The 57,671-nt window shown below is 44.1% G+C and carries 41 protein-coding genes (1 of these 41 cut by a window edge); 29 read left to right on the top strand and 12 right to left on the bottom strand.

The genetic code is table 11. The features are described from left to right. A protein-coding gene (locus D1614_RS12595) for a glycoside hydrolase family 16 protein (protein WP_119438301.1) crosses the window boundary here: on the bottom strand, positions 1-460 show its 5' portion. The gene continues 356 nt to the left of window position 1, outside the view; the window shows 460 of its 816 coding nt (coding positions 1-460); it begins with the start codon at positions 458-460; its stop codon lies beyond the left edge, outside the window. Positions 461-664: 204 nt separating this feature from the next. On the opposite strand from D1614_RS12595, the gene D1614_RS12600 reads away from it, so the two are divergent. The 3 genes from D1614_RS12600 (at position 665) to D1614_RS12610 (ending at position 4,163) form a co-directional block, all read left to right on the top strand. Continuing rightward, a complete protein-coding gene (locus D1614_RS12600; RefSeq protein WP_119438302.1) occupies positions 665-1,414 on the top strand; it encodes an SGNH/GDSL hydrolase family protein in 750 nt (249 codons plus the stop codon). Between the two features lie 116 nt (positions 1,415-1,530). Continuing rightward, positions 1,531-3,399, top strand: a complete 1,869-nt coding sequence (locus D1614_RS12605; RefSeq protein ID WP_119438303.1) for a sensor histidine kinase — start codon at positions 1,531-1,533, stop codon at positions 3,397-3,399. Continuing rightward, a complete protein-coding gene (locus tag D1614_RS12610) occupies positions 3,396-4,163 on the top strand; it encodes a LytR/AlgR family response regulator transcription factor (RefSeq protein WP_119438304.1) in 768 nt (255 codons plus the stop codon). Before D1614_RS12605 ends, D1614_RS12610 begins: the two co-directional genes overlap by 4 nt. Here D1614_RS12610 and D1614_RS12615 read toward each other — a convergent pair. Next, complete coding sequence (locus tag D1614_RS12615) at positions 4,160-5,476, bottom strand: MATE family efflux transporter (RefSeq protein ID WP_119438305.1); 1,317 nt, start codon at positions 5,474-5,476, stop codon at positions 4,160-4,162. The genes D1614_RS12610 and D1614_RS12615 overlap by 4 nt on opposite strands. 271 nt (positions 5,477-5,747) lie before the next feature. On the opposite strand from D1614_RS12615, the gene D1614_RS12620 reads away from it, so the two are divergent. Then, on the top strand, positions 5,748-6,347 hold the full coding sequence (locus tag D1614_RS12620) for a superoxide dismutase (RefSeq protein WP_119438306.1): 600 nt from the start codon (positions 5,748-5,750) through the stop codon (positions 6,345-6,347). 50 nt (positions 6,348-6,397) lie between these two features. On the opposite strand, the gene D1614_RS12625 is transcribed toward D1614_RS12620, so the two are convergent. After that, the gene (locus tag D1614_RS12625; protein WP_119438307.1) at positions 6,398-7,126 is read right to left on the bottom strand and encodes a hypothetical protein; all 729 of its coding nucleotides are present in this window, start codon (positions 7,124-7,126) and stop codon (positions 6,398-6,400) included. Positions 7,127-7,492: 366 nt separating this feature from the next. Here D1614_RS12625 and D1614_RS12630 point away from each other — a divergent pair, with 366 nt between their 5' ends. Both D1614_RS12630 and omp85 read left to right on the top strand, forming a co-directional pair. Further along, positions 7,493-9,169 carry a M20/M25/M40 family metallo-hydrolase gene (locus tag D1614_RS12630; protein WP_119438308.1) on the top strand — a complete coding sequence of 559 codons (1,677 nt, stop codon included), beginning with the start codon at positions 7,493-7,495 and terminating at the stop codon, positions 9,167-9,169. Positions 9,170-9,314: 145 nt separating this feature from the next. Further along, positions 9,315-10,652 (top strand): Omp85 family outer membrane protein, encoded by a 1,338-nt coding sequence (gene omp85, locus D1614_RS12635; RefSeq protein ID WP_119438309.1) that lies wholly within the window; start codon positions 9,315-9,317, stop codon positions 10,650-10,652. A 377-nt stretch (positions 10,653-11,029) separates the two neighbouring features. Here the strand turns inward: omp85 and D1614_RS12640 are convergent, their stop codons facing one another. The 3 genes from D1614_RS12640 to D1614_RS12650 all read right to left on the bottom strand — a co-directional run bounded on the left by D1614_RS12640 (position 11,030) and on the right by D1614_RS12650 (position 18,549). Then, a complete protein-coding gene (locus D1614_RS12640) occupies positions 11,030-14,668 on the bottom strand; it encodes a GEVED domain-containing protein (protein WP_147384195.1) in 3,639 nt (1,212 codons plus the stop codon). Positions 14,669-14,803: 135 nt separating this feature from the next. After that, positions 14,804-16,543 carry a M14 family metallopeptidase gene (locus D1614_RS12645; RefSeq protein WP_119438311.1) on the bottom strand — a complete coding sequence of 580 codons (1,740 nt, stop codon included), beginning with the start codon at positions 16,541-16,543 and terminating at the stop codon, positions 14,804-14,806. 2 nt (positions 16,544-16,545) lie between these two features. After that, complete coding sequence (locus D1614_RS12650; RefSeq protein ID WP_147384197.1) at positions 16,546-18,549, bottom strand: M14 family metallopeptidase; 2,004 nt, start codon at positions 18,547-18,549, stop codon at positions 16,546-16,548. 395 nt (positions 18,550-18,944) lie between these two features. Between D1614_RS12650 and D1614_RS12655 the strand changes: the two genes are divergently transcribed. The 9 genes from D1614_RS12655 (at position 18,945) to D1614_RS12695 (ending at position 30,167) form a co-directional block, all read left to right on the top strand. Continuing rightward, positions 18,945-21,584, top strand: coding sequence for a glycoside hydrolase family 78 protein (locus D1614_RS12655; RefSeq protein WP_206610008.1), 2,640 nt, complete (start codon positions 18,945-18,947; stop codon positions 21,582-21,584). A 75-nt stretch (positions 21,585-21,659) separates the two neighbouring features. Further along, on the top strand, positions 21,660-23,003 hold the full coding sequence (locus tag D1614_RS12660; protein ID WP_119438401.1) for a Gfo/Idh/MocA family protein: 1,344 nt from the start codon (positions 21,660-21,662) through the stop codon (positions 23,001-23,003). Positions 23,004-23,138: 135 nt separating this feature from the next. Continuing rightward, entirely contained in the window at positions 23,139-24,077 is a 939-nt protein-coding gene (locus D1614_RS12665; protein WP_119438314.1) for an FAD:protein FMN transferase, read from the top strand. Next, positions 24,070-25,002: a DUF6807 domain-containing protein gene (locus D1614_RS12670; protein ID WP_119438315.1), complete on the top strand. Its 933-nt coding sequence runs from the start codon at positions 24,070-24,072 to the stop codon at positions 25,000-25,002. The genes D1614_RS12665 and D1614_RS12670 overlap by 8 nt, the downstream gene beginning before the upstream one ends. Positions 25,003-25,181: 179 nt before the next feature. Beyond that, positions 25,182-26,495 (top strand): Gfo/Idh/MocA family protein, encoded by a 1,314-nt coding sequence (locus D1614_RS12675; protein WP_119438402.1) that lies wholly within the window; start codon positions 25,182-25,184, stop codon positions 26,493-26,495. Positions 26,496-27,486: 991 nt separating this feature from the next. Continuing rightward, on the top strand, positions 27,487-27,885 hold the full coding sequence (locus D1614_RS12680) for an RDD family protein (protein WP_119438316.1): 399 nt from the start codon (positions 27,487-27,489) through the stop codon (positions 27,883-27,885). Between the two features lie 10 nt (positions 27,886-27,895). Then, entirely contained in the window at positions 27,896-28,348 is a 453-nt protein-coding gene (locus D1614_RS12685; protein ID WP_206610010.1) for a hypothetical protein, read from the top strand. A gap of 215 nt (positions 28,349-28,563) precedes the next feature. Further along, positions 28,564-29,613 (top strand): tetratricopeptide repeat protein, encoded by a 1,050-nt coding sequence (locus tag D1614_RS12690; RefSeq protein ID WP_147384199.1) that lies wholly within the window; start codon positions 28,564-28,566, stop codon positions 29,611-29,613. A gap of 89 nt (positions 29,614-29,702) precedes the next feature. Further along, entirely contained in the window at positions 29,703-30,167 is a 465-nt protein-coding gene (locus D1614_RS12695; protein WP_119438318.1) for a hypothetical protein, read from the top strand. Positions 30,168-30,243: 76 nt separating this feature from the next. On the opposite strand, the gene D1614_RS12700 is transcribed toward D1614_RS12695, so the two are convergent. Then, entirely contained in the window at positions 30,244-31,290 is a 1,047-nt protein-coding gene (locus D1614_RS12700) for a M20 family metallo-hydrolase (protein WP_119438404.1), read from the bottom strand. Between the two features lie 305 nt (positions 31,291-31,595). Between D1614_RS12700 and D1614_RS12705 the strand changes: the two genes are divergently transcribed. The 6 genes from D1614_RS12705 (at position 31,596) to D1614_RS12730 (ending at position 40,828) form a co-directional block, all read left to right on the top strand. Next, a complete protein-coding gene (locus tag D1614_RS12705; protein WP_119438319.1) occupies positions 31,596-32,834 on the top strand; it encodes a M48 family metallopeptidase in 1,239 nt (412 codons plus the stop codon). Positions 32,835-33,335: 501 nt separating this feature from the next. Then, positions 33,336-33,791, top strand: a complete 456-nt coding sequence (locus tag D1614_RS12710; RefSeq protein WP_119438320.1) for a DUF1801 domain-containing protein — start codon at positions 33,336-33,338, stop codon at positions 33,789-33,791. 28 nt (positions 33,792-33,819) lie between these two features. Further along, a complete protein-coding gene (locus tag D1614_RS12715) occupies positions 33,820-35,574 on the top strand; it encodes an arylsulfatase (RefSeq protein WP_119438321.1) in 1,755 nt (584 codons plus the stop codon). A gap of 145 nt (positions 35,575-35,719) precedes the next feature. Continuing rightward, positions 35,720-36,973, top strand: coding sequence for a competence/damage-inducible protein A (locus D1614_RS12720; RefSeq protein ID WP_119438322.1), 1,254 nt, complete (start codon positions 35,720-35,722; stop codon positions 36,971-36,973). Positions 36,974-37,409: 436 nt separating this feature from the next. Then, positions 37,410-39,911 carry an AsmA family protein gene (locus D1614_RS12725; RefSeq protein WP_119438323.1) on the top strand — a complete coding sequence of 834 codons (2,502 nt, stop codon included), beginning with the start codon at positions 37,410-37,412 and terminating at the stop codon, positions 39,909-39,911. 113 nt (positions 39,912-40,024) lie between these two features. After that, positions 40,025-40,828: an SDR family oxidoreductase gene (locus D1614_RS12730; RefSeq protein WP_119438324.1), complete on the top strand. Its 804-nt coding sequence runs from the start codon at positions 40,025-40,027 to the stop codon at positions 40,826-40,828. A 20-nt stretch (positions 40,829-40,848) separates the two neighbouring features. Here D1614_RS12730 and D1614_RS12735 read toward each other — a convergent pair whose 3' ends face one another. After that, the gene (locus D1614_RS12735) at positions 40,849-41,475 is read right to left on the bottom strand and encodes a LysE family translocator (RefSeq protein WP_162304490.1); all 627 of its coding nucleotides are present in this window, start codon (positions 41,473-41,475) and stop codon (positions 40,849-40,851) included. A gap of 185 nt (positions 41,476-41,660) precedes the next feature. On the opposite strand from D1614_RS12735, the gene D1614_RS12740 reads away from it, so the two are divergent. Further along, positions 41,661-43,883 (top strand): tetratricopeptide repeat protein, encoded by a 2,223-nt coding sequence (locus D1614_RS12740; protein WP_119438326.1) that lies wholly within the window; start codon positions 41,661-41,663, stop codon positions 43,881-43,883. Between the two features lie 283 nt (positions 43,884-44,166). Here D1614_RS12740 and D1614_RS12745 read toward each other — a convergent pair whose 3' ends face one another. The 3 genes from D1614_RS12745 to arcC all read right to left on the bottom strand — a co-directional run bounded on the left by D1614_RS12745 (position 44,167) and on the right by arcC (position 47,069). Continuing rightward, on the bottom strand, positions 44,167-44,763 hold the full coding sequence (locus D1614_RS12745; RefSeq protein WP_206610011.1) for a c-type cytochrome: 597 nt from the start codon (positions 44,761-44,763) through the stop codon (positions 44,167-44,169). A 305-nt stretch (positions 44,764-45,068) separates the two neighbouring features. Next, positions 45,069-46,064 (bottom strand): ornithine carbamoyltransferase, encoded by a 996-nt coding sequence (gene argF / locus D1614_RS12750; RefSeq protein ID WP_119438328.1) that lies wholly within the window; start codon positions 46,062-46,064, stop codon positions 45,069-45,071. Positions 46,065-46,115: 51 nt separating this feature from the next. Next, on the bottom strand, positions 46,116-47,069 hold the full coding sequence (arcC, locus tag D1614_RS12755; protein WP_119438405.1) for a carbamate kinase: 954 nt from the start codon (positions 47,067-47,069) through the stop codon (positions 46,116-46,118). Positions 47,070-47,406: 337 nt separating this feature from the next. Between arcC and D1614_RS12760 the strand changes: the two genes are divergently transcribed. Both D1614_RS12760 and lolA1 read left to right on the top strand, forming a co-directional pair. Then, positions 47,407-49,830, top strand: coding sequence for an FtsK/SpoIIIE family DNA translocase (locus tag D1614_RS12760; protein WP_119438329.1), 2,424 nt, complete (start codon positions 47,407-47,409; stop codon positions 49,828-49,830). Positions 49,831-49,849: 19 nt separating this feature from the next. Next, positions 49,850-50,506 (top strand): outer membrane lipoprotein periplasmic chaperone LolA1, encoded by a 657-nt coding sequence (lolA1, locus tag D1614_RS12765; RefSeq protein ID WP_119438330.1) that lies wholly within the window; start codon positions 49,850-49,852, stop codon positions 50,504-50,506. Positions 50,507-50,538: 32 nt separating this feature from the next. Here the strand turns inward: lolA1 and D1614_RS12770 are convergent, their stop codons facing one another. Continuing rightward, positions 50,539-50,721: a hypothetical protein gene (locus D1614_RS12770; RefSeq protein WP_119438331.1), complete on the bottom strand. Its 183-nt coding sequence runs from the start codon at positions 50,719-50,721 to the stop codon at positions 50,539-50,541. Between the two features lie 211 nt (positions 50,722-50,932). On the opposite strand from D1614_RS12770, the gene secA reads away from it, so the two are divergent. The 5 genes from secA to D1614_RS12795 all read left to right on the top strand — a co-directional run bounded on the left by secA (position 50,933) and on the right by D1614_RS12795 (position 57,342). Then, on the top strand, positions 50,933-54,253 hold the full coding sequence (gene secA / locus D1614_RS12775) for a preprotein translocase subunit SecA (RefSeq protein WP_119438332.1): 3,321 nt from the start codon (positions 50,933-50,935) through the stop codon (positions 54,251-54,253). A 20-nt stretch (positions 54,254-54,273) separates the two neighbouring features. Next, positions 54,274-55,089 (top strand): prolipoprotein diacylglyceryl transferase, encoded by an 816-nt coding sequence (gene lgt / locus D1614_RS12780; RefSeq protein WP_206610012.1) that lies wholly within the window; start codon positions 54,274-54,276, stop codon positions 55,087-55,089. A 96-nt stretch (positions 55,090-55,185) separates the two neighbouring features. Then, a complete protein-coding gene (locus D1614_RS12785) occupies positions 55,186-55,770 on the top strand; it encodes an FKBP-type peptidyl-prolyl cis-trans isomerase (RefSeq protein WP_119438333.1) in 585 nt (194 codons plus the stop codon). A gap of 85 nt (positions 55,771-55,855) precedes the next feature. Next, positions 55,856-56,926: a chorismate synthase gene (gene aroC, locus D1614_RS12790; RefSeq protein WP_119438334.1), complete on the top strand. Its 1,071-nt coding sequence runs from the start codon at positions 55,856-55,858 to the stop codon at positions 56,924-56,926. A gap of 2 nt (positions 56,927-56,928) precedes the next feature. Beyond that, positions 56,929-57,342 carry a DUF134 domain-containing protein gene (locus D1614_RS12795; RefSeq protein ID WP_119438335.1) on the top strand — a complete coding sequence of 138 codons (414 nt, stop codon included), beginning with the start codon at positions 56,929-56,931 and terminating at the stop codon, positions 57,340-57,342. Positions 57,343-57,671 lie beyond the last annotated feature (329 nt).

A 57,671-nucleotide genomic window follows, 5' to 3' on the forward strand; every position in this document is an offset into this window, starting at 1 on the left:
GGTCTTCTCCCTGCGATATCTGCGGCGACTGCATCCAGAAAGCTGCCCAGGGGCCACTGCCTTTTTGCAAACGGGCGCGGCACTCGAAATAGCCGTAAGTGGTATTAAAAGTTTCGTAGGTACCTACGGCGCTGCCCATAATGCTGTCTTTTCTGATGTCGTACATCAGGTGCAGGTGCCCGTTATTTACTTTTACCATCGACGGATCGTTGTAGCCGATACGACGCGGGCCGGTTCCCCTTATTTTCCATTTTGTTTGATCCAGCTCCGAACCGTCAAACTGATCTTCCCAGAATAAGGTATATCCTTCTTTTTCAGGGCTGAAAACCTCCTGGGATAGTGCGGTGTTGGCAGGGGCTGCTTTTTCTTCTGCTTTTTTTACGGAAACCTGGCAGGCGGATAGTGCAACTGATGACAGGGCAAGAACTGTCAGTAAGCGGGTTACTTCTTTCGTTATCATAATCTTATTTATTAGGTTGATTGCTCGTGGATACCTACCACAAACTTTCTGTCTAAATTAATAGATTATAAGGGGTTTCAAAACGAAATTCAGGATATAAACACTAATCAGTGTTGTGTTTGGAAGATCATCTTATGTTCAGTCTGATTTTGGCCGGATTTTTTCTACTTTTATCAGATTCAAAAAATATAAACTTTAACCAATATGAATCTTTCAAGAAGAAATTTCCTGCTAAAATCGAGTGCAGGAGCAGCCGCTTTAGCGAGTATTCCGGGTATTGTATCGGCTGCCATACCGGGAGAGAAAAAGGCAGGTTTGTTTAAAAAGGATGATGTTGTTTTGTTTCAGGGTGATTCAATAACCGATGCCGGCCGTGAGAAAACAAAGGAGTTGCCCAATAATGGCAGTTCGTTTGGAGGCGGGTATGCTTTTTTAACCGCTTCGTACTTATTAAATGCTATGCCCGAAAACAACCTTACAATATACAACCGGGGAATTAGCGGGAACAAAGTTTTTCAATTGGCCGATCGTTGGGACAAAGACTGCGTGGATTTAAAACCCAATGTGTTGAGTATTTTAATCGGTGTAAACGATTACTGGCACAAGCGAAACGGTCATTACGACGGCACTGTGGAGGTCTACGAAAATGACTACATGAAATTGCTGGAGCGGACAAAAGCGGCTTTGCCCGGTGTGAAACTTGTTTTGTGCGAACCTTTTTATGTGCTGGAAACTACTGCCGTGGATGAAACCTGGGTAGAACCGATGAAGCAATACCAGGCAGCAGCAAAGCATGTGTCTGATGCATTTGATACACTTTGGGTGCCTTTTCAGAAAGTATATGACGAAGCCATTAAACATGCCCCCGGAGCATACTGGACCGGTGACGGTGTGCATCCTTCGATGGCGGGAGCGCAGCTGATGGCGGAAGCCTGGTTGAAAGTAGTAAAGTAAAAGCTATTGATTTTCTGCAGTTGGTCAGTTCAATTTGCAGTCTGTCGGAAAGCGCTTTATTGAATTGATTTTAGAATGTTCATTTGTGGCAATATGAACATTCTAATTCATCATCTATGAAACAAAAATTACTTTTTATCGCCATTCTTGGAATATTTATTTCGGGGAATCTTTTCGCCAAAACTGGTGCCGTAACGCCTTATAATCCTGAAGAAAAAGTTTACTGGGATTTTCTTCGGGAACGACTCTTTGATGAGGAGAATGCCTTTGTTTCTTCATTTCAGGGAGATATTTTAATTTATCTCAAAGGTGCGGGAAAGCAGGATAGCAGTATTGTTGAAAACCTGATGCAAGAACTGAAAAAACTTATTCCTGATCGAAATGTCAGGTTTTCGAATAAATATTATGAGGTTAATGCAAATAACCAAATAATTCACTCAATACATATTGGATTTAATGATGAAGGAATAATTTCTTCAAATGGGTATGTACATCATTCCAAAAATATTAGCGGGAACCAAATATATTACGATGGCTTTAAAGGCATTTATCAACCCGATATTTTTGGGCAAAATGTAAACGTCAAGTTCAATGATTCAATTTCTTTTACTGAGCGAAAGCGTTACATCGAATATGCCATTGTTATGTCGATGTGCGTGCTGAAAGGAAATCCCTTAGAAGCACGTACTTTTTTCGAGAATGCCATATTGAATGATTTTGATTATAACCCGCTAAACACCGAATTTTCTGATGTTGATAAATTCGTTATCAGTAAATTGTATGCCTATGACTTTAAGGAGCAGTTTAGGAATTATATGCTGGTCAATTACTCGTGGCGTTACTATTTGGTTTTTACCTATAAATCCCTGATGAGTCCTATTGCGTATCTAACATGTTTTTTGTTTGCCATTGTTATTTTTTTGGTTTCATATAATCCGGTTTTAAAAAGAAATTACAGAAATAAGTATTGGAGCTATTTAATTTCAGGATTGTTGGTTACAAACACGTTGATAGTTGCGATAGTTTTGTACGGTTTTCTCGCAACAAGATATGTGATATTAGACAGCGGGTATTTGATTCAGTGGATGATTCTTAATTTTGTTTCAATTCTGCTGTCATCCCTTCTATTTCTTATTGAAAAGGTGTTGGTGAAGGATAAGTTGAGCCATAAAAACCAATTATTTCTAAAGGTATTATCGGTATTTGTAATAATAGTTTTGCCACTTTCAATTGCCTTACCGTTTATAGATGGATATGATAATATGCTTCAAGTGTATTTATGGATTATTGGAATTACTATTGCTACTGTGCGGGGAATGGTTATTTACCTTAAAAATATTGGTGCTTTGGAGGTTCGGGAAAAGGAAGTTGAATTAGTCGCATTAAAGGAAGCGAATACACGGGCTGAAATTCAAAGTTTGCACGCCCGAATCAACCCGCACTTTCTATACAACTCGCTGAATTCGATTGCTGGTCTTGCTCACCGCGATGCTGACAAAACAGAGAAGATGGCTTTATCGCTTTCTGATATGTTTCGTTATTCGTTAAACCGCGAGAGCAAGGTGATGACTGAAATACATAATGAGATTGAAATGGTACGCTCTTATCTTGAGATCGAACAAATAAGGTTTGGAGAAAGGATGAGTTTTACAATTAGAATAGATGAAGAGACCTGCAGGTATTTAGCTCCTAAATTTATATTACAGCCTCTGGTTGAAAATGCGATTAAACATGGCATTTCAAAAATCGAGAGTCAGGGATTTATCGCAGTTTCAATTGTATTGGTAAATGATAAAATAGAAATTAAAATATCGGATAATGGTCCCGGATTTTCTGAAGGTTTGGTTGCAGGTTATGGATTACAAAGTTTGTACGATTTGCTAGAAATTTGTTATAAAGGAGAAGCAGAAGTAAACTGGCAAAATTCTCCAGATAAATACATTTTAGTTAGAATTCCATCTAAATCAAATTCCATCGAAGTATGAACCAAGTTTTGTATAAAACAATTATTGTCGATGACGAACCTCCGGCGCTGGAACGTTTGAATCAACTGCTCGCACATTTTCCTCAGGTTTTTGAAGTAATAGGGAAGGCTGCTAATGGAAATGAAGGCTTGCAATTAGTGGATGAACTTAACCCGGATCTGATTTTTCTGGATATTGAGATGCCTGGAATGTCAGGATTCGAAATGCTGGCAAGGCTTAAGAAAATTCCAATTGTGGTGTTTTGTACTGCCTATGATCAATACGCGTTGAAAGCTTTTGAAACAAATAGTATTGATTACCTATTAAAACCGGTAAAAATAGAACGCTTGGAACAAACGGTCTCCAAACTCGAACTTTTTGGAGTAAAAAGCCAACCGGAGAAGATATTGGATTTCTTGAAACAGATTTCAACTCGGGAAGAGGAAAAGGAAATGACATCGATTGCCATAAAAAATAAAGACCGCATTTCTTTTATAAAATTAATTGATGTTGCTTATTTTAAGGCAGAAGATAAATATGTGAGCTTATATCTTCAGAACGGGGAAGAGAAAATTACAGATCAAACACTTTTACAGTTAAATGCCAAGTTACCTGATTATTTTTTGCAGGTTCACCGTTCAATCATTGTTAATTTAAATAGAGTTGTGGAAGTACAAACCTATTTTAACAGTAGGTTCTCTATTCAGTTAAACGACAAATACAAAAGTAAAATAGTTTCGGGAAGAAGTTTTCATAGCGCTATAAAAAAATGGATGGGAATTTAATCTAATCTTGTATTGTGTAGTGGATTCAAAATCGCCTTTTTGTACAAAATGGTTTGAACCAAGCCTCGAAAAAGCATAAACAACAGCATTCCGAGCCAAAGTGCGTGGTTTCCCCACAAAGGAGCCAGAAAATAATACACCGGTGCAAACACCGCAAAGGTTGAAATAAGCAGGGTATTACGCATCGCACGGGATGCTGTTGCTCCGATATAAATTCCATCCCAGATAAATGATGCAAAACTGGCGATCGGTACTAAAACGATCCACGGGAGAAAAGGTCTGGCGCTTTCAATTACTTCTGTTTGCGAAGTCAGTATCCGTAAAATCAAACGTACTCCCGGGAGGTACAAAAGCGTAAATCCCAGCGCAAGCGCGGCTCCCCAGTAAAATAACAGCTTTACTACTTTTTTTAGTTCTGTCAACTTCCTGGCACCTACGTATTTGCCTGTAAGTGCTTCACCTGCAAACGCAAAACCATCAATAAAAAACGAAAAGAACAACAATAGCTGGATCAGAAGCGAGTTGACCGCCAAAATGGTGTTGTTCATACTGGCCGATTTAGAAGTGAAAAAAGTGAAAACGGCAATAATGCAGAAAGTCCGGATAAAAATATCAGTGTTTACTTTAAAAAATCGGGTGAGTACCTGTAGATCCATTATCCCTTTCCGCGACACAAAAACAGTCATATGCCGGTAATATTTAAAAAAGAAAATACCTGCGATTAACAGTCCGGCATATTGCGATATGGCTGTTCCCAATGCAACACCGCTAGAATTCATGTGCAGTACAAACACGAAAAATGCGCTGAGTAATATATTAATGACATTCACCGAAATAGCGACGATCATCGGAATTCGCGCATTTTGCATACCTAAAAACCAGCCGTTAAAAACAAACAAGCTCAAAGCGGCGGGCGCTCCCCACACCCGAATGCTGAAATACGATTTTGCCAGGCTTTCGACCTCCGGACTTCCGCCTATTATTTTAAAACTGGCCCAGGCAATCGGAGCCTGAAACAAGAGGATCAGAACACTGACAATGGCAACCAGCAGAAGCGCGCGGGCCAGAATGGTAATTGTTTCCACTGTGTTTTTTTCGCCGTAAGCCTGGGCTGTAAAACCAGTAGTGCTCATTCGCAGAAAACTAAAGCCCCAGTAAATGAAGTTAAAAATCACACCGCCAAGGGCAATGGCGCCAATGTATATCTCCGAATCGAGATGTCCCATCAATGCCAAATCAACCAAGCCCAGCAAGGGAACGGTAATGTTGCTGACAATATTGGGAACGGCAAGCCTGAGAATTTTCTGGTTCATCCGGTGTTCTTAAATAAGCCGCAAAGGTAGATATTTATCGATTATTGGCCTTTTCGACGGAAGTGTTAAGTCAAAAAATAATGGGTTAGCGGCTTTTTTTAACTAACATAACGTTATTAATCAGCGTGTTTTGAAAATTTATTTACGGAGTCTATGAACAATAAAAGATTTCGATGTGTTTTATTAGTCGTTGTGTTTGGAATAATTCTAAATAGCCTTTATTTTTGTAAACGAGAATTAAATATGTTTTAATCTTTTAAGAATATACGACATGGCATTTGAATTAGGAAAATTAGGATACAGTTTTGACGCGTTGGAACCATATATCGACGCAAAAACAATGGAAATTCACCACGATAAACATCATGGTGGTTACACAACAAATCTGAATGCAGCAGTAGCAGGAACAGAATTGGAAAGCAAAAGCGTTGAAGAATTGCTTGCCGGAGTTTCGGGCCTGTCAGCAGCAGTAAGAAATAACGGGGGAGGTTTTTACAACCACAACTTATACTGGGATATTATTGCTCCCGGTGGTTCACCTGCTCCGGAAGGCGTTTTACTGGATGCAGTAAAAGAATCCTTCGAATCATTTGAGAAATTTCAGGAAGCCTTCACCAAGGCAGCTTTGACTCGCTTTGGGTCAGGTTGGGCATGGTTGGTTCTTCAAAATAATAAACTGGTGGTTTCGTCTACGCCCAATCAAGATAATCCGCTGATGGATGTGGCCGAAGTTCAGGGAACCCCGATTCTTGGGATTGATGTGTGGGAACACGCATATTACCTGAACTACCAAAACAGACGTCCGGATTATGTGAAAGCATTCTGGAATCTCATCAACTGGGATGAAGTCGCCAGGCGGTTTAAAGGTTAGTTGATTTTTGGTTTTTTCCCCGGAGCAGAGGGCTCCGGGGTTTTTATTTTTTAGAAAGCCGCAGACATCTTTTTATTTTTGTGTACCTCCGCAAGTTTAGTAAACTGCTCCTGAATACATTTCATCAAATCCAGGTTTATCCCCTCCGCAAAAACACGAACAAATTCTTTCACCACTCCGTCCAAAATAAATTTACCCTGAACAGCATCAAACAACTTACACGAACTGTTGTTTCGAATGGTTGTCAATACCGTCTCAAATTCTTGTACAGGTATTCTGTGATGGTGCAGAAAGTAGCCTTTGTTGGTTTCCTGTTGGTCAAAATAAAAGCCGGGTTCCACCTCCTCCAAAACAAATAATTTATGAATACGTGCGTGCACATTTCCGGAGATATCGGTACCGGTTAAAAATTCCATTCCTTCTTTTTGAAGACAGCTTTGCAAGCTTTGCAGCTGGTCATAATCCGGAAAAAATTTTATTCGTACGGCGGGAATTTGTTTTCCGTTAAAATCGAGAATCGCAGATGCAAAGTTAATCTTGTCCAGCAGGCATTTCTCAACACTTAGTGACAGGGCCAATATTTCTTCCAGAAAGTAAAACTTCTTTACCAGTAAGAAAATGGAGTTGGGTTGCGCATTTTTCAGCGGCAGCTGGCCATAATAGTGAGCATAGGGCAGTGAGGCTTCTGCAACACAGGTATTTGCCAGGATATGGCTTTTGAGTGGACTCAGCATCTCAACTTTGGAGATGGAGCCACAGGCTTTTAAAAGTGCTTTCATGACAGTAGGATTAGTGTTGATTCTTTTGCAATGAAAACGATAAAATGTACAGGAAAGTTACGAATGGCTTTAAAATTTATTGTTAACGAATGTTCGTTTTTAAGTCGGATCCCTGGAGACGGCAATTCCATTAAAAATGATTTTTGTTAACGGATGATATCATTTGATTTTGCAATGTTAAGCTTCAGAATGAATTTTGAAAACCTTGAATTGCAATAAATTAATTGAAACGGGATTTTGAAATAAATGCCCGGCCCATTTAAACCTAACGGATAATTATTCGTCAACAAGGGAGACACGAAACAATTTTATCGGGCTAAGACTGTTTTATACATTACCATTGAAAATAAACTAATCTGATTTTTCATGAAAAAAATTACTGCTTTGTTATTCCTCTTTTTTGCTTGTACTGCTTTATTTGCGCAAGTCGAGGAACAAAAAGGGTTGGAGGCTATTACCATCGAATCGATTAAAGGACAGCTGGGATTTTTGGCATCGGACTGGACCGAAGGGCGTGCTGTTGGAACCAAAGGAGCTTATATGGCGGCAGATTACATTGCAGCCATGTTCCAAACCTACGGCGTAAAGCCATTTGGCGACCAGGTTTATTCAAGACCCACACGTGCCGAGCTCATGGCAGGAATCAGACCAACGGCTTCGAAAAGTTATTTTCAAAATTTTAGCCTGATTGAGTACGAACCCGGGGATGAACAACAGCTTTCAGTAATAAGTGGTAAGACGGGGAGTGAAAGTTCGATCGAGTTTAACTTCAAAACTGACTTTTATGTAAATACCGGTTCTGTCGGACAATCCGGTAAAGGAGGATTGGTTTTTCTTGGCTATGGCTTTCAGGATGAAGAAAAGGGCTACGACGATCTGAAAAAAGTTGACCTTAAAGGAAAAATAGCGGTTGTGCTGAGCGGATTTCCGGGACATCGGGATTCTGCTTCGGTAGCATTCAAAAAATTTGTGCCGAAGGATCGGTATGCTGTTTCCCGAATAAGAGGCAGAAAATATGAGAATCTTGAAAAAGCCGGTGCAATTGCGGTAATACGGGTTAGGCTTGATATAGATCCGACGCAGACTTGGGCTAGCAACCAGATTTATCCGGTGAAAGGAAATTATTACGAAGCCGACCAAGCCTTAAACAACTACTACAGTACCCGGATGATGATGCCCGGAAAAGAAGTGGGAGTTAGTCTTCCGGTCTTTTCTATAACACAGCGTGTTGCCAATGCAATAATTGCAGGTACCAATGTCGATTTTGAAAAATTTGAAAAGGAGGTGGCGGCTAATCCCGTTCCTAAATCGGTGGAGTTGAGTGAAAAATCAATTGCTTTTAAGACTACGGTAAAGTCAGAAATTGTTAAAGCCAGAAATGTAGTGGGCTTTATTGAAGGCGAGAAAAAGGATGAATTTATTGTGGTGGGAGGTCATTACGATCATCTTGGAAAACACGATGGCTGGATCTGGAACGGAGCTGATGACAACGCTTCGGGAACGGTTGGGGTAATGACCCTTGCCAAAGCGTTTATGGCCACTGGCAAGAAACCGGAACGTTCGGTTATTTTCGCTGCCTGGACAGCCGAGGAGAGAGGTTTGTACGGATCAAGGTATTTTGTTGAGAAGGCAAAAGAAAACGATATGAATGTGGTTCTCAACCTCAACTACGATATGATTGGCCGCGATGCTGAGTCGGACTCAGCAAAAAACAAGGCCGGGATGAGTTATACCAAGGCAAATTATCGGATAGAAGAAACAACGAAGCAGTTTATTGAAAAATACAAGCTAAATCTGGATGTAAGTTACCGGGCTTCCGACCGTCCGCGGGGTGGGAGCGACCATACTCCTTTTGCTGCTGAAAATATCCCGGTTTTCTACTTTATGGCTGCTATGCATCCCGATTATCACCAGCCTTCTGATGAGCTTAACAATATCAACTGGGAAAAGATGTTGAATATTATCAAAATAGGGTTTTTGAATACCTGGCAATTTGCGAACTCGGATGATTGGATGAAAACCGATGCCGAAGCCGAAAAATAAAAGATTTGACGACCGACCCAATGAAATAGAAGACCGGTAAAATTTTTTACTGGTCTTTTTTATGAAATTTTTTCATTGGGCGAAGTAAATTATGTGGTAAAAATATTTTATGTTCGTTTGATTATCTAATCTAAAAACCAAAAGGATGAAGAAAGCACTTTGCCTGTTAATCACCATTTTGACCGTTTTTTCCGCATATGCGCAAGACCAGTTTACCAAACAGGGGTGGAATTTTGGTGCCTTGCCAACCGTTACTTTTGATTCCGACCTTGGGTTCCAGTACGGTGGTTTGATCAATCTTTATCATTACGGGGATGGCAGCAGGTATCCCAAGTACGACCATTCGCTGTACCTTGAAATTTCGCGCTATACAAAGGGAAGCGGAATTAACCGTTTGTATTACGATTCTGATCAGCTGATCGATGGATTGCAAACATCGCTTGACATCAGTTATTTGTCAGACCGCGCGTACGATTTTTTTGGTTTTAACGGGTATGATGCTGTGGTGAACAAAGATTGGTTTGACGACGAGAAGACAGATTACCGCACGCGGATGTTTTATAAATACGACCGGAAATTGTTCCGCTTCAAAGTAGATTTAATCGGAAAACTTCACGGCGAAAAACTAAAATGGGTTGGAGGGATCAATTTGCTGAATTTTAAGTTGGGGCTTGTTGATATTGACAAACTGAACAAGGGCAAAGACGAAGCAGACAAACTTCCTTCGCACGAAACGGAGCCCGGTTTGTTTCAAAAATACCAGGAATGGGGTATTATCTCGGAGAAGGAAGCCGGCGGTGGTTTTGTTCCGACCGTAAAAGCGGGTTTGGTGTATGACAGCCGCGACAACAAACCCAACCCAATGAAAGGGATCTGGACAGAGGCAGTTATTCTTGGATCGCCTGAGTTTCTGGGGGGTGAACAAAACTTTGCCAAACTGAGCCTGATTCACCGCCAGTATTTTACCATAATTCCCAACGACCTTTCGTTTGCCTATCGTTTGGACTATCAAACCACCTTGGGCGGAAATGCACCTTTTTATTACCAAACGCAACTGATTACATCGGTGCTAAAAGGTGCCACTTCAGAAGGACTTGGAGGCGCATCTTCGTTGAGAGGAGTTTTGCGTAACCGGGTTGTTGGCGACGGTGTTTTTCTGGGGAACATCGAAGCCCGTTGGAAATTTAGCCGTTTTAGCTTTATCAATAATAATTTCTATTTAGGACTGAATGGATTTCTCGATTTTGGTCAGGTAACAAAAAAGATTGACGTTAATACGGCCGGACTAATTAATGACGAAATTAACAATGAGTTACCGGGGAACTATTTTGAAAATGATGCTGAAAAAATGCACTATTCTTATGGCCTGGGCTTGCGTGTGGTTATGAATGAAAACTTTATTGTTCGCTGCGATTACGGCGTGGCAGCCAACGAACGCGATGGCGATTCCGGTCTTTATATCGGTTTAAATTATTTATTTTAAATCTAAAGTACGTTTGTATAAACTTTTAGATTGGGCCATTTGCGATAAATCTCTTTATTGTTAAATAAGGATTTTTGAAGGTTTTAATCGGGTTTTTTGAATTTCATTTTCAGCTTATTCGCTTCTCAATTCAGTTTTATATTTTATGTAAAATAATTAGAGGAACTTATTTTTGTTAGTGAAATGCAAAATTTCATTATTACAACAAGTTCTTTTTACAACAATTGGGCCCAATTAACTTAAATAATGTGTGGCAATCCCTGAGGCATGAGGGATTGCTTACGGCAACTTAATTGGCCTTGGGGTTATTTTAAATTCTGTAAAAAAAGGAGTGTCGGTACCGATACTCCTTTTTCATTTATCCAATCAGGATAGACTTATTGTTTAATAAATTTCGTTGTAAAGTTATCGTCCTGAGTTTTTATCTGTAGAAAATAGACGCCATCCGACAAATTTCTAATATCGATTTGGACCGTAGCATCAAGATATTCTTTTTGGAATACCATAACTCCGTTTGATTGATAGATTGATATCTCGGAAGGAACCGTACTTTGGCTCTGGATGTTTAGCACAGAATGGGCCGGATTGGGATAAATCAGCCAGTTATTAGTGGTTTCATCCAAAACCGAAGAAACAACAGCACTTTTATTTGTTGCAATGGAAACGCTGTAGTCTTCCACCTCTCCACGATCAAATGTTTCGCACGCAGTCGGAAAGGCATTGGCTTTCATGGCGATTCTCATTCGGGTGGTTCCGGGCAATGCATCAGCCGGAATCTGAATATTTCCCACTACGGTTGATTTGAAGTTGGCCATTGAAAGAACTTCTTCATTGGCATCATCAAAGTCTGAATCCTGGTTGAAATCGATCCAGACTTTCCAGAACTCCCGCTGGCTTTTGCCCGAGAAGCCCGGTGTTAATGAAATGCTGTAGCCCGATCCGGCGTCAAGAGAAGTCTCAACGCTTGTAAAGTCGGAATAGACACTACTTCCCGATGCATTATTAATGGTACCCAACACTACTTCTGCTATCCATTCTTTACTTGATGATAAACTTTGGGATTCGCAATAGGTATTTATTGGAGGATCGGTTACTGTGATGTAATTGAATGCAACAATTGAATCACCGCCAACCGAGTTACGTGCAAAAAACAGTATATCATAGGTTCCTGCTGAGCTGTATGTTGCAATTGGGTTTTGTTGTGCACTAAGTTCAATGTCTGCTCCAGGCATCCTCCATTCCCACCAGGTGGGGTTGTTTAACGATTCATCGTAAAACTGTACGGATTCGCCAACAGTGATGGTTGTTTTATTCGAACTAAATGCTGCTACTGCCGGTTGTGGCTCCGCAGTGGTGATGATAATTTTGTAATCCTCCACTTCGCCGTTTCCAACCGATCCACAGGAATTCGGGCTGCCACTTTCGTTCATCGCAACTCTCATTCGGGTTTCGGTTGAAAGTCCGCCAGGGATGGATATCGTCCCGCTTACGGCTGTTCTTTTCCTGTCGGCAGAAAATACCAGCTCGTCGTTGGTAAACTCGCCGTCCTCGTTGGTGTCGATCCAAATTCGCCAGTAGAGGAAAGTTGCCTTCTTGGCAAATTCAGGTGTTAAAACAATGGCATTAACAGAACCGGCTTCAACTTCAAATTCAAAGGACTCAGTAAAATCAGCATATCCTTCCTTTCCCGAAGTGGAGGTTTGATTGTTGACCGACACTGACCTGATCCATTCGTTCACCGGATTTCCATAAGATTCGCAATAGGTAACCGGTTTGGGAAGAACACTAAAAGAGGTGGAGGTTTGCGCTGTGTTTCCGCAGGAGTCGCTTATGGTCCACACATAAGTTACTTCGTATCCGTTTTCGTCTTCAGTATATGGTAAAACAGAGGTGCTTAATTCGGGTATTCCGCAATTATCAGCATATTCAAGTGTTTCGAACGCCGGGAAAATGCTGCCAAATTCAATGGCAGGTATTGCTTGGGGCTGGGTGATAAAAAACGGAGCTGTTGTATCAACCACCGTGAGTAGATGTTGCCAGGTGCCGGTGTTTCCACAGCTGTCTTTCACTTCGTAAATGCGTTTTATTTGCGTAGGGCATGTGCCTGTTGAAGTTTGGCTGACAAACCAGAAAGTAGAATGATTTACATAGCAGTTATCATCGATTTGACCTCCGGCGCTAACAAAATCAAAATAGTTAAAAGGTGCCGGAATATCGGAGTGGCATTCATACATCTGAGCCGGTATTCCTGATATCGTTGGCGGCATGGTATCTGTAACGTAAATGTTCTGGATGAAATAAGTGACATTGTAACAGTTGTCAGCAATCCGGTATTCGCGTTGTATTGTTTTGGAACAGGACGAGCCCGTAATCGTTTCCCTGTTAAGACTGAAAGAGTCCTCTTCTAATCCGCAATCGTCGGTCATTAATCCGCCGGCAGTGATAAACTCATCGTAGTTGGCATACGCCGGTGGAACATCACCGCTGCATTCCACATAAATATCTGGTGCCAGTGCAACCGCAGGTGGATTCTCGTCAATAATCATTATTACCTGATCTGCGGTAGCCGAATTTCCGCAGGTATCTTGTATTTCATAGGTGCGGGTGACGGTTTGCGGACATGTGCCATTCCTGGTTTCGTTGATCAGCTGGAACGATTGCTTTTTTAGGATGCAATTATCCGAAACGCTTCCACCGGCTTGTACAAATTCCGAAATGCTGGAAAAAGGCTCCGGTAACTGGTCAATGCACGAGAGAACGGTATCGGTTGGGGCAGTTAAAACCGGAGGTTCAAGGTCTTCAACGGTAATCTGTTGTTCCATATGTATAGGAAATCCGCTTGGGGTGTGAATCATAAAACTTCTGATAAAACTAAAGGGGCAGGTTTGGTTGTAGTTGGGGTAATCGTTGTACTGTATATAATATTGATCCTGATTTACGCAACAATCTTTGAACGATCCGCCGGCGGCTATAAATTGCTCTTTAGTTATATCGGTGGAGTAATAGTAATTGTAATAGGGAAGCCCCGTTAAAGCTTCAATGTCATCTGTTGTACAGGCAGAATTACTGTATACATTCTTTGGAATTTCAACTGTCGGTTCAAAGAAATACGCGTCTTCATATTCTTGGTAGTTTCCGCAATTGTCTTCAACATAGTAAAAATTGCTGATAACAAATTTATCCCAAAATTCATCATAGTATGAGTTTTGGGAACTGGCAAATGAACTCTCGTTTATACCACACTCTGATTTTATAAGACCTCCTAAATCAACAAATTCCTGGTAATTGAATATCCAGGGGAATATTGGATTGTAACATTCATCAACACCAAAGCTATTGGGTGGTAAAATGGTTATAGTCTGAGCAGGCGAATAAGGATTATTTAAATCAATGTATTGGTTCATCTCATAGAAAAGACCGTTTATCGGATCAAATACCAGAAACGTTCGGGTAAAACGTTGCGGAAGCCCGTTTCCATCATAATAGGTATCCCAATCTGTATATGCGAGTTCAGGATAGCCCATACCGCAGGTCTCAGTTACGATACCACCCGCATTTATAAATTGCTCGGTAGTTATGGGCGAATAATAGGGTGAATACGGTAAGCCGGTAATTGAATCTATTTCGTACAATGAATCAATTTGTACAACTGCATTAATATCATGCGGAGTAAAAACCGTTGGTCGAAACAGATAGTGATCAGTGCATTCCATTGTGTTGCCACAGGAATCTTCAATAACATAAATAGTTTCAATGGTAATCTTTTTCAGAAACTCATCATAGTAGGTAGTGAAATAGGAATACAAGCTATTTTCCGTTATTCCGCATTCCGAATAAGCGTAACCACCGAAATAAATAAATTCTTCAAAAACTGAAGTTGGAAGTTGTATTAAAACACCACAATCATCCGTGATCCAGGTTTGCGGCGCTTTGAAATTAGGATTATTTTCCTGCGAGAACAAATGGTTGAAAGATAGCAACAGCAAAAGTGTGCTTAACAAAAGTCGGGTTTTCATGATGTTGTAATTTTGGTTTAATTTGAGGTATACAATATAATGGTAAATGGTTGAATAAGAAAGAATACCGAGTCCCAAAATGAAAAAAAGGAGGACCTGGTTACCAAGTCCTCCTTAACAAAAACTAAACAGCATTTATAGCGTAACAGACGTGTTCACATTTTTTGCTTTTGTTGAAATGTAATCAAAATTTACTTTACCCTTGCCTTCTATGATAAATTCGTATTCAGCAATACTGTTGCCCGGCATGGCAAAAAACTGTATTTCCGGTTTTACTTCTTTGTACGAAACCTGGTCTAAACGATGGTTGGCGATTTTTCCACCGGCAATGACTTTTCCGCCTGTAACCTTTAGATGATCGATGGAATAAAGCTTATCTTTCACAGCCTGTGCGGTCATCGATGCCAGACCTTTTTCATTTTTCAGGCGCACTCGCACCTTGTGCAGATCTTTTCCCATATTCTTTACTTCAAAAACTTCCATCGATATTTCCGGGGTATTGTCGGCAGCCAGCAGTACAACCGATGCATTACGGTGTACCAGTTCGGGCAACATAAACGGGTGGGGAAGCCGGGAGCTCATTTTTACCCAGCCACCGATTTCGATATCGCCGTACACCGGATGTTTAAAAGGCTTCCAGTCTTTGTACAGCTCGCCCTGGGTAACATTGTCGCTGAATTTGAGTTGTTCACGTTCCTGCTCGTTACGGTTATCACGTCCGCCTTGGGCTTGTTCGCCGGAGGCAGGAGTCTTTTTTGCCTCTGAATAGGTTTGGGTTTGGTTTTGAAATAACTCACCAACCAATGCATACGATCCAAAAACGAAGAAGAACTGGCCATCCGTATCCCCGTAAGTGGGGTACAAATCGTGTGAAGGCATATACACGTAGCCGGGAGTAATTTTGATGGCTTCCTTGCCAATTACGTCATATGATGCAATGTCCGATGCCGGGATCTGGATGGATTTTTCGGAAGGTACACGCAACCACATTCCACCCGCGTTATGGAAGGCAAAGTTCATAATGATATTCGGATGTTTCGCCACATAGTCGTTGGTGGCTTTTAGTCCAACCCCTGACAACGGGAAATTGCCTGCGCCCCGTTGCACATAGGGAGGCATCCAGTGGTATCCCCAGTTGCGGTTCGGATCAAGATAACCTTCCGCGTCTTCATTGAAACGGCCATCGCCGTCGTTGTCGATTCCTTCCGATCCCAAAAGTGTGTATTCTCCCTTTTCGCCGGGTTTAACACGGACCAGAATTCGGGGATCTTCGGGATCAGCCTTGTAAGCGCCATTCGGATCTTTAATGCGCATCTGGCAGATGTTTCCGTCTCCGTCAAGATCGTCGGGAGCATCTTCATCAAACAGTCCATCGTTGTCATCGTCTTTGGGAACGCGTATACTGCGGCTCGAACTGGGCGTGTGGGCATCTTCGAAAAAGTGAGCACGCCCGTCGACATTTACCACCGGAACTATATAATGCACATTCCGGTCAACCACTTTCGTGATTTTTTCGTTGGTGCCGTATTTCGTGAGCAACATATTGGCGTAATACAAACAAACTTCTCCCGCCTGTATTTCATTTCCGTGAATGTTTCCGTCTACCCAAACACCTGGTTTTTCAAGTTCTGCCCCGGTTTTTGAGTTGTTGATTTTCAGTACATAGATCTTGCGCCCTTCCTCGCTTTCTCCCAACGATTCCAGTTGGGTTAAATCGGGGTAGGCCGCGTGTAAAACTTCCATTGCCTTTACAACTTCCTCGTAATTGTAGTACCTGTCGAATCGCAGCGGAACCTCAATTTTTCCTTCTCCGGTGGCCCATGCTGAAAACGCCAGTGAAAAAATCGCGATGATTGAAAATATGCTTCGTTTCATGATTAACCTCCGATATTAAATTGTTTGACAACATCTGTAAACACTGCCGATTCAAGGCTTGCAGTTACTTTCTGGTTTCTATCGGCTTTTACCAGCCAGGTAAATTTCTTAAGCTGATTGGCTCCGATTGGCCCGATGGGTGTACGTTTTTTTCCTTCCAGCAGTTCAATCTCGCCGGTCAAAATAAGAACAACCGGTGCGGGTTGACTGTTGCGTACTCCCATTGCTATTGGGTAAGGAAGCTTGCCATTGTTGGCTATAACTATTTCCAGTTTGTAGATTCCGGCACCCAAATCGGTAATTTTTTCCGATTCGATGGCGATCTTGGGCATTTGCCGGGTTAGCTGCAGCAACCAGGGAAGCTGGGTTTTTGCCAGGGAATCGATCAACTCTGCTTTGGGTGTGGTTTCGATATACGGCGCAAAACCGCCTACTTCCATTTCGCCCAGTGTGGGGTGATCCACCTTGCTCCAGTTGACAAAGCCGTTTCCTTCGAGTTCTTTGTCGGAATAGGCAAGCAATGTTTTATCCTTTTCGCTGGGTTTTCCTTCTTTTTCTTTTTTAGGCCCCTTTTTCAGCATTTCCACCATTTGTTTAGGAGTGAAATCTCCTTCTTTCATCATTTTGATGATCCGTTCTGCATTCATTTTTTCAGGAGCATTGTTGGCTTTCAGAAAGTTGTCGATCTTTTCCGGTCCGACAGCGATAAAATCCTCACTGCTCATTTTTTCCACTTCGTCTATCGAAAGCACATCACCTTTTTCACTTTTTTCTTCTTTTATTTTTGGAACAGAGAAGAGGTTCATACTGAACGACGGCACTCCCAGGTGGTAGTATGCCCACAATTCAAAAGAGCCGTCTTTGGCCGGAGTTGGCTCAAGCGTTTCCGTATTGAAATTTCTGTTTTTCAGGTATTCTTTGTAATCATCGGATAAAGCGGTGTAAAAAACAAGATCCTCTTCCAGCGGATTAACAGCAGCTCCCAGGCCCAGCATGCCGGCTACCATGGCTGACGTTAGCTCAGCTTCGGGCATTTGTTCCTTAACCAGTGCCATTACTTCGTCCATGGTGTAGGTTTTCGTGGCATCGGCATTCAGCATACGTGCATAGCGGCCCGGTATGCGGATGCTTTGCAAATTTGCGTCACCTTTTCTGCCTCCCTTAGGTGGAACCAGGCAAAAGTTGGAAGTGCCCAGGGTATAAACCATGGCAATTTGCGGGCGGTCGAAAATAAAGCGCAAGATGCCATACACTTCCGGAGTTTCTCCTGAATAGCGTCCGGCTTCGGCATTTTTGTACGGGAAAAGATGAGGAAAGCCAATTCCCACATTGATTCCGCCAGGGCCATCTTCATTGTATGTACCGTCTTTATCGTTATCAATCCCCTCGGTGTACAGCTTGTATATTCCGCGTTCTCCTTTATTTGCATCCGCTTTTTCCAGAATACGCGGGTCGTTTGAGGATACCACGTATTCGCCTTCCGGATCTTTTACTCGCATCTGAGTGATCAATCCGTCGCCGTTCAGGTCTTCGGGGCCATCCTCGCCGGTGGCTTCATCGGCATCGTTGTTCACCGGATAAAGATTCGTTGCCGCTCCTGTTTTGATCGCAGCAAAGTAATCTTTTGAAGCATCGGGATTGGGCTGAGGCATGATGTACCACTTCAGGTTTTGGGTGTACTGCGTTGAATCCAGCAACATTTGAGCGAGGTAAAGCGCTCCCTCGGTAGCGAGCGGAACATTTCCCTCGAAATTGCCGCCAACAAAAACAGCCGGTGCGTCGTCAAGGTTTGTCCCGATTTCGAGTACTGAGACGGCCGCTCCGCCCGGACTTACAGCAATTTGATGCAGCTTTGTATTTGCCGACCCCGATAATTGAGTCAGTATTTGCTGTACTTCGCTGGGAGTGTGATACTTCTCAAATGAAGCAGTAGTTTGTGCCTTTAAATGTCTGACCGGATACAACAGGCAAACCGAAAGCAACAAATAGAACAGTTTCTTGTGCATAATTTGTGTTTTTTCAAGTAATGAATCGTAAAACAAAAATTGATTTATTAGGATCTTGTAAGTTCAATTTGTAATCAGAACAGATTGTTAAATTACATTTTTTTCTAAAAAATATAGTAAATGCCTGCGATTCTTTTTCCGGGAATACTTCTGATAATGAACGGATATCAGCCGGATTCTGCACTCTTCCCCTAATTTGCAACGGTATCGAAAGAACGAATCAAAATTAGGAGAGTGATAAGTTGCTTGTCCTCGCGAGAAAAGATATATTTAACCTTTCGAAATAATCTAAACCAAAAACTAATAGCATGAGCCTGAAATCTTTAATCAGAAGGAATTTCCTGATTTTATGTTTGAGTTGTTTTTCGCTGGTGTTAGCCGCCAAAACTACGGTAGTGAATAAAACGTGTGAATACCACGTAAATCCGATTGGGATTGATGTGGTACAGCCCCGTTTGAGCTGGCAGTTACAGTCCGACGGGCAGAACATTATGCAGTCGGCCTACGAAATACGCGTAGCCGCTTCGGAGAGCGCATTAAACAGCGCGGGCAAACTTATCTGGACTTCCGGGAAAGTAGTCTCTGACAAATCGGTGAATGTGGTGTACGAAGGACCTGCTCTTTCGTCGATGCAACGCGTTTACTGGAAAGTTCGCATTTGGGACCAGGACGGAAAAGCCAGTGCCTGGAGCCAGCCTGCATACTGGGAAACCGGCGTTCTTCAGCCTTCGGAATGGGAGGCTCAATGGATTACCCTACCCAATGAACCTGAAAACAAAACCTCGCTCCCGGTGCATTATTACCGGAAGGAATTCGCTGCTTCGAAGAAGGTGAAGTCGGCAAGGATTTATGCCACTTCGCACGGATTGTATGAGCTGTACCTGAACGGCGAAAAAGTGGGTGACCAGCTTTTTACTCCCGGATGGACAAGTTACAAAAACCGCCTGCAATACCAGACTTACGATGTTACGGATAGGTTGGGCAAGAGCAATGCCATCGGCGCACTTTTGGGCGATGGATGGTACCGCGGATACATTGGCTTTAGCGGACAACGAAGTTATTATGGCGACAAAACATCGTTGCTTGTGATGCTCAAAATCGATTATACCGATGGAAGCAGCGATGTAATTTCGAGCAACGACAGCTGGAACGTGACAACGGGCGCTATTCTTGCTTCGGATATTTACAACGGTGAGATGTACGATGCGAACCTGGAAATGCCCGGTTGGAAATCAAGCAATTTTGACGATTCTTCGTGGAAACAGGCGGCGGTTTTATCGCTTTCGAAAGATAGGCTGGTAGCGCAGGAAGGAGTGCCGGTAAGGGCCGTTGAAATCCTTCATCCTATCCAAAAAATTAATACCCCTGCAGGCGAACTGGTGTACGATATGGGCCAAAACATGGTGGGAAATATCCGGATCAATCTCAAAGGCAACAAAGGAGATAAGGTAGTTCTGCAATACGCGGAAGTACTGGATAAGGACGGGAATTTCTACACCGCCAACCTGCGTGCCGCCCAATGTACCGACACCTATATTTTTGCCCGGGACGGGGAAGTGGTTTACGAACCTCATTTTACCTTTCACGGTTTTCGTTTTGTAAAAATCAGCGGAGTGAGCGAAGAGCCAGCTTTGGAGGATATAAAAGGAGTGGTGATTCACTCGGATATGCCCGCTACCGGTACTTTTGAATGCAGCAACGAACTGATCAACCAGTTGCAGCACAATATTCAGTGGGGCCAAAAAGGAAATTTCCTGGATGTGCCAACCGACTGCCCGCAACGTGACGAACGCCTGGGATGGACCGGCGATGCACAGGTTTTTAGTATGACCGCAGGTTACAATTTCAACGTGGCCGGTTTTTATACCAAATGGATGAAAGATGTGGAAAGCGATCAACTGGAAGACGGAAAAGTTCCGCATGTAATTCCGGATGTTCTTAACAAACAAGGCGGAGCAACCGGTTGGGCCGATGCCGTAGCGGTTATTCCCTGGACGGTTTACAAAATTTATGGGGATACCCGTATTCTGGAAGAAAGCTACCCGGCAGTTACCAAATGGGTAGGGTACATGCAAGCCCGTGCCGGTGATGATTACCTGTGGACCGGCGATCCTCATTATGGCGACTGGCTGGCTTTTGCCACCACGCGTTCTGATTATCCGGGAGCTACCACTGAAAAAGACCTGCTGGCCACTGCTTATTTTTATTACACCACTACGCTCACTGCAAAAATGGCGGGTATTCTGGGTAAAACTGAAGATCAAAAGAAATACGGGGAACTGGCCGCCAACATCAAGGAGGCTTTTGCAAAAGAGTTTGTAACGCCCAACGGGCGCCTGGTTTCGCACACGCAAACGGCTTATGTGCTTGCTCTCTCGTTTGGCTTGATTCCTGACGAACGGATGGAAAATGCCGCGGCTTACCTGGCGCAGGATGTCAGCAAGTTCGGTCATCTTACTACCGGATTTCTGGGAACTCCCTTGCTGTGTCATACGCTTTCGGGAATCGGACGCGACGACCTGGCTTTTATGTTGTTAAACCGCAAAAAATACCCGTCGTGGTTGTATCCGGTAACACAGGGGGCTACCACCATCTGGGAGCGCTGGGACGGACAAAAGCCCGACGGAACTTTCCAGGATGTGGGCATGAACAGCTTTAACCATTATGCATACGGGGCCATAGGTGAGTGGCTGTACAGCTGGGTAGCCGGGATCAGCATCGATGAGGCCCATCCCGGGTACAAGCATTTTACACTCGCTCCCCATCCGGGCGGTGAACTTACCTATGTGAACGCAAGTTTTGAGTCGGTACACGGACCCATTTCTTCCAACTGGAAACTGGAAGAAGGCACTTTCGTTTACGATGTAGATATTCCGGCCAACACAAGTGCACAGGTAGTTTTGCCCAATGCCGGACTGGAAGCCGTAAAAGCACAGCTGGTTGATACGGAAAAAGAAGTGAAACAAATAGGAGATGATGTGGTGGTAGAGCTCGGTTCCGGGAAATACCACTTCAGCTATCCGCTTAAGAAATAAATCTTTTGATAGTTTTGTGAATTGCTAATGAGAAAAATAGCAGAACGGAATTATCAAATACAAAAAATTAAGAATATGTCTGATAGAAGAGAATTTTTAAAGAAAATGTCAGTAGGGGCAGCTGGTGTAGCGATCGGTGGCAGCGCAATGGGCATGTCGGCAAAAAGTTACAACCGGATCATCGGGGCCAACGATAAGCTAAACCTTGCAATTTTGGGGTTGGGGCGTCGTTTGGGGGCTTTCACCGAACCGATTGCCCGCAAGGAAAGCAATGTGGAACTGCTTTATTTGTGCGATGTAATGGAACATCAGCGTACCAATGCCGCAGCTCGCTTTGCCAAGGTGTTGGATTACCAGCCCAAACTGGAAAACGATTTCAGAAAAATTCTGGAAGATCCGAAAGTAGATGCGATCATTAATGCCACGCCCGATCACTGGCACACACCCGGATCGATTATGGCCATGCAGGCCGGAAAACATGTGTATGTTGAAAAGCCCTGTAGCCACAACATGCGCGAAAATGAAATGATTGTTATGGCTTCCAAAAAATATGACAAAGTGGTGCAAATGGGGAACCAGCAGCGTTCTTCGGGGCATACCATTCAGATTATTAAGGATATTCACAACGGAGCAATTGGAGTGCCGTACCGTGCGGTTGCTTTTTACATCAACACAAGAGGCGAAGTGCCTGTGCAGAAAAAAGCAGCTGTTCCTGCAGGTTTGGACTGGGAAATCTGGCAGGGGCCTGCCATTCACCGCGATTATACCTCGGAAACATGGGATTACAACTGGCACTGGTACGGATGGAATTACGGTACCGGAGAACTGGGAAACAATGCCACACACGAGCTTGACGTGGCGCGCTGGGCCTTGCAGGTAGATTATCCGAACAATGTGTTTGTGGAAGCTGGGAAACGCCACTTTTTTGAAGATGGCTGGGAAATGTACGATTCAATGTATGCAACCTTTAAGTTCGACAAAGATAAAGTGATCAACTGGGACGGAAGAAGCCGCTCGGGACAGGATACTTACGGTTTTGGAGGCCGTGGAACCCTTATTTTTGGCAGCGAGGGATCCGTATTTGTTGACCGCGGAAAATACATTTTGTACGACCGTGCCGGAAAAGTGGTTCGCGAATCCGGCGGTTCGTCGAGCGAGGCCGGAACTGCCCTGGGTGGCGGCGGCGACACTTCTACCGATCACGTGGCCAACTGGCTGGAGGGAATCCGTGGAAAACAGACCCTGAATGCACCGATTGCCGATGCAACCGTAAGTCAGGCCATGGTGCACCACGCCAACGTTGCCTACCGCATCGGGCATGGTTTTGATATCTGTACCAAAACAGGTTTGATGTTCGACCGTGAAGCCATGCAGCTTTGGGGGCGCGAATACGATCCTGCCTGGGAACCGAAATTGTAGAATGCGACTTGATATAAAAAATACGAAAGGGCCTTCTCGCGGAGGTCCTTTCGTTTGTTACGGGCATTTTGATAGTTTTTGTCAGAGAGATTCTTAATTTTACCGGCAATGCAATAAACCAATAAAACAGTACTTATGTCAGAGCCTACTATTTACAGTGATACTTTCGGCCTGTTTGGGGTAAACACCGATGTGGTGCTGGTGGGAGTGGAGGAAGACTACGCCCGAAGAGTCACGGATTTATTAAAAACCGAACTGGCACAACTCGAACGCGAAATAAGCCGTTCCAATCCTTCTTCCTTTGTCCTGAAAACGGATCATTCACCCAAAGATAAATGGATCAAATGCTCGCCCGACTTTTTCGATGTGTTGCTGCTTTGTTCCGATTTTTATGAAATGAGCAACGGTGCCTTCGATATTACAATGGGGCCGCTTGCTGGATTATGGAGTTCTTCAGAAGAAGTGTCGGACGAAGAAGTACAGGCGGTTAAACAATGCTGTGGTTTTGATAAAGTGGAGCTCGATCCCGAACATTTACGGTTTCGTTTTTTGGAAGAAGGGATGCAACTCGATTTCTCCTTTATTGAACTGGCGTATGCGCTCGATTTGCTTAAACCCATGTTAAAAGATGAGGGCGTGGAAAATGCCATCGTCAGTTTTGAGGAGAGGGCCGTACTGGCGCTTGGGCATCATCCGGTAGGAGAGGCCTGGCCCATTGGGATTCGGAACATGCAGGACCCACACGAATTTTTGCAGTTTTTTGAGATGAAAGACAGCGCCTGTATCAGCGACGGAACCGTTTTTCTTCGGGAAGATGCCGAGGGAATGCAGGAAAGAGTGCTTGTGAATCCGGAAAGCGGTGAAGTGGTGGAGGGTGTAAAAACGGTTTCAGTAAAAACCGGTGCGGCCACCATGGGCGCTTTTCTGGCAAGGGTGTGGTTGATCCTTCCTGAAAATGATAAATCGATTTTAGCCGATCAGTTGCGCGATATTGAAATATTTGAAGCCGAGTACCTGGAAGATGACATCCGGACCAAGCTAACGATACTAAACGGAGAGGGGGAAGATGAGTAAAGTTATCCTGCTACCCTTTGTTGTTTTTTTGTTGGGAATAACGGCTGTTTCGGCGCAGTTGTCGATGCAGAAAACCGGCGAAGGAATCCTGATCACCGAAAATAAAAAAGAGGTTTTAGTGTATCGTACCACTCCCAAAAGCCTGAACGGCGAGTACGAACGCACAAATTACATTCACCCTTTGTATAGCTTGAACGGAAAGGTGCTGACCAAAGATTTTCCGGCTGATCATCCACATCACCGGGGCATATTCTGGGCCTGGCACCAGGTGTGGATCGGTGAACAAAGAATAAGCGACGGATGGGAAATCAAAGACTTCGAGCAAACGCTTACTGAATTTGAGTTCATGAAAAATGCCTCCGGAACGGTGGAAATAAGAACCGAAGTGGAGTGGAAATCCGAAAAATGGAAAAAGGACGGAAAGAAAGTTCCCTATTTGCAGGAAAAAGCATCAATCACGGTTCATCCAACTGTCGGGAATGTGCGGAAAATCGATTTTGAAATCCGCTTACTGGCCCTCGAAGAAGGTTTGAAGCTGGGCGGAGCAGAAAATGAAAAAGGCTACAGTGGCTTTTCCGTTCGGCTCGGTTTGCCCAAAGATGTTGCTTTCTCTGGCCCCGACGGTAAAATTAAACCGCAGGAAACGGCTGTTCCCTCAAACGGGTATGTACAAGTGTCGGGCAGTTTTGATCCGGAAGAAAAAGAAAGCGGTGTGGTCATGGTCGATCATTCCGAAAATCCCGGATATCCGCAGCCCTGGATTCTTCGCGCAAAAAACAGCATGCAGAATGCAGTCTGGCCCGGTCGCGAAGCGGTGGCTGTTTCTACTGATGAGCCGGTGGTACTGAAATATTCACTTTTGGTATACCAGGGAAAACTGAACAGAAATAAAATTGAAAAGATCATGGGGCGGAATTGTCCGTAAACTGGCTTTCAATGCGTAAATAAAATGTTATTCAAGGTGAATCGGTCAAGCGGTTTGCCGGGATTTCTTCAGATTTAGCTTATTTTTAAGGGCAATATCCAATAAACCTAAATTTCGTGGTCTGTCATCGTAAAGTTATTTTCAGTAAGCAGGCCGCAGAAATCAGAAAAATATCAGACATGAGTTCTAACAGAAGAGAATTTATCCGGAATTCGGCCATTGCAGCCGCGGCAGTAAGTGTTGCTCCAACTATTTTGAATGCCTGTGCTTCTCCGGCTGAGAAGATAAATGTGGCATTGATCGGTTGCCGGTCGATGGGGTTTAGCGACCTGAAAAGCTTTTTACGCACCGAAAACAACGTGGAATGTGTGGCACTTTGCGATGTGGATGCCAAGGTGTTGGAGAGCAAGGCGGCAGAGGTGGAGAAAATGACTTCGAAACGTCCGGCTGAGTACAGGGATTTCCGGCAGGTGCTCGAAAACCCGGCAGTGGATGCGGTGATTATTGGTACGCCCGACCACTGGCACGCCAACATGATGATACAGGCGCTGCAGGCCGGCAAACACGTGTATGTGGAAAAACCGATGGGACACAGCATTGAGGAGTGCAATGCCATGGTGGCGGCACAGGCAAAATACCCCGACGTAAAAGTACAGGTGGGGATGTGGCAGCGAAGCTCGAAACACTGGTTCGAGGCGGCCGAAATTGTGAAATCGGGTGAGCTGGGAAATGTGCACCTGGTAAAAGCCTGGATTTACAAAGGCTACGACGAACCCTATCCGTACATTGCTGATTCGGAAACACCCGATTACGTGGATTATGATATGTGGCTTGGTCCGGCTCCCAGGCGGCCGTTTAATATGAACCGCTTTCACTACAACTTCCGCTGGTGGTGGGATTATGCCGGTGGCGCGATGACCGACTGGGGCGTTCACCTGCTCGATTTTGCACTGTATGCAATGGATGCCGATATGCCAACATCTGTTTCTCCCGGGGGCGGAATTTTCTACCACGAAAAAGGCGCCATTGAAACACCCGATATTCAGCAGGCAATTTATGCCTATCCCGATCATACGCTGATTTGGGAGTGTGGCCTGAACCCCGGAATTGGTCCTTACCAGCGGGCGCACGGTGTAGCTTACGTGGGGCAAAAAGGAACCCTGGTGGTGAGCCGCAACGGCTACGAGTTGATTCCTGACCGGAGCAACGAACTCAAAGGCCCCTTCTTTGAAGCCCGTTCACAAAAAGAATATGGTGATGGGCTGGATGAGCATGTGGCAAATTTCCTGGCTGCCATTCGCAAGGGCGATACCCTGAATGCCCCGGTGGAAGTAGGTGCCAAAACTGCGATCGTTTCCGAGATGGGGAACATTGCCTACCGCGTCGGACAACGCATTCACTGGGACAATGCCACCCAATCGTTTCAGGAAGACGCCGCCAATCAACTGGCCAAACTGAATTACAATCCCGACTGGCCTTTGCCAAGGGTGTAGTTTTCAGGATATACTAACCGGCACATTTTCGCGCATCTGGTTAGTTAAAAGACCCGTTCTTTATGTGTTGATGACCATAGAGAACGGGTCTCTTTCGTAATGCTGAAAATGGATGAATTCCTCTCTCCGGACTGTTGCGCGGAAGAGGAATTTTTTGTTGCCGGTTAAGCGATGGGCGGCGAAAATTCCGGATATACAGCCCATGTATAAGAACGACGCTGAAAGTGTCGGAGCTTACGAGCCCGGTACGCAGTGCCGGGTTAAAAGCGATGAACGCCCCTCGTCCGGCGGGATGGGCGGTTGAAAGCACATGTAGCAGTTCCGGACGAAAGATTGGTGCATCTGCCAAATGTTGAGATAGACTTTTGGTAACGGAGTAGGGAACCGTTCTTTTTTTGAGCGAACGGTTCCTTCCATTCGATTCCGTGTTTTCCCCGACGCTGAAAGTGCCGGAGCTTACGAGCCCGGTACGCAGTGCCGGGTTAAAAGCGATGAACGCCCCTCGTCCGGCGGGATGAGTGGTTAAAAGCACATGTAGCAGTTCCGGACGAAAGATTGGTGCATCTGCCACCGATTGTCAGAGAACAATATATATCTACAAGTAAAACAAGTTGATATTTTTGATGAAAACACCGAGTTCAATATTGAAAAACAAGGACCGAAAAGTAGCACTGACTATTTAAACGAGATGATTAGACTAAAAGAAAAAGCAATAAGAGAAAGAGACCAACACTACAGCCGCTAACAATCTGCAAAAAAAACCGTTCCCGCGCGAGTCCCCCCGCGTGGTTGTTTGAAGCCATTCCGGCGTGTATTTTATTCCCCGAGTGCGGTCGATACAATTCTTTTGTTAAATTAGTGCCTGAACTTTAAGGTGACACCCGAGACGAACAGCAGCGAGAGATTTGCCACCCCAAGGAGAAGTAAAAGTGTTTATTCCTTTATAAATAGGGAATAAGTACAAAAGCATTCATTTTAATTGTTTGGTAATATGAATACAGTAAAGTACCCTGGAGTTTCCGTCAGAATAAAAGCAGTTGTTGTTGATTCGATTATGCTTATAATTTTCATAGTGGGAGTAAGCTATTTATTTGAAAGTTTTGAAAGCGTTCCCGATTTTGCGCGAATAGCTGCATTTGTTTTTATTTTCATTCTTTACGATCCGCTTTTGACAAGCACTTTCGGAGGAACCATCGGACATTTTATTTTGGGTGTTAGGGTGAAAAGAGAAAAGAATGAGCAAAAAAACATTCTTTTTCCATTTGCATTAATACGCTTTGTGGTGAAAGCTTTGTTAGGGTGGATCTCACTTCTTACAGTTTCCGGAAATAAAAAGGGAAAAGCAATTCATGATTTAGTCGTGAAATCGATTGTTGTTTATAAAAACTAATTTAATAACTATGATGAAAAAAATTGCCTTGGGAATCATTTTAGTATTGATCTCAGTTCTTCAGAATCATGCACAAGAACTACCAGACTCAATAATTAATGACTTTTTTAAAACTTATGAGAAAGAAGGTGCATCAAAAGCATTAGACGATCTTTATGCAACAAATCCCTGGACATCTCGAATACAAGACGCAATAAACAACATTAAAAATCAGATGGAGAGGTTTGATGAAGAACTTGTTGGAGAGTATTATGGATATGAGAAAATAGTTTCAAAGAAATTAGGGGATTCGTATGTTCTGGAGTCATATTTTTTGAAATTCGACAGACAATTTTTAAGATTAACATTTCAATTTTACAGGCCAAAAGATAAGTGGAGACTTTTAAGTTTTAAGTTTGATGACACCTTTGATGACGAAATTGAAGAGGCTGCAAAACTTTACTACCTGAACCTTGACAATTAACAGCATTCCCGCTTCCGCGCGAGTCCCCTCGCATGGTTGTTTGGAAAACAGCATCACACATTACGGCCAACAAGCCAATAAACTATGATAAAACTTAAAAGCCAGAAATATGAGCTGGATTTGTACGCCGCGCAACAGATAAAAGACAAGGTTACGCTACATGCATCACCGTTAGTAAAAACACCAAACAAACAACTCAAATCAAAAAAAATAAAATGAAAACCCAATTAACTTTCTTCTTATTCATCATCTGCTTGGTTGCAAATGGACAAAGCCCCCAGGAACAGGAGCTAGGCGACCTTTATCGTTCAGGAAAATTAGACCAGGTAATTAACAAGGCCAATGAGTTTTTAAAGAGTGACCCTGAAAACCTGACTTATCACTTGGTCCTGGGGCGGGCATTGACAGATATAGGTAATTACAAAGAAGCCATTACACCCCTTCAGTTTGTTAGAGAAAGAGATAGCTCGTGGAAAAAGGCGTGGGCACTTGGCTATTTAGGTACCTGCTATTACATGCTTTCTGACTATGAAAAATCGGAGTCTGCTTTAAGGTCTTGTATTGATTTAAATGCTACAGAAAATGCTACGAAATTTTCTTCCAGAAGTATTGCGATTTTTAGATACGATGAATTTTTCAAAAGTTGGACAATAAAAGAGTCTAAAAACATTCGTTTTCATTTTCAAAACATGAATGAGGAGGAAATCAAGCAATATGTTGAGTTAAGAGAAAATGCGTTCAATGAAATTAATCAGTTCTTTGAAAGTACTTTACCTAAAAAGGTTGACTTTTTTGTATGGAATTCAAGAGACGATGCAAAACGAATCCTTCACAATGATTTGGGATTTGCGAATCCTACCTTGTGTATCATACACTCTTATTTTAAACAAACAGAAGGCCATGAGCTAACGCATGTAATTTCAAATTACACCTCGGCTATTGCTGAAAAGACCAATTTTATTAATGAAGGAACAGCTGTTTGTTTCGATCAATCAGGTCAAGATAGATTAAAAAGGATAAAAAATTGGATCAAAGCAAATGATCAGAAAATTGAAATTAAGGACTATTGGAAAAATGGAAAAGAATATTCTTATGAAATATTATATCCTTTAGCTGGACTATTTGTGCAAGAGCTTATTGAAAAGTATGGAAAGGAGAAGTTTCTGGAGTTCTTTAAAGATCAGACTTATGAAAATGCCCAATTGGTATACGGCAAGGAACTTTTCATGTTTATAAAAGAATTTGAAAATAAAATAAATACATAAAGCTACTTGTGCTCCGCTCCCGCGCGAGTCCCCTCGCGTGGTTGTTTGGAAAACAGCATCACACATTGCAGCCAACAAGCCAATAAACTATGATAAAACTTAAAAGCGAAAACTATCAGCTGGATTTGCACGCCGCGCAACAGATAAAAGACAAGGTTACCGAAGAAACGTGCAAAACCAATGTAAACCCGCAGTTGATTTTTAAACAGAGTTACACCGGCTACACCGTAAAAACCTTTGTCGGGAACTGGACCCCCAATGGATTCTGGCTGTCGAAATACCGGAAACAGCTGTTTCAGCTACGCCCCGACGTAATCGCAAAGTTCCGATTCGAACAGGAGGCGGATAAAATTCACCTTTCGCTCAGGTATTCCATCGGGTTCTCGAGTGTGTTTACGGGGCTGGTAATAATCCTTTTATTTTCGACTGCATTTCTCTCGTTGGGAGCCACCGCTTACCTGGTGGTACTTGTTGCCATGACCGCATTGTATGTGCTGCTTGCCTTTGTTGAACTGGGCAGGCTGGAACAGGCCGTAAAAGATAAAATCCTATAGCTTCAAGTCTTTCCCCGCTCCCGTGCGAGTCTCCTCGCGTGGTTGTTTGGAAACCCGCTGTTCTACCAGTTCGCCGTTATAGTTTCAACTCTTCCAGCATATCAATATATTGCTGGATTCCTTTTAAAATTTCGCTTTTGTAAATGTACTCGTCGGCGGTGTGTGAGCGCGCCGAGTCGCCGGGGCCCATTTTCACCGAAGGCGTCGACATAATCGCTTGGTCCGATGTAGTGGGGGAGCCGTAAATGCGAATTCCCCTGCGTTTGGCAATCTGTGCAAAAGGATGTTCTTCGCTGATTCCCGAAGAGTTCAGCCGCACCGAGCGCGGTTTTACTTCCGACTCAATCAGTTGGTTAATGATACGGGCCGCTTCCTTGTTCGAGTAAAACTCGTTGGTACGCACATCGGCCACAAAATGGCAGATATCGGGCACCACGTTGTGCTGCGTGCCGGCTTCGATCTGCGTTACCGACATTTTTACTTTTCCGAGTACCTTGGAAACCTTCTCGAACTCGTAGCTCTGAAGTATCTGTATATCCTTGATGGCTTTGTAAAGCGCGTTTTCGCCTTCTTCGCGCGCTGCATGCCCCGATTTTCCGCGGGCGTAACAGTCGAGCACCAGCAGGCCTTTTTCGGCAATGGCCAGTTCCATACGTGTGGGTTCGCCCACAATGGCAAACTGGATCGGCACAATTTCGGGCAGAACAATTTCCAGCCCGCGGCGCCCCGAAATCTCTTCTTCGGCCGTGGCGGCATAGATCAGGTTGAATGGCAGATCTTCGCGTTCGTAAAAATGTACAAACACTGCCAGCAGCGCCACCAGTGGTCCGCCGGCATCGTTACTTCCCAGTCCGTAAAGAATGTCGCCTTCCTCAATCGGTGCAAAAGGGTCCAATGTATAACCTTTGGCAGGGCGTACCGTGTCGATGTGGGAGTTGAGTAAAACGGTTGGTTTGTGTTTGTCGAAATGTTTGCAAAGCGCCCAGGTATTGTTTTCCTTGGTGTGATACAGAACGCCTTCCTTTTCCAGAAATGCGCGCATTATATCAGCCGCTTTTGCTTCCTCTTTGCTGAACGAAGGTGTCGCGATCAGCGTCTTTAATAAATCAATGTAACGATTCATACAAATTATCCATTCAGGGTGCAAATGTGATAAAAAAAACCATATCTGCGCCCATTCTCTTTTTTTTTCATTTTTCTGAAATCGCTTTCCCCCGAACAAACAAGGCCCGCAGGCTGTGTTTTCTGTCGGAGTATGCTTTGTGGCTTCAAAAACGAACATAAAGCTTTTCAGTACATATTTCAAACAAATGGGTGAAAAAAGTTATTCAGAAACCAATGCCAAGGGGTGAACACTTGCTTCTGTACGGGAAATTTTGCCGGTTTTTATTCAAAATTTAGTTCTTTTACAGGCGAAAAATTAAGCATATGCACGAATTTCTGTTTTGGCTCATTATTGCGATCCTGGTGGTCGATTTTCTTTTTGAAAAATACCTCGATTACCTGAATACCACCAAATGGAGCGATACCCTGCCCGAAGAAGTGAAGGGAATTTACGACGAAGAGAAGTACCGCAAACAGCAGGCTTACCAGCGCGAAAACCACCGCTTTGGAATGCTGACGGGGAGTTTCAGCATGGTACTTACGCTGGGAATGTTTTTGTTTTTTGGCTTTGCACTGGTCGACAGCTGGGCGTGGAGCCTTACATCGAGTGCCATTGTAGCGGCGCTGGTGTTTTTCGGGATTCTGATGTTTGCTTCCGACCTTGTTCATTTGCCCTTTTCGGTGTATGCGGTTTTTAAGATCGAAGAAAAATACGGTTTCAATAAAACCACGCCCAAAATTTTTGTGCTCGACAAAATAAAAGGCTGGCTGGTGAGTGGTATCATTGGCGGTGGTTTGCTGGCACTGATCGTTTTTATTTACCAAAAGACGGGAACCGGGTTCTGGTTTTATGCCTGGGTGGTGGTGTCGGTATTCTCCATTTTTATGGCCATGTTTTATTCCAACCTGATCGTGCCGCTTTTCAACAAGCAAACGCCGCTGGAAGAAGGTGAACTGCGCGATGCCATCAGCGATTTTTCGAAAAAAGTAGGTTTTAAGCTCGACAATATTTTTGTGATCGACGGATCGAAGCGTTCCACCAAAGCCAATGCTTATTTCACCGGGCTGGGTTCCAAAAAGCGAATTGTGTTGTACGATACGCTTATCAAGGACATGACTACCAAAGAGATTGTTTCGGTGCTGGCACACGAGATTGGCCACAACAAAAAGAAACACGTGGTACAGGGGCTGGTCATTGGCTTGCTGCAAACCGGTGTTGTGCTGTTTATTCTGGGGCTGCTGATCAACAACCCGCACCTGAGCCGTGCGTTGGGAGTGGAGCAACCCAACTTTCACATCGGGCTGGTGGCTTTTGGCGTGCTTTATACACCCATTTCGTTTTTTACCGGGATCTTTATGAACATCCTGTCGCGCCGCAACGAATACCAGGCCGACCGTTTTGCTGCGGAAAACTACAGTGCAGAGGCTTTGGCTTCGGCCCTGAAAAAGCTGTCGGTGAACAACCTAAGCAACCTCACGCCACACAAAGCGTATGTGTTTTTTCATTATTCGCACCCAACGCTTTTGCAACGCCTCGATCATCTGAAGCAGTTTGAGAAATAAGCCGGGAGCAGGTGTCCCAAAGTCGTGAAGCATTCGGCGATTATCTTTTATAGGAATTACCAACAGCGATCAAAGTCGGGATATTTACTTTCCTTCACGAGGAGATTTCAATACACATCTTTTTTTCCGGAATTTGAAGGAAATATAAATGGCTTTTAATAAGAAGCATGAAATAAGGAATAAGAAATCAGAAAATACTAGCTCAAGTTATTCCGTTTTCAACACTTTTTTATTCGTTATTCCTTATTATTTATTTCTTATTCTCTAGCTCTCTGCAAATTCATATTTGTGCATAAAGGGTCGTTCATGAGGTGCCTCAAAAGGAACGATTCACGCAAAGAATGCTAAGCTTGACACAAATTGCCCAAATTCAGGAGCTTATATTCTGTGTTTTGCGATCTTTGCGCTTCTTGTGCTCCTTTGTGAGAACTTGATTTTAGCGATTTTTTGAAAAAACAACAGCTGAAAAATTAATTGTAACTTGGGTGAAATTCAACGAAAATGAAGATGGAAGCTCATTCGCCCGAAGAATACATGGAACAGGTTCCGGAAGAACGAAAAGCCGCATTGCATAAGTTGCGGCAGGTGATTCGCGAAAATCTGCCGGATGGCTTTCAGGAAACCATGAGTTACGGCATGATCGGCTTTGTGGTGCCTCATTCGCTTTACCCGGCGGGTTACCATGTAAATCCGGCTGAGCCGCTACCTTTTATAAGCCTCGCTTCGCAAAAGAATTTTATGGCCGTGTACCACTTTGCCATGTATGCCGATCCCGGAATTTATGACTGGTTTGTGGGGGAATATCCAAAGCATTCGAAAACCAAGCTGGACATGGGCAAAAGTTGTATTCGCTTTAAAAAGCCCGGCCAGATTCCGTTTGATTTGCTTGGCGAACTGGCAGCGAAACTCAGTCCAAAACAATGGATAGAGCTTTATGAATCGAAGCTAAAAAAATAAATTGTTTCACTTTAAACCAACAAAACCAATGACCAACTTTCTCACCAAAACATGGCTGACATTTTTTGTAGTTGCAGCCATTCTCCAGGCAGTTTCTGCCCAGCAGGCGACTCATCCAAACGTTGTTTTGATCATCACAGATGATCAGGGCTACGGCGATTTGGGATGCACCGGAAATCCGCATGTAAAAACGCCCGTACTCGACCGTTTTGCTGAAGAGAACATTCGCTTTACCAATTTTTACGTGTCGCCGGTTTGTGCGCCCACCCGCTCCAGCCTGATGACAGGGCGTTACAGCCTGAGAACCGGGGTCAGAGACACCTACAACGGCGGATCAATAATGGCGGCCTCGGAAACTACCATCGCCGAAATGCTGAAGGAAGAGGGATACAATACCGGAATTTTTGGCAAGTGGCATTTGGGTGATTGTTATCCTTCGCGGCCGATGGATCAGGGCTTTGACGAATCGCTCGTCCATCTTTCGGGAGGAATGGGACAGGTGGGAGACATTACGACCTGGTTTAAGGGCGATAGCAGTTATTTTGATCCGGTGCTTTGGCACAACGGCAAACCCGAGCCTTACACGGGATATTGCAGCGATATTTTTGCGGACGAAGCCATCCGGTTTATCGAGTCGAACAAGGAGAAGCCTTTCTTTTGCTACCTGTCTTTTAATGCTCCGCACACACCGCTGCAAGTGCCTGCGAAGTATTATGAAATGTACAGGGACATCGATCCTTCTTCCGGTTTTGAAAACGATTCCCGGCCTTTCCCGGAAATGAGCGAAAAAGACAAGGAAGACGCCCGGAAAGTGTATGGAATGGTGACCAACATCGATGATAACATTGGCAAACTTTTACAACGTCTGGATGAGTTGCAGCTGAGTGAAAACACCCTTGTCATTTTTATGACCGATAACGGGCCGCAGCAACCGAGGTACGTTGCCGGAATGCGCGGAAGAAAGGGGAGTGTGTACCGCGGCGGAGTCAGGGTGCCCTTTTTTATGCGTTATCCCGGCATGGGAAGTAAAGAGGTAAATGCCACAACGGCGCATATCGACGTGTTGCCAACCATCGCCGAAATTTGCGGTGCCAAGCTTCCCGAACAGCGTGTGATCGACGGTAAAAGCTTGTTTTCGCTGCTTACAAAAGATAATTACGACCGGCAGGAGCGCTCCTTGTTTTTCTACTGGACGCGTCGTTATCCCGAGCTCTACAACAATATGGCTTTGTACAAGGGCGATTATAAACTGGTGGGTTTTACCTCGTTTGATGCCGGAATCGGCGATTTCGAACTGTACAATATTAAAGACGATCCGTATGAGCAAGAGAACATCCTTCCGAAAAATAAGGACATTGCGAAAAAGCTAAAGACAGAATTGGATCTGACGTACCGCGATTTAATCAGCTCAGAAAACATCCTTCACCAGCCCTTGATTGAGATTGGAAATAAAAATGAAAATCCGATCATCCTGAACCGTAATGAGGCCGACGGCGAACGCGGTATCTGGGCGCAGGAAGATGTTTTTGGAAAATGGAATGTAAGAGTCAACCCTGGGAAATACAATGTTACATTCAAATTTGTTCAGGCGATTGAAGGAGGCGGCACCTTGCTGCTGGAAACAAACGGGGTGGTGAACAGGATGGATAATTCCGAAAATACGGATGTTCTGGAAATGAAAAATGTGGATCTTCCCGGATACGAAGGAGAGTTGATGGCAAATTATTTCTCGTCCGGCAAAAAGATTCTTCCGTTTTGGATTGAATTGGAGAAAGTGGATTAAAGTTTTTTATACTGAAGTGGTTCAATGGAACGCTGATAACTCAGATTTTGCTGATTCCCGCTGTATTATCTGTTAGGATCAGTTTCATGAGCGTTTTATATCGGCCAAAGAATATTAATTTTGGCTTCAGAAAGAAAACATTGTGATGAAGGCAGAGATTATTACCATAGGCGACGAAATTCTGATCGGTCAGATCGTCGATACCAATTCGGCCTGGATCGGCCAGCAATTCAGTTTAAACGGCATTGAAATTTACCAGGTTACTTCGGTTCACGACGACCGTGAGCACATTCTGGAAGCCATTCGAAAAGCCGAGGAAAAAGTGGACCTCGTGGTGATTACCGGAGGTTTGGGCCCCACCAAAGACGATATTACCAAGCGGGTGCTTTGTGAGTATTTCGACACGCAGCTGGTTTTTCACGAGCCCACGCTCGAAGCCATAAAAGTGCGTTTTGCCAACCGCGGCATCGATGTAAACCGTTTGAACCAGGACCAGGCGATGCTGCCCGAATCCTGCACGATTTTGCCCAACAAACTGGGAACTGCCCCGGGAATGTGGTTTGAGCGCAACAATACCATTTTTGTTTCGATGCCCGGTGTGCCTTTTGAAATGCAGTACCTGGTGGAGTTTGAGCTGCTGCCCCGTTTGCGCGAGACCGGCCGAACAAAAGCCATTTTTCACAAAACCGTGTTGACACAGGGCGTGCCTGAGTCGATGCTGGCCGACCGCATTTCGGACTGGGAAGATGCGCTGCCCAAACACATCAAACTGGCTTATCTGCCGAATCCGATGTCGGTACGTTTGCGACTTTCAGCTTATGGCGACAACGAAGCGACGCTCAGAAAAGAGGTGGAAGCCGAGATTGAAAAGCTCAGACCGCTGATTGCGGAAAGTATTTTTGGTTACGACGAGGATACGCTGGCAAGTGTGACGGGTCAGATGCTGTCTGCCAACGGAAAAACACTGGCGGTGGCAGAAAGCTGCACGGGTGGTTATATTTCGCATCTGATCACTTCTGTGTCGGGGAGTTCGGTTTACTACAAAGGCGGTGTTACTTCCTATGCCAACGAGGTAAAACAACAGGTGCTGGGAGTAAGTGCTGAATCGCTGGAAAGCGTGGGGGCAGTGAGCGAAGAAGTGGCACTGCAAATGGTAAAAGGTGTCAAACGCCTGTTGAATGCAGATTATGCGGTGGCAACTACGGGTATTGCCGGCCCAACCGGAGGAACCGAAGAAAAACCTGTGGGTACGGTGTGGATCGCATTGGCCGGACAGAACAAAACATTTGCGCGGAAATATGTTTTTGTGGGCGATCACCGCGAGCGAAACATTGTTCGTTCTGCTCAAACGGCCTTACAACTGTTGCGGCAACTGATTTTGGAAGAAACCAGTCATTGATTTAAGTATCAGATCAACGATACTCATGTATTTTTCCTGCAAACCATTTCAACCGGTTTTAGATTGAAATGATGGATTGAATAGATTGATGAGATTGAACAATCTACTTCAATCTACTTTTCGATCTACGATTCATCTTTTTTGGCTTGTCCTGGTTCGAAATTAACTCAGCATCGAAGCACTACTTTATCGTATTGAATTGGTTAAAGCATAAAAAGCCGTGAGTCAGAAAGGAATCTGTATTTAATTATTAAAGCATTTCCGCATTATAGCATTCATGCATTTGGTACAATTGTCCGCAGACTGTTGCAGACGAGCTTGAAATATTCTGTATGTTTGCTCTAGAACAGCGCCTTAACACAGTTTTCATTCTTTTAACAACAACAAGGCACGGCTTGCGTTTCTATTATGTATTTTTGACGTAAATAAAAAGTCCATGAAGAGAATTATAATTATCCTGTTAATCATAGTTTTGGTGATTGTTGGCGCGCTGGTTGCCATTCCGGTTTTCTTTAAGCAAAACCTGCTGGAGTATGCCAAGCGAACATTGAACAAAGAGTTGAATGCCAAAGTGGAACTGGCCGATCTTAAAATCTCGCTGTTTCGCGATTTCCCCAAAGCAAGCGTCGATCTGAAAGACATGCTGATCACCGGAACCGGTGCCTTTGCCAACGATACTTTGCTTAGTATTCCGTCGCTGCGGACGACCATCGACCTTTCGTCGCTTTTCAATCCGTCAAACATGGAAGTGGAGTCGATTGTGGTGGATCAGGCATTTATCAATCTTTTGGTGAACGAGAGCGGAGCGGCCAACTGGGATCTTGTTCCGGCCGGAGATGCCCCGTCAGAAACGAAAGCTGAGACCACTTCGGAGGATGACTTTCAGTTAAAACTGGATAAAATTGAAATACTTCATTCTGACTTGAAATACACCGACAAATCGCTGAATATGAACCTGGCATTGTTGGATGTGAACCTCGATATTAGCGGTGAAATGTACGGGCAGGGGACCAGCCTGGAAAGCGATGGAAATGTAGGTGATTTGTCGTTGCAATACGGCGGAGTTCAATACATCTCAAAAACTACACTGAATGTAAAAACGCTGCTGGATGTGAATTTTGAGACGATGACTTTTACCATTGCCGAAAATGAATTGATGGTAAACCGTCTGCCACTGGAGTTGGGAGGTTCGTTACAAATGCCTTCTGATACTGTGTTTTTTGATATGCAACTCAATGCCAAATCTTCAGGCTTTGAAAACTTCTTGGCTTTGGTGCCGCCGGTGTATGAGTCGTACATGAAAGACATTCATGCGCAGGGAAATGCTGATATTAAAGGCACACTTACCGGCTTTTATTACGGCGAAGATTATCCGGAGTTTAGCCTCAATATGAACATCCAGAATGGTAACCTGCGCTATGCTGATATGCCCGAAGAAATCAAGAACATAAGGGCTGCTGTGGATATTTCCAAGCCGCAGGGAGACCTGGACCTGACCAAAATAAATGTAAACGAAGCACATGCCGAGATTCGCCAGAATCCGGTAGATTTCACACTGGCGATAAGCACGCCGGTAAGCGATCCGTATTTTGACGGTGCCTTAAAAGGAAAAGTGGACCTTTCGCATTTGAAGAATGCGCTGCCAATGGACAGTGTAAACATGTCGGGCGTAATTAATGCCGATCTGATGGCTCGTGGCAGTTATTCGGATGTGGAAGCAGAGAGATACGATAAGATCCGCTCGGATGGTACGGTTTTGCTTCAGAATTTTGTGTATGAAACGCCCGAGCTGACACAGCCGGTACTGGTTCCCAAGGGAAACCTGAGTTTTTCTCCGGATAAGATATTATTAAGTGAGTTTCTGATGCAGTTGGGTGAAAGCGATTTCCGTTTGTCGGGAACAGTAAGCAATTACCTGAATTATTTTCTGAAGGAAGGCGTGCTGAATGCCAACTTACAGCTGAATTCAAAACGGGTAAATCTGAATGAGTTGCTGCGTTTGCAAGTTGAAGATGCGGCGGTTGCCGAAACAAAACCGGCTGCTCAAAATACAACAGAGGAGGAAGAGAATGTGCTGGCATTTAGTGTTCCGGAACGGGTGGATGTAACTTTCCGGTCGGACATTGAAAATGCGGTATTTAACCGAATTCCTATCCGGAACATCAATGGGGTGATAAAAGCTGCGGATCAGAAATTAACCCTTCAAAACCTGACCATGGACATGCTGGAAGGGCGAATGAATCTGAATGGTTCGTATAAAAACACACCGGAAAATAAGCCGCTGTTCGATTTTGGTTTTGACATCAACAGTTTTGATATTCCTACCATGTTCCGAACATTGGCGGGCTTTAAAAACATGATTCCCGGAGCCGGGAACAGCACGGGCAAACTGAATTCGAAATTTGCCTTAAAAGGACAACTGGGTGAAAAGCTGAGCCTGATCCCGGCATCAGCCAATGGCACCGGAACTTTCAGTACACAGAACCTGGAGATAGTTAATTCGCCGGTGTTTAATCAGCTAAGCGGAATCATTAAAAAGGAGAAACTAAAAGACATTCGAGTGGCTGACTTTGTAGCCAACCTGAACGTGGAGAACGGAAACCTGCTGTTAAAACCCTTCAAAACCAAAGTGATGGGACAGGAAACCACGGTTGCCGGTACTTTGAACGTGGAGAACCTGATTGATCTGAGGTTGGATTTCAACGTAGAACGCGAGGCTTTTGGTCCGGATATTCAGAAAATACTGGCAGTGATCCCCGGAAACGAGAAGATCAAAATGCTTCCGGCAGGAGTGGTGATCAACGGTCCGGTGGGGAATCCAAAGGTAAGTCCCGATCTTTCGAAAACGACCAAAGCGGTGGCCGATGCCACCAAAGACGATATGAAGAATTCGCTGGATAAATTGGGGAAGGGCATTCTTAAGTTATTTGAAAAATAATTGAAGCTTCGTTCGTCAAACCGATTAATATAGTTCTGAAACCGCCGAGAATATAGAAAAATGTGTAATTTCGGGTTTTATTAGAACTACAGCAGTCTTCAGATTCATTACCTATGCAAAGAAAAGTAGTCGTTATAACCGGTGCTTCTTCCGGAATTGGAAAAGCGCTGGCGGAGAAATTTGCCGAAAAAGGCTTTAATCTTGTTTTGGCTGCCCGACGAATTGACCGTCTCGAAGCTCTCAAAGAAAAACTTAATAAGGTTGATGTTTTACCCGTAAAAACGGATGTTACCTCGCCGGAAGACTGCAAAAATCTGATTGATCAGGCGGTAAGCAAATTTGGGAAAATTGATGTCCTTATTAATAATGCGGGCATTTCGATGCGGGCCATTTTTGAGGATGTGGAGCTGGATGTTTTGCATCGTCTGATGAATGTCAACTACTGGGGAACGGTTTATTGCACCAAATATGCCCTGCCACACATTTTAAAACAAAAAGGCTCCATCGTTGGAGTTATCTCCACCGGAGGATACATTGGCTTACCGGGTCGTACCGGTTATTCGGCGTCCAAGTTTGCGGTTCGCGGATTTTTGGATACGGTCAGGATTGAATACCTGCGTTCGGGTCTACATGTTTTGGTGGCAGCACCTGGCTTTACTGCTTCCGAAATCAGAAAAACAGCACTGGTGAGCGACGGTCGTGAGCAGGGTGAAACTCCGCGAAACGAAAGCCGGATGATGTCGGCCGAAAGATGTGCCAGCATTATGTACCGTGCCATTAAAAACCGGCGACGGAAAATGATCATTTCGCTGTGGGATGGAAAGGTGATCGTACTGATGGCCAAACTGTGGGCATGGCTGGTTGATCAGATTATTTACCAGGTATTTAAAAACGAACCCGATTCTCCGCTAAAATAATTTCTGAAGTAAAAGAGGTTTTATTGCATCATGGTTTTGACCATGTAAACAACAACAAAAAGAATGATGGCGATACCGGCAATGCGGTTGAACCATAACAGAATTTTCAGGCTGAAGCGGCTTCGGAACAAATCAATGATCCAGGTAAGCCCAAACCACCACAAAAGGCATCCCATGGTAACTCCCAGCAGGACAAAAAATGCCTCGCCTAGGTTTTTATGCGATAATACTATTCCAAAACCTGAAAACATAGCCACGTGCAACAACATAATGTGAGGATTGGAGATCCCGACCGCAAAAGTACCGGCCATGTGTTTTAGAGGATTTCCCTTCTTTTTCAGCTTTTTTACGGATTGCCTTTCCGGGTGCGAAAAAAATATAAATATTCCCAGCAAGACAAGGATAACAGCACCTGCCAGCTTCACCCAAAGTTCGTGCTGCTGAATAACGCCAATGATAAGTGCCATGCCAAAACCGGCAAAAGCAGCGTAGACAGTGTCGGAGAGGGCAGCCCCCAGTCCGGAATAGAAGCCGGTGGTACGGCCGTGATTCAGGGTGCGCTGAATTACCAGAATCCCGATAGGACCCAGCGGTGCCGATGCCAGCACTCCGATAATTATTCCTTCCAGCCAAAATTTTAACAACATCGTGCAAAGATACATCAATGTTTTAAACAAAAAATCACGCACTGCATAGCAAATGCAAAGCTTAAACAAGAAATATCTCGCAATATTGTCAGTTCTGAAAGACTGGTTTTCAGCCAAAACAACCGATTTCGATTTTTGGAGTGTTTTTTGACTGCTTCCGCTTATTGCCTTAAATTTGACAGACAATGACCAATAGAGAACTGAAAGTAAGATACGATGCGATTTGCGACGACCTGGCGAGGCGCCGGCTGAAGCCCGCTTTTGACCGTTTGGAAAAACTGATCAATGAAAGTGGTCAGTTGCCTTTTCTGGATGAATGGCGCAACCTGGATCAGACTTATCATTTTATGTTAAAATACACGGTAGAGGGAATACAAGATCCGGAACGACAGAAGGTTTACCGAAAACTGATTGTTTCGGTGTATGAACTGGCCGATAAAGTATACGATGCTGCGCGCTTTCGTTTTTCTTCGGCGCTTGAGTACGAAAAGAAAAGAAGCTTTGCCGGCAGCATCGATTTCAGTGATTTCCTGAATGAACTGGAGGCATATGCCCTGCACGACGAGTTGCGTTCGCTGGTTGACGAGGTGGAACTAAAAACTGAAAGCAGTACTACCGATCCATCCGATTTACAGGATAAGATCGTCAAACTGTTTTATCATCTTTGGTTTCAGAACGAGCTGAAAAAGGAAGAAACAGAGTTTGTAAGAGATTTTCTGAAAAGTGAACTTATTGATGTTCCGTACAAAGCATTTATTGTAAGCGGGATTTTTCTGAGTTTGCTGCGGTATTTCGATAAAAGCAAGTTCGACCTCCTGTTTGAGGGATACGGAAATGAAAACCCGGAAGTAAATCAACGGGCGCTGGTGGCTTTGGTACTGGCTTTTTATCGTTACGACCGCCGCCTGGCAAATTACCCGGGAATAACGGCTCGCCTGCGTTTCCTGGACGAAAATCCGGCATTCAAAACAAACCTGGAAACCGTTATTGTTCAGCTGATCAGAAGCAAGGAGACCGAGAAGATTCAAAAGAAAATCACCGACGAGATTATTCCGGAGATGATCCGCATTAGCCCGAATCTAAAGGACAAAATCAATCTCGATAGCCTGATGGACGATAGCATGGGAGAGGATAAAAACCCGGAATGGGAGAAAATATTTGAAGACTCGCCGGGGCTGATGAACAAGATGGAGGAGTTCTCTGAAATGCAGATGGAAGGTGCCGATGTGTTTATGAGTTCGTTTGCCATGCTGAAGATGTTTCCGTTTTTTAGCGAGTTGTCAAACTGGTTTATGCCTTTCTTTGCTTCCAATCCTGAAATCGAAATGGGGCTAAAGCAGCACGACGATTTTACGGATCGCTTTATCCGGGTGATTGATTCTGCGCCTATTTTGTGTAATTCCGATAAATATTCATTTTGTTTTAGCCTGCGCAATTTGCCCGCTGAAAACCGCGAGTTTATGGCCGAAGCCATGAAAGCGGAGATGGATCAGTTTAAAGAATTGCAAAACGATGAAGAACTGACAGATCCGGGGAAAAAGGTCGGTTTTATTTCCAATCAGTTTATCCAGGACTTGTACCGGTTTTTCAAGCTTCATCCGCGTAAAAGCGATTTTGAAGACTTGTTTGACTGGCGGCTTGATTTTCACAATAAACCTGCGTTGGGAGCCATCCTGAAAGAAGATGAAAAAATACTTCGCAACGTCGCTGAATTCTATTTTCAGAAAAATTATTTTGAGGAAGCCGCCGAGGTGTTCACTTACCTGCTGGAAATCGAAAAAAACGGAGAAATGTACCAGAAGCTGGGCTTTTGCTACCAGAAGATGAATGATTTCCGGAAAGCGCTGGAAACCTATCAGAAGGCTGAATTATACGAGTTGAATAAAAAGTGGAACCTCAATAAAATAGCCTTGTGTTACCGCAACCTGAAACAACCTGATAAAGCGCTGGAGTATTACCGTGAAGCTGAAATGCTGGACGAGGAAAATCTTTCGATTCAGTTAAATATCGGGCATTGTTTGCTGGAACTTGGCGAGTACGAAGAGGCACTGAAGTGTTACTTTAAAGTGGAATACCTGGAGCCGGGGAATAAAAAGGTGTGGCGCCCGATCGGGTGGTGTTCGTTTGTGGTGGGAAAAAAAGAACAGGCCGAAAAATACTTCCACATGCTGGTGGACGATGAGCCCAACAAACACGACCTCATGAACATGGGACATGTGCAGTGGAGCCTTGGGAACCGGAAAGAAGCGCTGGATTTCTATAAACGGTCGATCGACCGAAGCGACTTTACAGAACAGGAGTTTTTTGAAGTGTTTGAGGAAGACCTGCATCATTTGCTGGCGCAGGGTGTTAACCGGGAAGATGTGCCCATTATGCTCGATCAGTTACGTTACTTTGTGGAGGAATAAAAAATCCTTATTCGAGGGAATAATCAGTGAGAATGAAAGTTGATCTATGGTAGAGGACTTACCCTTTCTCCTGTCTTTCCCTTAATAAAGGGAAAGACGATCGGTCTTCAAAAGAAACGACTGGCAAAATACTCGATTTCAATCTGCTTTGAACCAGCTGACAATCGTCCTTCCATGCTTGTAGGGAAGGATGAGAGGATGGGTATAAATTAAAATGTCTGCTAGACTTTAAGAAAAAAAAGCCACCCGGCTATCGGATGACTTTTCAGCATTCAGTTAAGTGTTACATTTCGTTTGGCGGAACAGGCGCTGGTACAACATTGCGCACCGGCGGTATGCTCTTTAAATAGGCAAAAATTGCCTTTACATCCTGATCGGTAAGTTGAGAAAAGTTAAACCAGGGCATCGGAGGAAGCAGCGTGCGGGTGCCGTCAAGCCCTTTGAACTTTCCCTGGGTGAGCGCCTTTTTAAACTGCTCTTCTGTCCAGGTGCCGATTCCGGTTACATCTGGCGTAAGGTTGGCGGCATACGATATTCCCCAGGGGCCTGCTGTGGCAGTCAGGTCGGGATAGAAAATCGCAAATCCCTTGTTGGTCAGGGAGGTGTCCGTTACCATGGGCGGATTATCAGCCTGAAAACCTGACAGCATCACTTCCGGAATCAACTCCAGCCCATGCGTTCCCGTTTTTTTGGGTGAGTGGCAATCGTGGCAACCCATGCTTGTTACCAGGTATTCGCCCCGTTTTACCAATTCATCGCCGGTAAGCATGTGAGCAGCCTCGGCTTCTTCGGTTGTCTTGGGTGCGTTGTTACAGGAAACAGCCAGAACTGCCAAGCAAAACACTCCCAGTAAAAAAGTAGTAGAATCTTTCATTCTCATAGTTTGATCTTTTAGTTTAAATATTATTCAAGAACGTTACTTTCTAACTGTAAAAGCGAGTTGATTTTGGTTGCAGAAGCTGTATTGTGCTCATTTTGAGTATGAAAATTTACGACATAATTGTCTTAAATCAAATAAGGCATTCAAAATAAATAAGAAGAAGTGGAGGGTATCACGTAGTGATTCGGGAGTATGGAGAGCCACTATTTTATGTTTACTCTCGCATTAGAATATTCTTCGCATTCAAGCACAAAAAAAAGCACTTCGTAAACCCGAAGTGCTTTTTGCTATGTGGTCGTTTTTCTTTATCCGAGTGTGGCCACCATCACGGCCTTTATGGTGTGCATTCTGTTCTCAGCCTCGTCGAACACAACCGAAGCGGGGCTTTCAAATACCTCTTCGCTCACTTCCATGGCCTCCAATCCAAATTTCCGGTAGATTTCTTCACCCACCTTGGTTTCGCGGTTATGAAATGCCGGAAGACAATGCAAGAATTTCACATTCGGATTCCCGGTGAGCTCCATGGTTTGCTGGTTGATTTGATAAGGCAAAAGCAGTTTAATGCGTTCGGCCCAAACTTCGTCGGGTTCGCCCATCGATACCCAAACGTCAGTGTACAGAAAGTCGCAGTCTTTTACAGCTTCTTCAACCCTGTCGGTGACGAGTATTTTAGCACCGGTTTCCTGGGCAATTTCTCGGCATTGTTGCTGTAATTCGGTTGAGGGCTGGCACTCTTGCGGTGCGGCAGCCCTGAAATCCATTCCCAGTTTGGCAGCTCCCACCATGAGCGAGTTTCCCATGTTGTTGCGGGCGTCGCCGAGGTAGCAGAATTTTATTTCCGACAGCGGTTTGTCAGAATGTTCCTTCATGGTCAGAAAATCAGCCAGAATTTGAGTGGGGTGAAACTCGTTGGTAAGTCCGTTCCATACCGGAACACCCGCATATTTCCCCAGTTCTTCCACAATGTTTTGTCCGAAGCCGCGGTATTCGATGCCGTCGTACATCCGTCCCAGAACACGGGCTGTGTCTTTCATCGATTCCTTGTTGCCGATTTGCGAGCCCGAAGGCCCAAGGTAGGTAACACAGGCTCCCTGGTCGTAGGCAGCCACTTCGAAAGCGCAACGCGTGCGGGTCGACGATTTTTCAAAAATCAGCGCTATGTTTTTTCCTTTTAATTGCTGTTGTTCTTTTCCGTTGTACTTGTCGCTTTTTAATTGACCGGAAAGGTCGATCAGGTAACGGATTTCATCGGGGGTGAAGTCGAGTAATTTTAAAAAATTACGGTTTTTCAGATTAATCATGTTGCTCTGCTTTTGTACTTTATTTTGATTACTATTTGTTTTGCTTATTTTTTAATCGTATTCCATGGTTATTTTGGAGCCGTACGATCGGTCTTCAAGCTTCGTGGCTTCTGTAATCACACTTTTGCTTCCACCTTTTTCAATAAAATGAAGACAGGCGCGAATTTTGGGTTCCATGGTGCCTTCAGCAAAAGTACCATTTTCGAGGTGTTTTATGGTGTCGGCATAATTCAAAAATTCAAGCTTTTCCTGGGTTGGTTTTCCATAATCTTTAAAGATAAACGATACATCGGTTAGAATGTACAATTCATCAGCATTGATGTTGACTGCCAGCAGACTTGAGGCCATGTCTTTATCAATTACGGCATCCAGCGTCCGGACATCCCTGTTCTCGTCGTAGTAAATGGGAATACCGCCGCCACCGGCTGCAATGACAATGTTGCCGGCTCTTGTCAGCATCTCGATCATTTCTTTGTTCACAATATCGATGGGCATGGGTGACGAAACCACCCTACGGTAGCCTCCCGCCACTTTGTCGGTCGGTTTAAAAATCCAGCCTTTTTGCTGTGCCAGTTGGTCGGCTTCTTCTTTTTGGTAGATTTTCCCGATTCGTTTGGAAGGATTATTAAATGCCGGATCATCGGGGTTTACCTCCACGAGGGTTACCAGGGTAACCACATTTTTGTTGATTCCGTGTTTGTTCAAAACATTCCGGAGCATGCGTTCGAGCATGTATCCGATTCCGCCCTGCGAGTCGGCCACACACACATCAAGCGGCATGGGGGCAATTTTATAAAGTTGTTCCCCGGCATCGTTTCGCATCAGTATATTTCCTACCTGCGGACCGTTGCCATGTGTAATTACCAGGTCGTAGCCTTCTTTGACCAGATATACCAGGTTTTCAAGTGTGTCGGTCGAGTTTTTTTCCTGTTGCTCGATGGTGCCGTCTTCAGAGCCCCTCGAAAGCGCATTGCCTCCCAGAGCCACTACTGCCAGTCTGTTCATTTTGTTTACGGTTTTAGTTTTTAACGACGCTTGTTTTGGTTCCGGTAGCATCGGATTGAAAACAATTGCGCGTCATGGGTAAACTTAAAAAATCGAGCGCGAAATAAATCTGACCAATATTACGTTTTTTGGCTGGCCGGGCATATTATACAACAGCTAATGGCTGAGCGGGATTTAAAATTGAAAAACAGGTATTTATCTCACTTTCAAATTCAAATTATCCCGGGTTAATTTGTTAACAGTTTGATCTTAATATGATTTATTTATTGAGAGAGAAAGAGAAGGGGGCGGCTGATATTTTTTAACTAAATTTGCACACAATTGAAAAAAAGACTCCATGGCATTTAGACAAAAAAAGTCTTCAAAATCAAAAACAAAATCTACCGGGAAAAAGAAATTCTGGTTTCGAAATGAAAAATTTCACTTTATACTCGGAATATTTCTTTTGAGTTTTTCGGCATTTTTGCTGATCTCTTTTGTTTCGTTTTTATTTTATGGTGCTGCCGACCAGAGTATTATGGACGCGCCCTGGAAAGAGTTTTTGTTCGACTCTTCCAAAAATGTGCGAAACAGCGGTATGAAAGTGGGGGCGCTTCTTTCGGAGAAGATCATTAACGGAGGCTTTGGCCTTGCTTCGTTTCTTTTTATTTACATGGCGGCATTAACCGGTTTGAAAATTCTGGGACGAAGCATCGCGCGTTACCGCCAGCACATGCTCGATAGTTTGCTGATCATCATCTGGCTTTCGCTGACGCTTGGCTTTATTTTCAATAAAACAGGTGCTGATTCTTTCCTTTACCCGGGCGGACATTACGGTTTTATTCTTAGCAACTGGCTGCGTTCGCTGGTTGGTATTATCGGTATGGCTCTTATTTTACTGATTATCGGTTTGGTTTATGTGGTAGTGCGTTTCGATAAAGCTTACGAGTTTTTGAAAAACCTGCTGAAACAAAAGCCAAAACAAAAGCCTTTGGCAGATCCGGAAGAAGACGATGACCTGGAGCCTTTTGAAGAAGAAAAGGAAGATGAAATTGTGGGGCACGATGATATTTCGACTGTAATTGGCGAAGACGACGTGGTTCGGGCTATTTTTGAGCCAGATGGTGACGAAGACTTTGAGGTGGAGCAAAAAGAAGAGCCAGAGGAGGTAGTGGCAGAAGAAGAGCCTGTTGAAGTGGAAGCTGAGGAGGAACTAAGCCTTCACGTTGAGCCCAAGGTAAAGGAAGAAGAAGTGGATGAAATTGAGCCGGAGGAATTGGAGGATTATGATCCTACTTTGGATTTGGCAAGCTATAAGTTCCCGACGCTCGAATTGCTGGAAGACCATAAATTCGATAATGCTGAAGTGAAGCAGGAAGAATTGGTGGCCAATAAAAACAAGATTGTTGAAACTCTACGGCATTATAAGATTGAAATTACCAAGATACGTGCAACCATCGGGCCGACCATTACGCTTTATGAGATTGTTCCGGCGCCGGGAGTGCGAATATCCAAAATCAAAAACCTGGAAGACGACATCGCACTGAGCTTGTCGGCACTGGGTATCCGTATTATTGCACCTATTCCGGGGCGCGGAACCATTGGTATTGAAGTGCCAAACCAGCATCCGGAAGTAGTTTCGATGCATTCCATCGTTCGTTCCAAAAAATTCCAGGAAAGCACGGCCGAGCTGCCGGTTGCAATGGGTAAAACCATTTCGAACGAAACCTATATGTTCGACCTGGCCAAAATGCCACACATTCTGGTAGCCGGTGCTACCGGTCAGGGTAAATCGGTGGGGGTGAATGTGATCATCACTTCCTTGCTGTATAAAAAGCACCCGTCTCAGCTTAAGTTTGTTTTTATCGACCCGAAAAAAGTGGAATTAAACATCTACTCGGTGATTGAAAAACACTACCTGGCTAAACTTCCGGATACAGAAGAAGCGGTAATTACTGATATTCAGAAAGTAAAAAATACGCTGAATTCAGTAAACATTGAGATGGATGCGCGCTACGATCTGTTAAAAGCTGCGCATGCCCGAAACATCAAAGAGTACAACAAGAAGTTTATCAGCCGGCGCCTGAATCCGGAAAAAGGGCACAAATTCATGCCTTACATTGTGGTGATCATCGACGAATTTGCCGATTTGATTATGACTGCCGGTAAGGAGATCGAATTGCCGATTGCACGTATTGCCCAGCTGGCACGTGCGGTGGGTATTCACATGATTATTGCGACACAGCGCCCGTCTACCAATATTATTACAGGTGTGATCAAGGCCAACTTCCCGGCCAGGATCGCTTTCAAGGTGGCATCGATGATCGACTCGCGTACCATTCTGGATACCCCGGGTGCCAACCAGTTGATCGGAAAAGGGGACATGTTGATTGCTTCGGGCAGCGAAATCACACGTGTTCAGTGTGCTTTTGTAGATACTCCCGAAGTGGAAAAAATATGTGCTTTTATTGGCGATCAGCGGGGTTATCCTACGGCTTTCCTGTTGCCTGAATACGTTGGCGACGACGAACCCGGTCCGGGAGATGTGGACCTGAATAACCGCGACGATCTGTTTGACGATGCTGCCCGTGTGGTGGTCATGAATCAGATGGGATCTACTTCCATGATTCAACGTCGTTTTGCGATTGGTTACAACCGTGCCGGACGTTTGATGGATCAACTGGAAGCTGCCGGTATTGTCGGCCCAAGTGAAGGGAGTAAAGCACGCCAGGTGTTAATTTCCGACGAATACAGTTTGGAACAATTATTGAATAACTTATAGCCAAAATTTAATAAAGGATATGAAGAGAAAATGGGGGATGGTGTTTGCCATCGTTTTGGGAGCTACAGTAACGCTGTATGCTCAAACCGACGCAAAAGCAAAAGAAATACTTGACCAGGTAAGTGCCAAAACAAAAACCTTTACCAGCATGTCGGCCGATTTTGTTTTTTCGATGGTGAACAAGGAAATGGACATCAACGAACAGAACGAAGGCACAATAAAAGTAACAGGACAAAAATACATGGTGAGTTTGCCGGGGGCCGGGCTGGAAATTTATTCCAATGGAGAAACAATCTGGAATTATATGAAAGAGGGCAATCAGGTAACCATTACAAATGTAGAAGACGCCGGAAGCGAACTGATGGATCCGTCTTCCATATTTAGTATTTACGAGCGCGGGTTTCGTTCCAAATTTATTGCTGAAAAGAAAGAGGGTGGCAAAACCCTTTACCAAATTGAACTTTTTCCGGATTCGGATGAATTTCAGGTAGAAAAAATCGATGTGTTTATTGACAAAGCTACCATGATGCTTAGCTCAGCCACATTGCACGGTACCGATGAAAATCTGTATGGAATTGTGGTTAACAAGCTCGAAACAAACAAGAGTTTTACTGACGCTGAATTTGTGTTTGATAAAAGCAAACATGCTGACGTAGAAGAAATTGATTTAAGATAGAAGCTGTGATTTCACAGCTTTTTTTGTTTTCATCAGATGCATCCGCAAACAAAGCCATCCGCCAGGCTGTCGAGCACGTCTTTTTCTTCTTTTTGTTCGGCCCCGGTCCCTTTGCATACTTGGCAAACCGGTAAATTAACAACCGGATTTAGAGTGGAAGTTTCGGGAGTGACCGCTTTTTTGCAAACAAAACATCTTGTATTTAATGTTCCCATTGTGTAAATATGTGCCTGCAAAAATATTAAACTGCGTAAAACTTTACCTGTTATGTCAGATTATTTGAGGTATATCGGTAATCTTGTCGTGCAAATGGCAGGCAAAGTGAATGGCACGATTATTATAAATAAGTGTAACAATAGTTTTTATAGCCTGCACTTTTAATTTAAATTTGCGGAGCTTTATTTTTAAAGATCAATAAGAAACAACATGGCATTTGTAACTAAAATTCTGGGAAAAATCCTCGGAAATAAATCAGAAAGAGATATAAAAGAGATCACTCCGATCGTCAACCAAATCAAAGAAGAATTTGAACGAATAACAAAGCTTAGTAACGACGGATTACGGGAAGAATCAGCAAAACTGAAAAGAATTATTGCCGAACGTGTTAAGCCAGAGGAAGACGAGATTGCTGCTTTGAAGATTGAGGTTGAGGAAGTGGATATTCAGGATACTGAAAAGATTTACGAACGGATTGATAAGCTGGAAGAGATGATTGATGAAAAACTGGAAACGGTTTTAAATGAAATTCTTCCGACAGCTTTTGCAGTGGTAAAAGATACGGCACGTCGTTTTGCGGAAAATACAGAACTGGAGGTTACTGCCAATGATTTTGACAAAGACCTGGCTGCCAAACGCGACAGCATTGTAATAAAAGGCGAAAAGGCACTGTGGAGCAATACCTGGCTGGCAGGAGGTAACCCAACCACCTGGAACATGATTCATTACGATGTCCAGCTGATTGGCGGGGTGGTGCTGCACCAGGGAAACATTGCTGAGATGGCAACCGGTGAAGGAAAAACGCTGGTGGCTACTTTGCCCGTGTTTCTGAATGCTTTAACCGGGAAAGGTGTGCACGTGGTGACCGTGAACGACTACCTGTCGAAACGTGACGCCGAGTGGATGGGACCTATTTATGAGTTCCATGGTTTGTCAGTTGATTGTATCGACAAACACCAGCCGAACTCCGAATCGCGCCGGAAAGCCTATAATGCCCATATTACATTCGGAACCAACAACGAATTTGGTTTCGACTACCTGCGCGATAACATGGCCATTAATCCGGAAGACCTGGTGCAACGCAAACACCAGTATGCAATTGTCGACGAGGTTGACTCTGTTTTGGTGGATGATGCCCGTACGCCGTTGATCATTTCAGGTCCGGTTCCGAAAGGAGAAAACCAGCAGTTTGAAGAACTGAAAGGCTACGTTGAAAAGCTGTACAAAGCACAGCGTGATTTGGTGAATAAAGTATTCATCGATGCCAAAAGGTTGCTTACCAAACCGGATGCCTCCAACGACGAAAAGAAAGAAGGCGGATTATTACTGCTTCGTGCACACAAAGGTTTGCCCAAAAATAAGTCGCTGATCAAATTCCTGAGTGAAGAGGGAATGCGGGCTGTTCTTCAGAAAACAGAGAACTTCTACATGCAGGAGAACAGCAAGAACATGCACATTGTAACCGATCCGCTGTATTTCATCATTGAAGAAAAGCAGAACTCAGTGGAACTGACTGACATCGGTATCGATCTGATCTCGCAGGGAATGGATGATCCGGAGTTCTTTGTATTGCCGGATATGGGAAGCCGCATAGCGGAATTGGAAAGCAAAGGGCTTTCACCCGAAGCTTTACAAGATGAGAAAGATAAGTTATTACAGGATTATGCCATAAAATCAGAACGTGTTCACACCATCAACCAGTTGTTCAAAGCATACACCATGTTTGAACGCGATGTGGAATACGTGGTGATCGACAACAAGGTGAAAATCGTTGATGAGCAAACCGGTCGTATTATGGAAGGCCGTCGTTATTCGGACGGACTGCACCAGGCCATTGAAGCAAAAGAACGCGTAAAAGTGGAAGCGGCTACTCAGACCTTCGCAACGATTACGCTTCAGAACTACTTCAGGATGTATCACAAACTCGCAGGTATGACCGGTACGGCAGAAACTGAAGCAGGCGAATTCTGGGATATCTACAAATTAGAGGTTGTGGTTATTCCTACCAACCGTCCGATTGTTCGTAAAGACTACCAGGATTTGGTTTACAAAACAAAACGCGAAAAATACAATGCGGTTACCGATGAAATCGTAAAGCTCCACAATGCCGGAAGACCGGTGCTGGTAGGTACAACTTCGGTAGAGATTTCGGAATTGCTTAGCCGTATGTTAAAAATAAAAGGTATTCAGCACAATGTTTTGAACGCAAAATTACATGCGCGGGAAGCTGACATTGTTGCCGAAGCCGGTAAAAAAGGAACGGTTACGATTGCTACCAACATGGCAGGTCGTGGTACCGACATTAAACTGACGGATGAAGTAAAAGCCGCCGGAGGTTTGGCCATCATCGGAACGGAGCGCCACGATTCACGGCGTGTTGACCGTCAGTTGCGTGGTCGTGCCGGTCGCCAGGGAGACCCCGGTTCTTCTCAGTTCTATGTTTCGTTGGAAGACGATCTGATGCGTTTGTTTGGCTCCGACCGTATTTCAGGAGTTATGGACCGTCTTGGTCTGGAAGAAGGCGAAGTGATTCAGCATTCGATGATCTCCAAATCGATCGAACGCGCGCAGAAAAAGGTGGAAGAAAACAACTTTGGTATTCGTAAGCGATTGCTGGAATACGACGATGTGATGAACTCGCAGCGTGAAGTTATTTACAAAAAACGTAAACACGCTTTGTTTGGCGAACGTTTGGAAGTGGATGTACTGAACATGATGTATGATTCAGTGGAAGAAATCGTAAATCAGTATCACGGTTCCGATCTTTTCGACGATTACAACATGGAGCTGATGCGCCTGCTGTCGATGGAGTCGCCGGTGAACGAAGAAGAGTTCAAAAAGCTGAGCGCAAGTGAAGTAACAGATCGTATTTACGATAAAATGATCAGCGGTTATAACCGGAAAGTAGAAGGAATTTCAAAGCAGGCATTCCCGGTTATTAAAAATGTATACGAAACCAAAAAAGAGGTTTACAAGAATATTGTAGTTCCGATTACCGATGGAAAACGAATTTTCCAGATTATTTGCAACCTTGAAAAGGCTTACAATAATAAAGGTAAAGAACTCGTAAAATCGTACCAGAAACAGATTGTTCTGAATACCATCGACGAAGGCTGGAAAGAGCAATTAAGAGAGATGGACGATTTGAAACAATCGGTTCAGAATGCCACTTACGAGCAAAAAGACCCACTGTTGATTTATAAATTTGAATCGTTCAACCTGTTCAAAGAGCTGGTTAATAAAGTGAATAAACAGGTGGTTTCAACCCTGATGAAGGGACAGATTCCGATTCAGAGTCCGGATCAGGTGAGAGAAGCGGAGGTGCGGAAACGTACGGATATGAGCCGTTACAAAACACAGAAATCTGAACTTCCGGGAGCTGAAAACCCAATGGAAGGAGCCAATACGCAAACGCAGGAGCGCTCCAGGCCTCAGCCGGTAACCGTAGAGAAACGTGTAGGGCGAAACGACCCCTGTCCGTGTGGAAGCGGAAAAAAATACAAACAATGTCACGGAAGGGGCGAGGCATAAACTAAAGAACAAAGCACGAAATGACATATATTTTAAACTTTATTCACTGGAATGTCAATCCCGAAATATTTCACCTGGGGTCATTGTCGGTTCGTTGGTACGGGCTGTTGTTTGCGGGTGGTTTTCTGCTGGGATATTCCATTGGCGAACGAATGTTAAAATCGGAAAATGTTAGCCAGAAATGGATTGACAGCCTGTTTTTCTACATCATTATCGCCACCATTGTGGGAGCGCGTTTAGGGCATGTGTTTTTCTACGGATGGGATTATTACTCGCAGCACCCCGGCGAAATTATAAAAGTATGGCACGGAGGTTTGGCCAGTCACGGAGGAGCCATCGGTATTCTGTTGGCAATGTACATCCATTCGCGCTTGGTAACCAAGCGTACCATGCTCTGGACTCTTGACCGGATTGTGGTTCCAACAGCCCTGGTAGCGGCCTTTATTCGTACAGGAAACCTGATGAACTCCGAAATATACGGTATTCAAACCAGCTTGCCCTGGGGCTTTATTTTTGAACGCAACGGTGAGGAATTCGCCAAACATCCCACCCAGATTTATGAAGCCTTGGCATACCTGTTAAGTTTTGGAATATTAATGTTTTTATACCGGAAAACCAGTGCCAAAAATAGGCCCGGTTTACTGCTCGGAGCTTTCTTCATTTTAATCTTCACTGCCAGGTTCTTTATCGAATTCATTAAAGAAGACCAGGAGGCCTTTGAATCAGGTATGATGTTAAACATGGGGCAGTGGCTCAGTGTGCCGTTTGTATTGATCGGATTAACCCTGGTTATCAGGGCCATTAAAAAACCGGAAGTGGTGTTTAACAATCGTTGATAATTATTTGTTAATATTGAATAAAATACTGCAAGGTGTTTTGTTTCGACTGATAAAAAAGATTTAATTTGCACAACATTCAGAAATTTCAGGAATATGGTAGAGATAGGAAAATATAAAATGGTTACGTTGACATACGATCTTCGTATTGACGACGAAAACGGGGAACTGGTGGAAAGCGCTACCCTCGAAAATCCGTTACAGTTTTTATACGGTGCAGGTATGATGCTGCCCAAATTTGAAACTGAGTTGGTAGGGTTGAAAACAGATGATCCGTTTGAAATTAAACTGGGAAGCACCGATGCTTATGGTGAAGTAAACAATGATGCAATTGTTGAACTGCCTAAAAGCGTTTTCCTGGTAAACGGAGAGTTTGATTCAGAACTGATTCAGGAAGGCAATACTGTTCCGATGATGAGCAGCAACGGCCAACGCCTGAATGGTTTGGTGCTCGAAGTGACCGATGAAACCGTAAAAATGGATTTTAACCACCCACTGGCAGGCGAAGATCTTTTCTTTACCGGTAAGGTTGTTGAAGTGCGCGAAGCTTCTGACGAAGAAGTGGCACAAATACTTTCCGGTGGCGGAAGCTGCGGATGTGGCAGTGGCGAAGGAGGCGGTTGCGGCTCCGGCGGATGTGGTACTGAAAGTAATGGCGGCGGATGTGGTTGCGGATGCTAATATAATTTTCAGAATTAGTTCAATTTAATATCTTTAACCCTGTTTTCTTAACACGTATAAGAGAACAGGGTTTTTTGCATAAAGTATGAACACATTTGGACATTTATTTCGTTTAACATCGTTTGGCGAATCTCATGGCAGGGGAATTGGAGGTATTATTGACGGTTGTCCTGCCGGGCTGGAAATCGATGTAGAGTTAATTCAACAAGATTTATCGAGAAGAAGGCCGGGGCAGTCGAAAATTACTACCCAGCGAAAAGAACCGGACCAGGTAGAGTTCCTGTCGGGTATTTTTGAAGGAAAAACGCAGGGAACGCCCATTGCATTTGCGGTTTGGAACAAAGACCAGCATTCGAACGATTACAACGATCTGAAAGATGTATACCGTCCTTCTCATGCTGATTATACCTATATTCAAAAGTACGGAACACGTGATCACCGGGGAGGTGGCAGGTCTTCGGCACGCGAAACCATTGCTCGTGTAGTGGCTGGCGCCATTGCCAAGCAGATTCTTGCAAAAGCTGGTGTACATATTCAAGCTTTTGTTTCACAGGTTGGCGAAGTTCAGCTAAATAAATCGTACCTTGAATTGGACCTGACAAAAACGGAGGAAAATATTGTGCGTTGTCCTGATCCGGAAATAGCTGAAGAAATGATTGCCCGTATTGTTTTAGCAGGAAAAGAGCACGATACGGTTGGCGGCGTTATCACCGCTGTTGCTACCGGCGTGCCGGCAGGTTGGGGAGAGCCGGTTTTTAATAAGCTACATGCCGACTTGGGGTTCGCCATGCTCGGAATAAATGCTGTAAAAGGCTTTGAGTACGGTTCTGGTTTTGAAGGCACGAAATTAAGTGGCTCGGAACACAATGATATTTTTGTTAAGACCGAAAATGGCATACGGACCAAGACGAATAACTCAGGAGGCATTCAGGGAGGGATCTCCAACGGCGAAGACATTTATTTCAAGGTGGCATTTAAACCGATAGCAACCTTGTTGAAAGAGCAAAAAACGGTTGACCGGGCCAACGAAGAAACCACGATCAATCCAAAAGGAAGGCACGATCCCTGTGTGTTGCCACGTGCTGTCCCTATTGTTGAAGCAATGGCGGCACTTGTTTTAGTTGACCACTATTTACTGAATAAAACAAATATGTAACTATGCCCAGAAGAAAAAGAAACAGGAGGATTCAGGTCCCGCCGGTAATTAAGGGAATGTCGGTTTATGGTATTCGCGGACGAAAATCAAACGAGGTAATACTTCATCTTGAAGAGTATGAAGCGATTCGTTTGCTCGATTACCAGAACCTGACACAGGAAGAAGCAGCGGTATATATGGATGTTTCCCGTCCGACACTGACGCGTATCTACGAAGAAGCGCGGCATAAAGTAGCTACTGCATTTGTTGAAGGAAGAGATTTGATCTTCCGGGGCGGAGACGTTTACTTTGATAAGAACTGGTATAAATGCAATGCTTGTAAAGCCAGTTTTAGCGATTATTCCGACGAAGTAAAGAATTGTCCGGTTTGTAATTCTGAAGATATTATATCACTAAACGAATATTTTTCTGATTAAAAAAAACCTCCGGCTCAACAGCCGGAGGTACCCAATTAAGTTGTGATAAAACCAGAGCCCTAGTACACTAGGATCGGCTGCAATTTACGACGAATAAGCTTTCATGTCAATACCAAAGTGACCGAATAGGAGATACTTTGCTCTTTTATTTTTTCTGAAATTCCATGTAACCCTTAGCTCATCCTGCTTTCGTCAGTTAGAGTCATTCCAAACTATTTTTTATTTTTTTTTGTATTCCGAAAAATTTGCGTATTCCATTTATCATATATATTTGTGCGTTAACTATTTAGCAGGAATTCGGAGGCAATTGATTTGATTAGTAAGTATAA

Origin of the sequence: Maribellus luteus, from assembly GCF_003576475.1 — a bacterium.
In the GTDB taxonomy this organism is placed as follows: Bacteria; Bacteroidota; Bacteroidia; order Bacteroidales; family Prolixibacteraceae; genus Draconibacterium; species Draconibacterium luteum.

What these genes read in the sequence shown, in the direction of transcription:
- D1614_RS12600 (WP_119438302.1), top strand. Translation starts at nt 665, where the DNA reads ATGAATCTTTCAAGAAGAAATTTCCTGCTAAAATCGAGTGCAGGAGCA.
- D1614_RS12605 (WP_119438303.1), top strand. Translation starts at nt 1,531, where the DNA reads ATGAAACAAAAATTACTTTTTATCGCCATTCTTGGAATATTTATTTCG.
- D1614_RS12610 (WP_119438304.1), top strand. Translation starts at nt 3,396, where the DNA reads ATGAACCAAGTTTTGTATAAAACAATTATTGTCGATGACGAACCTCCG.
- D1614_RS12615 (WP_119438305.1), bottom strand. Translation starts at nt 5,476, where the DNA reads ATGAACCAGAAAATTCTCAGGCTTGCCGTTCCCAATATTGTCAGCAAC.
- D1614_RS12620 (WP_119438306.1), top strand. Translation starts at nt 5,748, where the DNA reads ATGGCATTTGAATTAGGAAAATTAGGATACAGTTTTGACGCGTTGGAA.
- D1614_RS12625 (WP_119438307.1), bottom strand. Translation starts at nt 7,126, where the DNA reads ATGAAAGCACTTTTAAAAGCCTGTGGCTCCATCTCCAAAGTTGAGATG.
- D1614_RS12630 (WP_119438308.1), top strand. Translation starts at nt 7,493, where the DNA reads ATGAAAAAAATTACTGCTTTGTTATTCCTCTTTTTTGCTTGTACTGCT.
- omp85 (WP_119438309.1), top strand. Translation starts at nt 9,315, where the DNA reads ATGAAGAAAGCACTTTGCCTGTTAATCACCATTTTGACCGTTTTTTCC.
- D1614_RS12640 (WP_147384195.1), bottom strand. Translation starts at nt 14,668, where the DNA reads ATGAAAACCCGACTTTTGTTAAGCACACTTTTGCTGTTGCTATCTTTC.
- D1614_RS12645 (WP_119438311.1), bottom strand. Translation starts at nt 16,543, where the DNA reads ATGAAACGAAGCATATTTTCAATCATCGCGATTTTTTCACTGGCGTTT.
- D1614_RS12650 (WP_147384197.1), bottom strand. Translation starts at nt 18,549, where the DNA reads ATGCACAAGAAACTGTTCTATTTGTTGCTTTCGGTTTGCCTGTTGTAT.
- D1614_RS12660 (WP_119438401.1), top strand. Translation starts at nt 21,660, where the DNA reads ATGTCTGATAGAAGAGAATTTTTAAAGAAAATGTCAGTAGGGGCAGCT.
- D1614_RS12665 (WP_119438314.1), top strand. Translation starts at nt 23,139, where the DNA reads ATGTCAGAGCCTACTATTTACAGTGATACTTTCGGCCTGTTTGGGGTA.
- D1614_RS12670 (WP_119438315.1), top strand. Translation starts at nt 24,070, where the DNA reads ATGAGTAAAGTTATCCTGCTACCCTTTGTTGTTTTTTTGTTGGGAATA.
- D1614_RS12675 (WP_119438402.1), top strand. Translation starts at nt 25,182, where the DNA reads ATGAGTTCTAACAGAAGAGAATTTATCCGGAATTCGGCCATTGCAGCC.
- D1614_RS12680 (WP_119438316.1), top strand. Translation starts at nt 27,487, where the DNA reads ATGAATACAGTAAAGTACCCTGGAGTTTCCGTCAGAATAAAAGCAGTT.
- D1614_RS12685 (WP_206610010.1), top strand. Translation starts at nt 27,896, where the DNA reads ATGATGAAAAAAATTGCCTTGGGAATCATTTTAGTATTGATCTCAGTT.
- D1614_RS12690 (WP_147384199.1), top strand. Translation starts at nt 28,564, where the DNA reads ATGAAAACCCAATTAACTTTCTTCTTATTCATCATCTGCTTGGTTGCA.
- D1614_RS12695 (WP_119438318.1), top strand. Translation starts at nt 29,703, where the DNA reads ATGATAAAACTTAAAAGCGAAAACTATCAGCTGGATTTGCACGCCGCG.
- D1614_RS12700 (WP_119438404.1), bottom strand. Translation starts at nt 31,290, where the DNA reads ATGAATCGTTACATTGATTTATTAAAGACGCTGATCGCGACACCTTCG.
- D1614_RS12705 (WP_119438319.1), top strand. Translation starts at nt 31,596, where the DNA reads ATGCACGAATTTCTGTTTTGGCTCATTATTGCGATCCTGGTGGTCGAT.
- D1614_RS12710 (WP_119438320.1), top strand. Translation starts at nt 33,336, where the DNA reads ATGAAGATGGAAGCTCATTCGCCCGAAGAATACATGGAACAGGTTCCG.
- D1614_RS12715 (WP_119438321.1), top strand. Translation starts at nt 33,820, where the DNA reads ATGACCAACTTTCTCACCAAAACATGGCTGACATTTTTTGTAGTTGCA.
- D1614_RS12720 (WP_119438322.1), top strand. Translation starts at nt 35,720, where the DNA reads ATGAAGGCAGAGATTATTACCATAGGCGACGAAATTCTGATCGGTCAG.
- D1614_RS12725 (WP_119438323.1), top strand. Translation starts at nt 37,410, where the DNA reads ATGAAGAGAATTATAATTATCCTGTTAATCATAGTTTTGGTGATTGTT.
- D1614_RS12730 (WP_119438324.1), top strand. Translation starts at nt 40,025, where the DNA reads ATGCAAAGAAAAGTAGTCGTTATAACCGGTGCTTCTTCCGGAATTGGA.
- D1614_RS12735 (WP_162304490.1), bottom strand. Translation starts at nt 41,475, where the DNA reads ATGTTGTTAAAATTTTGGCTGGAAGGAATAATTATCGGAGTGCTGGCA.
- D1614_RS12740 (WP_119438326.1), top strand. Translation starts at nt 41,661, where the DNA reads ATGACCAATAGAGAACTGAAAGTAAGATACGATGCGATTTGCGACGAC.
- D1614_RS12745 (WP_206610011.1), bottom strand. Translation starts at nt 44,763, where the DNA reads ATGAGAATGAAAGATTCTACTACTTTTTTACTGGGAGTGTTTTGCTTG.
- argF (WP_119438328.1), bottom strand. Translation starts at nt 46,064, where the DNA reads ATGATTAATCTGAAAAACCGTAATTTTTTAAAATTACTCGACTTCACC.
- arcC (WP_119438405.1), bottom strand. Translation starts at nt 47,069, where the DNA reads ATGAACAGACTGGCAGTAGTGGCTCTGGGAGGCAATGCGCTTTCGAGG.
- D1614_RS12760 (WP_119438329.1), top strand. Translation starts at nt 47,407, where the DNA reads ATGGCATTTAGACAAAAAAAGTCTTCAAAATCAAAAACAAAATCTACC.
- lolA1 (WP_119438330.1), top strand. Translation starts at nt 49,850, where the DNA reads ATGAAGAGAAAATGGGGGATGGTGTTTGCCATCGTTTTGGGAGCTACA.
- D1614_RS12770 (WP_119438331.1), bottom strand. Translation starts at nt 50,721, where the DNA reads ATGGGAACATTAAATACAAGATGTTTTGTTTGCAAAAAAGCGGTCACT.
- secA (WP_119438332.1), top strand. Translation starts at nt 50,933, where the DNA reads ATGGCATTTGTAACTAAAATTCTGGGAAAAATCCTCGGAAATAAATCA.
- lgt (WP_206610012.1), top strand. Translation starts at nt 54,274, where the DNA reads ATGACATATATTTTAAACTTTATTCACTGGAATGTCAATCCCGAAATA.
- D1614_RS12785 (WP_119438333.1), top strand. Translation starts at nt 55,186, where the DNA reads ATGGTAGAGATAGGAAAATATAAAATGGTTACGTTGACATACGATCTT.
- aroC (WP_119438334.1), top strand. Translation starts at nt 55,856, where the DNA reads ATGAACACATTTGGACATTTATTTCGTTTAACATCGTTTGGCGAATCT.
- D1614_RS12795 (WP_119438335.1), top strand. Translation starts at nt 56,929, where the DNA reads ATGCCCAGAAGAAAAAGAAACAGGAGGATTCAGGTCCCGCCGGTAATT.